Source organism: Companilactobacillus furfuricola, assembly GCF_003946325.1.
GTDB lineage: Bacteria > Bacillota > Bacilli > Lactobacillales > Lactobacillaceae > Companilactobacillus > Companilactobacillus furfuricola.
Map to the genome: position 1 here is coordinate 1 of NZ_RHNT01000004.1, position 57,323 is coordinate 57,323.

Annotated in this window: 65 protein-coding genes and 1 pseudogene (1 of these 66 running past the window's edge); 57 read left to right on the forward strand and 9 right to left on the reverse strand. The window is 39.5% G+C overall.

Annotated elements, in window-relative coordinates:
- Positions 1–752: 752 nt before the first annotated feature.
- From EKM78_RS13400 to EKM78_RS02300, 4 genes and pseudogenes are all read left to right on the forward strand, one after another.
- Positions 753–1,454: pseudogene (locus EKM78_RS13400) on the forward strand (glycoside hydrolase family 3 protein); the annotation flags it as partial.
- Positions 1,452–1,859, forward strand: a complete 408-nt coding sequence (locus EKM78_RS13405; RefSeq protein WP_425453521.1) for a fibronectin type III-like domain-contianing protein — start codon at positions 1,452–1,454, stop codon at positions 1,857–1,859. The pseudogene EKM78_RS13400 and the gene EKM78_RS13405, both read left to right, overlap by 3 nt.
- Before the next feature lie 2 nt (positions 1,860–1,861).
- Positions 1,862–2,929, forward strand: coding sequence for a glycoside hydrolase family 3 protein (locus EKM78_RS02295; protein ID WP_125768788.1), 1,068 nt, complete (start codon positions 1,862–1,864; stop codon positions 2,927–2,929).
- Complete coding sequence (locus tag EKM78_RS02300) at positions 2,905–3,201, forward strand: hypothetical protein (RefSeq protein ID WP_125768790.1); 297 nt, start codon at positions 2,905–2,907, stop codon at positions 3,199–3,201. The genes EKM78_RS02295 and EKM78_RS02300 overlap by 25 nt, the downstream gene beginning before the upstream one ends.
- A 270-nt stretch (positions 3,202–3,471) precedes the next feature.
- Here EKM78_RS02300 and EKM78_RS12435 read toward each other — a convergent pair whose 3' ends face one another.
- Complete coding sequence (locus tag EKM78_RS12435) at positions 3,472–3,612, reverse strand: hypothetical protein (protein WP_164507161.1); 141 nt, start codon at positions 3,610–3,612, stop codon at positions 3,472–3,474.
- Between the two features lie 112 nt (positions 3,613–3,724).
- Between EKM78_RS12435 and EKM78_RS02305 the strand changes: the two genes are divergently transcribed.
- The gene (locus tag EKM78_RS02305) at positions 3,725–3,955 is read left to right on the forward strand and encodes a DUF3923 family protein (RefSeq protein WP_125768793.1); all 231 of its coding nucleotides are present in this window, start codon (positions 3,725–3,727) and stop codon (positions 3,953–3,955) included.
- A 37-nt stretch (positions 3,956–3,992) separates the two neighbouring features.
- Here EKM78_RS02305 and EKM78_RS02310 read toward each other — a convergent pair whose 3' ends face one another.
- The gene (locus EKM78_RS02310; RefSeq protein WP_125768796.1) at positions 3,993–4,925 is read right to left on the reverse strand and encodes a hypothetical protein; all 933 of its coding nucleotides are present in this window, start codon (positions 4,923–4,925) and stop codon (positions 3,993–3,995) included.
- Positions 4,926–5,087: 162 nt separating this feature from the next.
- Here EKM78_RS02310 and EKM78_RS02315 point away from each other — a divergent pair, with 162 nt between their 5' ends.
- From EKM78_RS02315 to EKM78_RS02325, 3 genes are all read left to right on the forward strand, one after another.
- Entirely contained in the window at positions 5,088–5,342 is a 255-nt protein-coding gene (locus EKM78_RS02315; protein WP_125768799.1) for a hypothetical protein, read from the forward strand.
- The gene (locus EKM78_RS02320) at positions 5,315–6,691 is read left to right on the forward strand and encodes a hypothetical protein (RefSeq protein ID WP_125768802.1); all 1,377 of its coding nucleotides are present in this window, start codon (positions 5,315–5,317) and stop codon (positions 6,689–6,691) included. The genes EKM78_RS02315 and EKM78_RS02320 overlap by 28 nt, the downstream gene beginning before the upstream one ends.
- Before the next feature lie 156 nt (positions 6,692–6,847).
- Positions 6,848–9,139, forward strand: a complete 2,292-nt coding sequence (locus tag EKM78_RS02325; protein ID WP_125768805.1) for an MGH1-like glycoside hydrolase domain-containing protein — start codon at positions 6,848–6,850, stop codon at positions 9,137–9,139.
- A gap of 38 nt (positions 9,140–9,177) precedes the next feature.
- Here the strand turns inward: EKM78_RS02325 and EKM78_RS02330 are convergent, their stop codons facing one another.
- Positions 9,178–9,423, reverse strand: coding sequence for a hypothetical protein (locus tag EKM78_RS02330; RefSeq protein ID WP_125768809.1), 246 nt, complete (start codon positions 9,421–9,423; stop codon positions 9,178–9,180).
- Positions 9,424–9,699: 276 nt separating this feature from the next.
- Here EKM78_RS02330 and EKM78_RS02335 point away from each other — a divergent pair, with 276 nt between their 5' ends.
- The 3 genes from EKM78_RS02335 to EKM78_RS02345 all read left to right on the forward strand — a co-directional run bounded on the left by EKM78_RS02335 (position 9,700) and on the right by EKM78_RS02345 (position 13,111).
- Entirely contained in the window at positions 9,700–9,939 is a 240-nt protein-coding gene (locus EKM78_RS02335; RefSeq protein ID WP_125768812.1) for a hypothetical protein, read from the forward strand.
- A gap of 6 nt (positions 9,940–9,945) precedes the next feature.
- Positions 9,946–10,419 carry a hypothetical protein gene (locus tag EKM78_RS02340; RefSeq protein ID WP_125768815.1) on the forward strand — a complete coding sequence of 158 codons (474 nt, stop codon included), beginning with the start codon at positions 9,946–9,948 and terminating at the stop codon, positions 10,417–10,419.
- 463 nt (positions 10,420–10,882) lie between these two features.
- A complete protein-coding gene (locus EKM78_RS02345) occupies positions 10,883–13,111 on the forward strand; it encodes a glycoside hydrolase family 73 protein (RefSeq protein ID WP_125768818.1) in 2,229 nt (742 codons plus the stop codon).
- Between the two features lie 211 nt (positions 13,112–13,322).
- Here EKM78_RS02345 and EKM78_RS12440 read toward each other — a convergent pair whose 3' ends face one another.
- The gene (locus tag EKM78_RS12440) at positions 13,323–13,517 is read right to left on the reverse strand and encodes a hypothetical protein (RefSeq protein ID WP_164507162.1); all 195 of its coding nucleotides are present in this window, start codon (positions 13,515–13,517) and stop codon (positions 13,323–13,325) included.
- A 192-nt stretch (positions 13,518–13,709) separates the two neighbouring features.
- Between EKM78_RS12440 and EKM78_RS02350 the strand changes: the two genes are divergently transcribed.
- The 9 genes from EKM78_RS02350 (at position 13,710) to EKM78_RS02385 (ending at position 20,695) form a co-directional block, all read left to right on the forward strand.
- Complete coding sequence (locus EKM78_RS02350) at positions 13,710–14,507, forward strand: hypothetical protein (RefSeq protein WP_164507163.1); 798 nt, start codon at positions 13,710–13,712, stop codon at positions 14,505–14,507.
- 83 nt (positions 14,508–14,590) lie between these two features.
- Complete coding sequence (locus EKM78_RS02355) at positions 14,591–15,079, forward strand: sigma-70 RNA polymerase sigma factor region 4 domain-containing protein (RefSeq protein ID WP_125768824.1); 489 nt, start codon at positions 14,591–14,593, stop codon at positions 15,077–15,079.
- Between the two features lie 112 nt (positions 15,080–15,191).
- Positions 15,192–16,151, forward strand: coding sequence for a peptidoglycan recognition protein family protein (locus EKM78_RS02360; RefSeq protein WP_125768827.1), 960 nt, complete (start codon positions 15,192–15,194; stop codon positions 16,149–16,151).
- A gap of 200 nt (positions 16,152–16,351) precedes the next feature.
- Positions 16,352–16,507 carry a hypothetical protein gene (locus tag EKM78_RS12445; RefSeq protein WP_164507164.1) on the forward strand — a complete coding sequence of 52 codons (156 nt, stop codon included), beginning with the start codon at positions 16,352–16,354 and terminating at the stop codon, positions 16,505–16,507.
- Positions 16,508–17,202: 695 nt separating this feature from the next.
- Positions 17,203–18,171: a peptidoglycan recognition protein family protein gene (locus tag EKM78_RS02365; RefSeq protein ID WP_125768831.1), complete on the forward strand. Its 969-nt coding sequence runs from the start codon at positions 17,203–17,205 to the stop codon at positions 18,169–18,171.
- A gap of 326 nt (positions 18,172–18,497) precedes the next feature.
- Entirely contained in the window at positions 18,498–18,950 is a 453-nt protein-coding gene (locus EKM78_RS02370; protein WP_125768834.1) for a YdcF family protein, read from the forward strand.
- A gap of 19 nt (positions 18,951–18,969) precedes the next feature.
- Positions 18,970–19,326 (forward strand): YdcF family protein, encoded by a 357-nt coding sequence (locus tag EKM78_RS02375; RefSeq protein ID WP_125768837.1) that lies wholly within the window; start codon positions 18,970–18,972, stop codon positions 19,324–19,326.
- Positions 19,327–19,338: 12 nt separating this feature from the next.
- Positions 19,339–20,391 carry an AI-2E family transporter gene (locus EKM78_RS02380; RefSeq protein ID WP_125768840.1) on the forward strand — a complete coding sequence of 351 codons (1,053 nt, stop codon included), beginning with the start codon at positions 19,339–19,341 and terminating at the stop codon, positions 20,389–20,391.
- Between the two features lie 73 nt (positions 20,392–20,464).
- Positions 20,465–20,695: a hypothetical protein gene (locus EKM78_RS02385; protein WP_125768843.1), complete on the forward strand. Its 231-nt coding sequence runs from the start codon at positions 20,465–20,467 to the stop codon at positions 20,693–20,695.
- 167 nt (positions 20,696–20,862) lie between these two features.
- Here the strand turns inward: EKM78_RS02385 and EKM78_RS12450 are convergent, their stop codons facing one another.
- Both EKM78_RS12450 and EKM78_RS02390 read right to left on the reverse strand, forming a co-directional pair.
- On the reverse strand, positions 20,863–21,033 hold the full coding sequence (locus tag EKM78_RS12450; RefSeq protein ID WP_164507165.1) for a hypothetical protein: 171 nt from the start codon (positions 21,031–21,033) through the stop codon (positions 20,863–20,865).
- A 174-nt stretch (positions 21,034–21,207) separates the two neighbouring features.
- Positions 21,208–22,146, reverse strand: a complete 939-nt coding sequence (locus EKM78_RS02390; RefSeq protein WP_125768846.1) for a sugar-binding transcriptional regulator — start codon at positions 22,144–22,146, stop codon at positions 21,208–21,210.
- Positions 22,147–22,292: 146 nt separating this feature from the next.
- On the opposite strand from EKM78_RS02390, the gene deoC reads away from it, so the two are divergent.
- From deoC to EKM78_RS12455, 7 genes are all read left to right on the forward strand, one after another.
- Positions 22,293–22,940: a deoxyribose-phosphate aldolase gene (deoC, locus tag EKM78_RS02395; protein WP_125768849.1), complete on the forward strand. Its 648-nt coding sequence runs from the start codon at positions 22,293–22,295 to the stop codon at positions 22,938–22,940.
- 62 nt (positions 22,941–23,002) lie between these two features.
- A complete protein-coding gene (locus tag EKM78_RS02400) occupies positions 23,003–24,187 on the forward strand; it encodes a phosphopentomutase (protein ID WP_125768852.1) in 1,185 nt (394 codons plus the stop codon).
- 15 nt (positions 24,188–24,202) lie between these two features.
- Positions 24,203–25,501: a pyrimidine-nucleoside phosphorylase gene (locus EKM78_RS02405; RefSeq protein WP_125768855.1), complete on the forward strand. Its 1,299-nt coding sequence runs from the start codon at positions 24,203–24,205 to the stop codon at positions 25,499–25,501.
- Positions 25,502–25,530: 29 nt separating this feature from the next.
- Complete coding sequence (gene deoD, locus EKM78_RS02410; RefSeq protein WP_125768858.1) at positions 25,531–26,238, forward strand: purine-nucleoside phosphorylase; 708 nt, start codon at positions 25,531–25,533, stop codon at positions 26,236–26,238.
- A 13-nt stretch (positions 26,239–26,251) separates the two neighbouring features.
- Complete coding sequence (locus EKM78_RS02415; protein ID WP_125768861.1) at positions 26,252–27,484, forward strand: NupC/NupG family nucleoside CNT transporter; 1,233 nt, start codon at positions 26,252–26,254, stop codon at positions 27,482–27,484.
- Between the two features lie 24 nt (positions 27,485–27,508).
- Positions 27,509–28,795: an NCS2 family permease gene (locus tag EKM78_RS02420; RefSeq protein WP_125768864.1), complete on the forward strand. Its 1,287-nt coding sequence runs from the start codon at positions 27,509–27,511 to the stop codon at positions 28,793–28,795.
- Positions 28,796–28,814: 19 nt separating this feature from the next.
- Entirely contained in the window at positions 28,815–28,970 is a 156-nt protein-coding gene (locus EKM78_RS12455; RefSeq protein ID WP_164507166.1) for a hypothetical protein, read from the forward strand.
- Positions 28,971–29,163: 193 nt separating this feature from the next.
- Here EKM78_RS12455 and EKM78_RS02425 read toward each other — a convergent pair whose 3' ends face one another.
- Complete coding sequence (locus EKM78_RS02425; protein ID WP_125768867.1) at positions 29,164–29,487, reverse strand: hypothetical protein; 324 nt, start codon at positions 29,485–29,487, stop codon at positions 29,164–29,166.
- A 193-nt stretch (positions 29,488–29,680) separates the two neighbouring features.
- On the opposite strand from EKM78_RS02425, the gene EKM78_RS02430 reads away from it, so the two are divergent.
- The 4 genes from EKM78_RS02430 to EKM78_RS02445 all read left to right on the forward strand — a co-directional run bounded on the left by EKM78_RS02430 (position 29,681) and on the right by EKM78_RS02445 (position 40,813).
- Positions 29,681–32,200, forward strand: coding sequence for an ATP-dependent Clp protease ATP-binding subunit (locus EKM78_RS02430; RefSeq protein ID WP_125768870.1), 2,520 nt, complete (start codon positions 29,681–29,683; stop codon positions 32,198–32,200).
- 248 nt (positions 32,201–32,448) lie between these two features.
- Positions 32,449–36,081: a DNA-directed RNA polymerase subunit beta gene (gene rpoB, locus EKM78_RS02435; protein WP_425453520.1), complete on the forward strand. Its 3,633-nt coding sequence runs from the start codon at positions 32,449–32,451 to the stop codon at positions 36,079–36,081.
- A 31-nt stretch (positions 36,082–36,112) separates the two neighbouring features.
- Positions 36,113–39,787: a DNA-directed RNA polymerase subunit beta' gene (gene rpoC, locus EKM78_RS02440; RefSeq protein ID WP_125768876.1), complete on the forward strand. Its 3,675-nt coding sequence runs from the start codon at positions 36,113–36,115 to the stop codon at positions 39,785–39,787.
- Positions 39,788–39,988: 201 nt separating this feature from the next.
- A complete protein-coding gene (locus EKM78_RS02445) occupies positions 39,989–40,813 on the forward strand; it encodes an alpha/beta hydrolase (protein ID WP_125768878.1) in 825 nt (274 codons plus the stop codon).
- A gap of 5 nt (positions 40,814–40,818) precedes the next feature.
- Here the strand turns inward: EKM78_RS02445 and EKM78_RS02450 are convergent, their stop codons facing one another.
- A complete protein-coding gene (locus EKM78_RS02450; RefSeq protein WP_125768880.1) occupies positions 40,819–41,487 on the reverse strand; it encodes a prepilin peptidase in 669 nt (222 codons plus the stop codon).
- 238 nt (positions 41,488–41,725) lie between these two features.
- Between EKM78_RS02450 and rpsL the strand changes: the two genes are divergently transcribed.
- The 3 genes from rpsL to fusA are packed head-to-tail and all read left to right on the forward strand — an operon-like array spanning position 41,726 to position 44,772.
- On the forward strand, positions 41,726–42,139 hold the full coding sequence (gene rpsL, locus EKM78_RS02455; RefSeq protein WP_125706979.1) for a 30S ribosomal protein S12: 414 nt from the start codon (positions 41,726–41,728) through the stop codon (positions 42,137–42,139).
- Positions 42,140–42,170: 31 nt separating this feature from the next.
- A complete protein-coding gene (gene rpsG / locus EKM78_RS02460) occupies positions 42,171–42,641 on the forward strand; it encodes a 30S ribosomal protein S7 (protein ID WP_125768882.1) in 471 nt (156 codons plus the stop codon).
- Between the two features lie 34 nt (positions 42,642–42,675).
- The gene (gene fusA, locus EKM78_RS02465; protein ID WP_125768884.1) at positions 42,676–44,772 is read left to right on the forward strand and encodes an elongation factor G; all 2,097 of its coding nucleotides are present in this window, start codon (positions 42,676–42,678) and stop codon (positions 44,770–44,772) included.
- Positions 44,773–44,915: 143 nt separating this feature from the next.
- Here the strand turns inward: fusA and EKM78_RS02470 are convergent, their stop codons facing one another.
- A complete protein-coding gene (locus EKM78_RS02470; protein WP_164507167.1) occupies positions 44,916–46,070 on the reverse strand; it encodes a CPBP family intramembrane glutamic endopeptidase in 1,155 nt (384 codons plus the stop codon).
- Between the two features lie 282 nt (positions 46,071–46,352).
- Here EKM78_RS02470 and rpsJ point away from each other — a divergent pair, with 282 nt between their 5' ends.
- The 23 genes in view from rpsJ to EKM78_RS02585 are tightly spaced (at most 34 nt apart) and all read left to right on the forward strand, a layout consistent with a single transcriptional unit that may run on beyond the window.
- Positions 46,353–46,661 carry a 30S ribosomal protein S10 gene (gene rpsJ / locus EKM78_RS02475; protein ID WP_125706987.1) on the forward strand — a complete coding sequence of 103 codons (309 nt, stop codon included), beginning with the start codon at positions 46,353–46,355 and terminating at the stop codon, positions 46,659–46,661.
- A 31-nt stretch (positions 46,662–46,692) separates the two neighbouring features.
- The gene (rplC, locus tag EKM78_RS02480; RefSeq protein ID WP_125768890.1) at positions 46,693–47,328 is read left to right on the forward strand and encodes a 50S ribosomal protein L3; all 636 of its coding nucleotides are present in this window, start codon (positions 46,693–46,695) and stop codon (positions 47,326–47,328) included.
- 17 nt (positions 47,329–47,345) lie between these two features.
- Complete coding sequence (gene rplD, locus EKM78_RS02485) at positions 47,346–47,969, forward strand: 50S ribosomal protein L4 (protein WP_125768893.1); 624 nt, start codon at positions 47,346–47,348, stop codon at positions 47,967–47,969.
- Positions 47,969–48,256: a 50S ribosomal protein L23 gene (gene rplW, locus EKM78_RS02490; RefSeq protein WP_125768896.1), complete on the forward strand. Its 288-nt coding sequence runs from the start codon at positions 47,969–47,971 to the stop codon at positions 48,254–48,256. Before rplD ends, rplW begins: the two co-directional genes overlap by 1 nt.
- A 16-nt stretch (positions 48,257–48,272) precedes the next feature.
- Positions 48,273–49,106: a 50S ribosomal protein L2 gene (gene rplB / locus EKM78_RS02495; protein ID WP_125768899.1), complete on the forward strand. Its 834-nt coding sequence runs from the start codon at positions 48,273–48,275 to the stop codon at positions 49,104–49,106.
- Positions 49,107–49,140: 34 nt separating this feature from the next.
- Positions 49,141–49,416, forward strand: a complete 276-nt coding sequence (gene rpsS / locus EKM78_RS02500) for a 30S ribosomal protein S19 (RefSeq protein ID WP_125706997.1) — start codon at positions 49,141–49,143, stop codon at positions 49,414–49,416.
- Positions 49,417–49,435: 19 nt separating this feature from the next.
- A complete protein-coding gene (gene rplV, locus EKM78_RS02505; RefSeq protein WP_125706998.1) occupies positions 49,436–49,789 on the forward strand; it encodes a 50S ribosomal protein L22 in 354 nt (117 codons plus the stop codon).
- A 17-nt stretch (positions 49,790–49,806) separates the two neighbouring features.
- Positions 49,807–50,478 carry a 30S ribosomal protein S3 gene (rpsC, locus tag EKM78_RS02510; protein WP_125768902.1) on the forward strand — a complete coding sequence of 224 codons (672 nt, stop codon included), beginning with the start codon at positions 49,807–49,809 and terminating at the stop codon, positions 50,476–50,478.
- Positions 50,479–50,481: 3 nt separating this feature from the next.
- Positions 50,482–50,913, forward strand: a complete 432-nt coding sequence (gene rplP / locus EKM78_RS02515) for a 50S ribosomal protein L16 (protein ID WP_125707002.1) — start codon at positions 50,482–50,484, stop codon at positions 50,911–50,913.
- Entirely contained in the window at positions 50,903–51,097 is a 195-nt protein-coding gene (gene rpmC, locus EKM78_RS02520; RefSeq protein ID WP_125707004.1) for a 50S ribosomal protein L29, read from the forward strand. The genes rplP and rpmC overlap by 11 nt, the downstream gene beginning before the upstream one ends.
- Before the next feature lie 23 nt (positions 51,098–51,120).
- Positions 51,121–51,393 (forward strand): 30S ribosomal protein S17, encoded by a 273-nt coding sequence (gene rpsQ, locus EKM78_RS02525; RefSeq protein WP_125768905.1) that lies wholly within the window; start codon positions 51,121–51,123, stop codon positions 51,391–51,393.
- Positions 51,394–51,424: 31 nt separating this feature from the next.
- A complete protein-coding gene (gene rplN, locus EKM78_RS02530; protein WP_048704069.1) occupies positions 51,425–51,793 on the forward strand; it encodes a 50S ribosomal protein L14 in 369 nt (122 codons plus the stop codon).
- A 32-nt stretch (positions 51,794–51,825) separates the two neighbouring features.
- Complete coding sequence (gene rplX, locus EKM78_RS02535) at positions 51,826–52,110, forward strand: 50S ribosomal protein L24 (protein WP_125768908.1); 285 nt, start codon at positions 51,826–51,828, stop codon at positions 52,108–52,110.
- A gap of 16 nt (positions 52,111–52,126) precedes the next feature.
- Positions 52,127–52,669: a 50S ribosomal protein L5 gene (gene rplE, locus EKM78_RS02540; RefSeq protein ID WP_125707010.1), complete on the forward strand. Its 543-nt coding sequence runs from the start codon at positions 52,127–52,129 to the stop codon at positions 52,667–52,669.
- Between the two features lie 15 nt (positions 52,670–52,684).
- A complete protein-coding gene (locus tag EKM78_RS02545; protein ID WP_048704063.1) occupies positions 52,685–52,870 on the forward strand; it encodes a type Z 30S ribosomal protein S14 in 186 nt (61 codons plus the stop codon).
- A gap of 29 nt (positions 52,871–52,899) precedes the next feature.
- Positions 52,900–53,298, forward strand: a complete 399-nt coding sequence (rpsH, locus tag EKM78_RS02550) for a 30S ribosomal protein S8 (RefSeq protein WP_125768911.1) — start codon at positions 52,900–52,902, stop codon at positions 53,296–53,298.
- A gap of 30 nt (positions 53,299–53,328) precedes the next feature.
- Complete coding sequence (gene rplF / locus EKM78_RS02555; protein WP_125768914.1) at positions 53,329–53,859, forward strand: 50S ribosomal protein L6; 531 nt, start codon at positions 53,329–53,331, stop codon at positions 53,857–53,859.
- 16 nt (positions 53,860–53,875) lie between these two features.
- Positions 53,876–54,241: a 50S ribosomal protein L18 gene (rplR, locus tag EKM78_RS02560; protein ID WP_281273579.1), complete on the forward strand. Its 366-nt coding sequence runs from the start codon at positions 53,876–53,878 to the stop codon at positions 54,239–54,241.
- 18 nt (positions 54,242–54,259) lie between these two features.
- Positions 54,260–54,760, forward strand: a complete 501-nt coding sequence (gene rpsE / locus EKM78_RS02565) for a 30S ribosomal protein S5 (protein WP_125768919.1) — start codon at positions 54,260–54,262, stop codon at positions 54,758–54,760.
- Positions 54,761–54,777: 17 nt separating this feature from the next.
- Positions 54,778–54,963 (forward strand): 50S ribosomal protein L30, encoded by a 186-nt coding sequence (gene rpmD / locus EKM78_RS02570; protein WP_125768922.1) that lies wholly within the window; start codon positions 54,778–54,780, stop codon positions 54,961–54,963.
- Between the two features lie 30 nt (positions 54,964–54,993).
- Positions 54,994–55,434 carry a 50S ribosomal protein L15 gene (rplO, locus tag EKM78_RS02575; RefSeq protein WP_125707019.1) on the forward strand — a complete coding sequence of 147 codons (441 nt, stop codon included), beginning with the start codon at positions 54,994–54,996 and terminating at the stop codon, positions 55,432–55,434.
- The gene (secY, locus tag EKM78_RS02580; protein ID WP_125768925.1) at positions 55,434–56,729 is read left to right on the forward strand and encodes a preprotein translocase subunit SecY; all 1,296 of its coding nucleotides are present in this window, start codon (positions 55,434–55,436) and stop codon (positions 56,727–56,729) included. Before rplO ends, secY begins: the two co-directional genes overlap by 1 nt.
- A gap of 24 nt (positions 56,730–56,753) precedes the next feature.
- A protein-coding gene (locus EKM78_RS02585) for an adenylate kinase (protein WP_125768928.1) crosses the window boundary here: on the forward strand, positions 56,754–57,323 show its 5' portion. It continues 84 nt past the right edge of the window; only the first 570 of its 654 coding nucleotides appear in the window; the start codon lies at positions 56,754–56,756; the stop codon falls past the right edge of the window.

Here is a 57,323-nt window from a genome sequence, read left to right on the forward strand (position 1 = left end):
TCATGAAAATTGGCATTGAGTATATAAGCCTCTTCTTAAATAAATGCATCAAAATAACCAAACCACGACGAGAACCAATTTATTGCCTAGATAAAGACCGAGTTTTGAAACAAGCGAGTGGTCTTCTCGATTGGTTCAAAATCGGTCGGCAGCGTTCCAGTCCCATATAGCGCCCCGCCCCGGAACCGGCAATCAGCGCACAACCAAACTACTACAACTATCCCAACTACACAATAAAAACAAATTACTCATAATCTGTTACATTTCTTCAACTTTTTTAAAATTATGGTTATTTTTTCCAAAAACACAACAATATTTTGAAAATCTTTTCCACCCCATCCTTACTAAGCTTTTCCCCTAAGTTGTATAATGAACTCGTGTCAACGTTTTCATAAAATGTTGCATAACATTAAATTAGGGGGGATTTGATGAATAAACAACGTAAGCGGATCGTTGCGATAGTAACTGGAGTCATCACCGTATTACTACTAAGCTTTTTCACGTTTATTGGTAATGCTTCAGCCGCTTCAACAACAGATCCCGCTAATGTATCAACATCTGAAACACAAACTGCAACAGATTCTACAGAAGAAACAGCTGCTCAAACATCAACCAAAACACCAGCCAACACTGATGTCGATATCAATGCCAACGCAACGACAACTTCTGATGATTCTGCCACGACTAGTCCAGATCCAAACGCAACTGAGATCGAAAACTCTGAGTTGTCGACCAAAGCCGCTGAGGACGGAATGGTCTTGCTCCAAAACAAGGATCAAACATTGCCAGTATCAACTGACAATTCTGTAGCCTTGTTTGGTTCTGGCGCCTACGGAACAGTCAAAGGTGGAACTGGTTCCGGTGATGTCAATCCTAGAAATGTCGTAAATATTTGGGATGGCTTGAAAAAAGCTGGCTATCAAATAACTTCAGAGGATTATTTGAACAAAACAGCTGCTGACTACGATCAGAAAAAAGCTGCTTTTGATGCAACTTCTTCTTTGCTGAATACCTTTGTCTATCAAGACAAACAGATCTCGCAAGCAGATTTTGACGCTGCACCTGCAGATGTTGGTATTTACGTTCTTTCAAGAAATGCTGGTGAAGGAACAGATAGGACCGACACTAAGGGTGATTATGAGATCACTGATGCTGAATTCAACAACATCAAAAATTTGGCAGCCGATTATAAGTAAAGTATCTTATTGCTCAACGTCGGCGGTCAGATCGATACTAAATTTACCGATCAAATTCCAGATCTCGACAGTGTCCTCTTAGTTTCTCAAGGTGGACAAAATGTCGGTACTGCCGTTGCTGATATTATCAGTGGCAAAGTCACACCATCTGGTAAATTAGCACAAACTTGGGCTCAAAACTATTCAGATTACCCAGCTTCAGCAACTTTCGCTGACAACGATGGTCAATCTGATCAAGAAGACTACAACGAAGGTATTTACGTTGGTTACCGTTATTTCGATACTTACAACGTAACTCCAAAGTATGAATTTGGTTATGGCCTTTCTTACACGACTTTTGATACTAAGACCGATTCAGTTGCTGTAAATGGCAACAACTTAGTAACTAAAGTTACTGTAAAAAACACTGGTGACAAGTATTCAGGACGTCAAGTCGTTCAAGAATACTACTCAGCACCAAAGGGAACAGTCGATAAAGCTTTCCAAAACTTGGCTGCTTATGCCAAAACTGATGTCTTGGCACCAGGACAAAGTCAAACTTTGACATTGTCATTCCCACTCTACAATATGGCTAGCTACGATACAGCTTCCAACAGCTACATCCTAGACATATCGTTAGAGTCGGCAACAGTTCACGTGATACTCACGTCGCTGCTGTCTTGAATTTGACTTCAAAAGTCACAACTGAACAACTTTCTTCAGAAATGGCTCCAGCAGTCGATCCAACAGAACTTCACGGATCAAATAATACATTTGTTCCTGACAACCAAGCAGAAGAGCTAGTAAACGCACCAGTTATCCAACTAAATGCTAGTTCATTAGAAAATGTCCTTGGCAACAACGCATCAACTTTTGATACTAACGATGTAACTACGATCGTTAATTCAAACTCTTCAATAGACATTCCCAAAACTGATTTAAACGAAACACTCAAGTCAGTTTCTGGTGTTTATGGTTCAACCTTGAAAGATGTTTACGATGGCAAGATCTCAATGGATCAATTCATCGTCACCTTGACACCAAAACAACTTTCATACATCGTCAATGGTAGTTTGGAACCTTCAAACGGTTCAAGCTCACCGATCGTCGGTAATTCTTCACAAGAAGTACCCGGTGCAGCTGGTCAAACAACTGGCACATTGACAAACAGAGGTATCAACATTTCCGTAAATTCAGATGGTCCAGCCGGACTTCGTTTGACACCTGTTTCAACCGTAAATGGTCAAAAGAGATATCAATACGCTACCGCATGGCCAATCGGAACCTTATTGGCACAAACTTTCGACCCAGAAATGATCAACGAAGTCGGAACAGCCGTAGGTAAAGAAATGAAAGAATTTGGCGTTGATACTTGGTTAGCTCCAGGTATGAACATCCAAAGAGATCCACTAAATGGACGTAACTTCGAATACTATTCAGAAGATCCACTAGTAACAGGAGTAAGTGCCACAGCCATGACGAGAGGGGTTCAATCAAACCCAGGCGTCGGCACAACTGTAAAGCATTTCTTCGCCAACAGCCAAGAAACAAAACGTGGAACAATGGATGACGAAATCGGTGAACAAGCCATGAGAGAAATCTATCTAAAAGGCTTCGAAACCGTAGTAAAAGACGCCCAACCACAATACATCATGTCCTCATACAACCAAGTAAACGGCCAATACAATGCAGCAAACTACGACCTATTGACCAACATCTTACGAGGCGAATGGGCTTCAAAGGAACTGTCATGACCGATTGGTACAACCAAAAGAGTCTCTCAGATCCACAGATCCTAATGCACGCCGGCAATGACCTAATCATGCCAGGAAGCACACAAACTAAACTACAAAAAGCCATCTCTGATGATAACCTAGCACTAGGCGACCTACAGAGATCAGCTGAAAGAGTATTGAACACAATCATGAATGCATACACCTTCGCTAAAGACAACAATGTCAAAGCACATTCATTGACACCAAGCGACGTATCAACAATCATGACAGACAATGGCCAAAGTTGGTAAAAGAATCAGGAATATACTGAAAAACAATACTTAAAGTAGCAAAAAAGACAAATCCTACATTCGCAAAACGCAGATGAAGGATTTGTCTTTTTTTCTATTCTTTTAGTTTTTTCTTTTTAGGATCTTTCCGTTTCAGAAGAATCCTGAGATAGACAAGTAAAAATTAGGAAGCACCAAAAGTGCCAATTTAACAAGAAAAAATCAGTAAAACCAAAAAAAGAGAGAATCATCGATTACTATCTAGGTGGAGGGGTGGGGCGCTATATGGGTTCAGTAGCCAAATTCCTCTTGGCGACGAAGGAGCTTAGAGGAAGACTCGTATTTGAAATGCCCGGGTGGTTTTCCCGGGTAGTTCAAATCGATGTCGGCTACGTTCCAATCCCATATAGCGCCCCGCCCCGGAACCGGCAATGAACGTCCCCCCTAATTACCACCTCAATTAAATATTAAATCCAAAAACATCGAAGATAAAACCAAATAAAGCTATAATAAATATAATGCCAAATTATTCGGGGGTCATATTATGAAAATGAAAATTTGGTGGATCGTGAATATTCTGTGGATAATCCTATTCGCAGCAATGGGGATCTTCGTCATAGTCCGCAAATACGATGCAGCCGGCATCTTGCAGACCAACCAACTAAAATTTGCCACCCTAGCCATGCTAGCAGTCCTACTATTATTCGTAGGCTTATGCCAGGCGCTAGTACTATACTTTATCAAACGAAGCAATCAAGCCAAGTCAAAAAAATAGACTAGATCAAAAAAAAGATCAAGTCTATTTTTTTTATCTAATCGACAGAATTTTCAGTATTTTCAGCGTAATCTGTGGGGTAACCAAATTTATCAGAAATCGTGTATATAGCATCCTTGAAATTACCGTCGAACAAAGTGTAAGTCTCGTGAGTCTTTTGATCCTTCAACTTAGTCTTGCTTAAGATCTTGAAAGTCAAAGTGGGACTACCTTGTTTATAAAAACCGTTATCGGCATCATTTTCGGGAAGATCAGTCGTGATCGTCAACAAACTATTGTCGATCGCCATTTTAGGTTCATTCATATTTGATATTTCCTTAGGCTGACCAGCCTGAGTCACCTTGAACAATTTGAGAAAGTGCTCATCTTCGCTGTCAGCAGGTGAAGCCAGAAAACTTAAAAAGCGGGAATCATGTTGATCACTAATAAAGATCTTATCAATAAAATAATCACTGTCTAGATCAACAATCTTCGTAACTGGAGCCTTAGTTTTTCCAGTCATCAGATTGTAGTCGGATAGCTCGTAACTTTTGTACCAAGTAAGATTTTCCTTGCGGAGATTCTTAGTGTCATCAAAGTTGACCTCTGACTTGCGACTAGGATTAGGGTAGAGTCCCAGTTTCGTAGAATTGCCGTCAATTTTGAAGTCCATTTTAAAATAGTGCCAGCGAGGGCGATCATTTTTACCACGGATCAGGTAAGTATTTTGGTCGAGTTGTTTATATTCGATATGATGAAATTTATTGCCATTAGCTAAAAATTTATTTTGCTTCAGCTCCAAAGCAAGAAAGTTCTGTTTATCACCATGACCGTAATAACCTTTATAAGCATAAGGAACCCCGGATTTAAAATCCTTTTTTGTTTGTTGCTTATCTTCTAAACCCAGTTCCTGCTTGATATTAGAGCATCCGGCTAAACTAAATATTAAAATCAGTGCCAAGAAAATTTTTGCCCAGATAGATTTTTTCATCATGATCTCCCGCCTATCATAAAATATAATTTTATCTTAAATTAAACGCCAACCTCTTGTAAACTTCGATTTAATTTCAAATATATTGAATATTTGATAGCGTTTAAACAATATATTTTATATCCTATGAATAGATAGATTCAAAATATGGGGGGCATAGGGATGAAAAAAGTTAAAATAGCTGGACTAGCAGCTGCAGCTCTGTTAGCCATCACACCAACAACAGGAACTGTAAGCGCTGCCGACACAACAACGGATTCAGGATTTAATATCAGCAATGTAACTGATATGGTCAAAAATTTCGTTGGTTTTTTCCAGGATATTGCAGATAAAATTCAAGGTATTAGTGGGAACGATGGTTCTAAGACACGACTCAAGATGTCCATAAATTGGCTCAGAACGTTCTTAATAGCATAAACACAGTTACTTACGATGAGAATCATCCAGTACAGTTGAATAGTGATACATTGCAAGGAAATCTTGGAAGCGATTTAAGTGCCGAGTCTTTTGCTGATTTATTGAGTAATACTGATGCAGGGAAATTGAAGGTTTTCAATCCGGATCAAGTGGCTTTAATTAAAGCTGCAGGAGATTATAAATACGTCTTATCCTATCAAGAGGGCAACCAAAATGACTTAAAAGTTGCTTTCGACGCATTTGCACAAGGTGACGGTGCAACTATTAAGTTGAATGTTCAGACTAAAGACAAAGATGGAAAAACAGTTGGTAACCATGTGATTACTTTTGTCAATAATACAAAAGATATTGCCGGCGCAACCAACTTGAACATTCATTTTAATACACCAATTAAAGTTGCACTCAATAGTGAAACAACTCCAATTAAAAAATCAGAAAGTGCAAAGACAAATACAACTGTTGACAATAACAATGGTCAAACAGTTGCATATCAAAGCATAGTTCCTGGTGGATTTTATTCAAATCCAACTGATGCAAAAGATTTCAAAAATCCGCTGGATTTAGGTAATCATTTTAAGCAAGCAGGAAAAACATATTATCAACCAGTAACTATCAATTTTGATAAAGACAAAACAGATATTTGGACAATTACTGATAATTCACTTAAATCAAGTGATACAACATTTACTTTAAATGGTAATAGTGTTCTTTGGGAAAATGTAAATTGGAATGGAAATACAAATGCCGTAACTTATGTTCGTGAAATTGTAGTCGGTGACAAAGAAGCCGAAAAACCAGATACAACAGATCCAGATGGTACAAAGGATCCAGACAAGAATGATCAAAAAGATCCAGATACTAACAAAGATCCAGATCCAGAAGATGAAGTTGGTGTATGGAAAGAAACAGATCAAGATGGAATTATTACTGTAAATAACCAAATCGCAAACTTGATGAACGATGACAATGTTCTAACAACTCGTTCATTGGCCGCAAATACTCAATGGGTAACTGACAAGTATCGTGAAAATAGTGCTACAGGTGCTATCCAATACCGTGTTTCAACTCATGAATGGGTAAATGCAAGTGATGTTACATTCCAAGAAAAGATTCCTAACTTCTTTACTAACATCACTCAATATCCAGAATTCCACACAGTTACTTTAGCTGGTCCTAGTGGCTTTGTTTACGCATTGTTCAACAAGGATGGCGTTCGTTCACTCCGTGGCTTAGCAGGAAGAACTACTTGGGCTACTGACCAACGGGCAACTGATGCAAATGGTAATATCTATTACCGTGTATCAACAGACGAATGGATCCAAGAAGGCGCTGGCGTTACAGTTGATTAAATTATAAATTTAAAAATACTGACATCGATTTTTTGATGTCAGTATTTTTTTATCTTTTTTGTAGGAAAAAACTAATATTTATTGTAAGCGAATACAAAATATGGAATAATAGCATTGCCGGCCAAAAATGGTCGAAAAAATACAGGGGGAAACATGATGAATAAGACTAGAATTATTCGTACGTTATCGCTAGTAATGGCGCTGATTTTTGGAATACATTTTAGCCAACAACTAGCTAGTGCAAGTAGCGTTGAGGACTATCCGAATGTGCTGAATATTCAAGCTTCGCCGACTGCTGATTTTTATAAATCAGGTACTTCAGTCAACAAGTATTCACATTTTTCGGATATGGGTGCTTGGCACGGTTATTATTTACCTAAGGAAGGAGATACGACAACTTACGGTGGTTTTACCGGGCCTATGATTGTGGCTGAGGAGTATCCCGTTAATTTGTCGAAACAAATTTCACAGCTAAATATTAAAAATGTGACAACTGGCAAAAACTACGATTTCAAGCTGGCACAACATAAGTTTGCATACTATCCAGGTCGTTTACACCAGGAATACCAATTTACGGATTTGACAGTAACAATGGATCTTATTTTTGTCAGTGATCGAACTGCTTTGATCAGAACTAATTTGAAAAATACTAGCACCAAGGCTAGTGAATATCATGTCAGCTGGACTGGTGATATTTTGAATAAATTGACGATCGGTGGTCGCACAACTGATCTTCAACAATCATTAGTCGCTACCGATAAGGGTGTGCAAGTCGATTTTTCAACTGTTAGGAACACATCAAGTTATATGACAACTGATGAGAATAAATTTGATGTTGCATACAGCCAACCTGTAACAACCACAGTTAATGGCAATAATTACCAAAGTGATTTGAATGAAAACATCAAATTAGCTGGTAATAGTTCAGTTAATCTTTATACCGCTGAATCTTACGTATTCACGAATGAAGAATTGGCCAATGAACACGCTATGACTTCCAAATATTTTGCTAATGCAACAGATTATTTCACAAAAAACAAAAATCGTTGGGAAAATTATCTAAACAAAACGGAATCTAATAATGTGACTTTTCGTGATAAGCAACTCAATAAAGCTGCAGTGAAGAGTTTAGAAACATTGACGACTAACTGGCTCAGACCAGCAGGAGAACTGAAACATGATGGTATCGTTCCGGCTATGGGTGACCGTTGGTTCGTTGGCCTCTGGGCCTGGGATTCGTGGAAAGAAGCATCTGCTGTATCTGAATATGATCCAGAACTAGCCGAAAACGTGGTCCGTTCATTATTCGATTATCAGATCCAGCCTAATGATGATCTTCGGCCACAAGATGCTGGGATGATCCCAGATGCAATTTTTTACAATAAAGACAAGTATCGTGGTGGCGACAGTATCAACTGGAACGAGCGTAATTCGAAACCACCACTTGCTGCTTGGTCAGTTTGGCAGATTTATCAACAAAATCTTGATAAAGAATTCTTAGCCGAGATGTATCCAAAATTGGTTGAGTATCACAATTGGTGGTATAGCAACCGTGATCATAACCACGACGGTTTAGCTGAATATGGAGCAACAGTCCATGATCTGCATTTCAAGACCGTTAATGGCAAGCAAGTACCAAACAAAGATGAAGTGATCTTAGGTGCTGCTTGGGAGTCTGGTATGGATAATGCCGTTAGATTCGACGCTGAAGGTGTTGGAAAAGACGACCAAGGAGTCAAGGTTCTTGAAAATAAAGATGCTGATGGCAACTTAGTCGGCTTCTCAATCAATCAAGAGTCAGTTGATCTAAATGCATACTTGTATGCTGAAAAAGGTTATCTAGCTTCAATCGCCAAAGTTTTAGGCAAATCAAATGATGTTGAAAAATATACATCTGAAGCCAAGACTTTACGAGAAAAAATCAACCAAAAGATGTTCGATAAGAAAACTGGTTTTTACTATGATCTTCAATTTGTAGGTAATAAAAAGCAAATGGTTGTAGATCGTGGTAAAGGAACAGAAGGATGGATCCCGCTTTGGGCTCGTGTTTCAACGCAAAGTGAAGCAAATGATGTCAGGGATGTCATGATGAATACAGGTATGTTCAACACGTACATGCCATTACCAACTTCATCACGAGATAATAAGAAGTTTGCTGCAACTAGATATTGGCGTGGTCCGGTTTGGTTAGATCAAGCGTTCTTTGGAATCGAAGGATTACAAAATTACGGTTTTGATAAGGATGCTAAGACATTGACGAATAAGCTTTACGATCATGCGGAAGGTTTACTTGATGATGGTCCGATCCGTGAAAATTACAATCCATTGAATGGGCAAGGATTGAACTCGGAAAACTTCAGTTGGTCATCTAGTGTCTTCTACATGTTGCACCATGACGTGTTCGGCAATGGTAAGACGACATCACAAACAGCATTTCCAATTGAATAGCAAAAAAAGCCAATACTCAATTTTGAGTTTGGCTTTTTTTACACTGTTCTAGATTTTATTTTTCGTGTTATCGAAAGACGTGAACTATCAACTGGTGCCCAATTTGAAGGTTTTAAACGCCGACCGTGTTCGATTTCGGCTTGGGATTTCTCGGTCATTTTGTAAGTGACAACCTTGCCAGTTTTTTCATAAGTCGTCAGAGTCCTGACGGTCCGGGAAATATCGGTGATAAAGAATGTCAGTAGCAGTGAAAATTGTAGTGCAATCGGTAATGTATTTTTCAATTAATAACTCCTCTTGTTAATGATTTAATTATACGGGAATATTTCTGTTCATGTGTGGAATTTTCTAGGTTATTTTGTGAATGAAATATGAAGATGTCTATCAACACAAAGCCAACTGTTTAAAAAAAAGATGCCCTGTTTATGCATTTTTTTACGATTAGATAACATTTTCACAATAATATTTTTAAAAATGTCCTAAAAGTCGCGTATTCAATCAACATTTTTAAAAGTTAATGTATAATGGTGTCAACAGAGTATTAAAAGGGTGGTATAAAAATGCTTGAAAATGTAAATGGTATCGTTAAGGTCAACCAAGACGAACGATATGTCGTTTTCTTATTCGACACTTATGAAGCAAGCCGCAAGATGTTACAAGATAAATTTGTTAAGGGTCAATCTTCTTGGTATACCGATGTTAAGGGTACTGGTGAAGATGGCAAAGTTTTCTATCGTATCGCTCAAGACAGCGAATGGATCGAAGCTGAATATGTTGATTTTATTGAAACGGATGAGTAGGAGATTTTGGATCCGCTGAGCTTTTTGCTTGGCGGATCTTTTTTTGTGTTTGAGTTTGAGGTTTTTAGAGGTGGTAGTTTGGGTGGTGGTTCATTGCCGGTTCTGCGTGGGGTTCCGGAAATTGCGCCGTGGAACGCCATGGGCACCACTCTGAGCTATCCGAAGGAAACCGCTTCGGACATCTCAGAGCTGGGCCTTCCACTAAGCTCCTTCGTCGCTAAGTGGAATTTCATGGCTGACGGCGAATTTCCTCCACCCCACGCAGAACCTAAGGTGGTACAAAAATCATTTTTTGGTAGGGTCACGGTACTTATTTCTACACAGGTAGGTTGTTTGGTTTTGATATTCGGACCTATGTTTTTTATGGTCTTACGATCTTGGTTCCTTGGTTCATCTTTTCAATTCCTATTGATAATATCGTTGAAACTCTTTTGGAAAACGTCTCATTCAAAACAAGTACGTGGATTCAATTTGGTCTAATAAGTCTAATAATACATTGTTTTGGTTTTGACCTTGCTCTTGCTTTTGGGTGGGCTTGACCTTGGTCTTGATTTTGCCCTTGCCCTTACTATTTTGGAAGAGATTGAGATAGACATGTGAGAAATAGGACGAGCAAAAAGTGCTAACTTGATCCAATCAAGTCGGTAAAACTCAACAAAAAAAGGATTGTATCCCCGGGCCCCGGAGTCGGCATTGAACGTAGCAACCAAACTACTACTTCCACACCCCAACCACCCAAAATCACAAACGTCCATCCAAACAAAACGCTTCTGTCTGCGTTGCTCTCTTACATATCTGTCTGTGTCAATCACTAACATATTTTTCTAAATATTAAGTTTTTTTATACTTTCTCAAGATATATTTACGTTTCCCCCCAATCCATTGATGTTGCTTTTTCCAAACCGTATCATGGATTTAAGAATAAAAATTGGGAGAAACGTCTATGAATAAAAAATGGGTAGTCTCGACAGCCTTCGCCAGTTTCCTTGCGGCTGTTGGAATCTCTTCAACTACGTCCCACGTCATAGCTGCAGTCTCTGCAAATGATAAAGATGAAAATGATGCTGATGCCAATCAAACCGAAGTCGATCCAAACGTTGCAGTAAAAGACCCGACCGTAGCGTCCGTAATGGATGCTCAAGGAGCTCCTGTAACAGAATCGATCCCTGCTGATTCTGAAACTGATGCTACAACTGAGAGTGGTTCGGATGCAACCGCTGCTTTGGCTGACTCAGCTTCTGCTTCAGTCCAAGCTTCTGCGGAAGCTCCTAACGCTGAGTCTGAACAAACTGATCCTAGCTACTACAACGGCTTTGAATCAGGCAGTTCAAATTCGGAAGCTTCTGAAGTTAACGGTACTAGTTCAGTTGAACAAGCAGCGTCCGATAGTGCGGTCGCTACAAAAGATGCTCCTATGCAAAAGGCTGATTCAGCAACTGCTACAGCAGATCCTGCTACTACTAACGCTGATTCGACCACTGATGCAACAGCTGATTCAAGTACTGAGACATCGAGTGATGATCAAGCTAGTTCAAGTTCTACGATTAAAACAGCACCTGGTTTTTCAAGTGAAGTTCAAGCTGCTATTTCAGCTTCACCTGAGACTAATTCACAAGTCTTGCCAACTAACGACGGAACAGTCCTAGAACGTTCAGCTACTTCTGATGGTGCGGTCACTCAAGCAGCTACTAACTCACAACAAGACGAGTTCTTAGCTATGGCTGGTCCTATGGCCCAAAAAGCTGCCGGAGAATACGGCTTGTATGCTTCTGTTATGTTGGCTCAGGCAATCCTTGAAAGTGGCTGGGGCCAATCTGACCTAGCTCTGGATGCTAACAACTTGTTTGGTATCAAGGGTGATTACAATGGTGCCTACGTTTCGATGCCTACTAGTGAGTGGAGCGCTGATCAAGGTTGGTACAAGATCTACGCCAACTTTAGAAAGTATCCTAGCTACTATGAATCCTTCCTCGATAATGCTGATAAGCTCCGCAATGGCTTGACGGGTAATTCGAGTTTTTACAGTGGAACTTGGGTCGAGAATACTGATTCTTATCAAGATGCTACTGCTTGGTTGCAAGGACGCTATGCTACTGCGCCTAATTATGCTAGTGCTTTGAACAATATTATTGAGACTTACAATTTGACTCAATACGATACTGATTCGGAATCTAATCCTAATTTAAGTGATAACAATAATTCTTCAGGTAATAATTCTGGTTCGACGACTAATCCGGATACAGCGGTCAACGGTACTCAAACTAAACTCGATGATGTTGCTGTCGTTACTAATTTGGACAACGCCCAAATTTATACTAACGCTTATTTGAGTCAACCTTCAGCTCGTGCTTTAGGCTATGGTACAGCTTGGAAATTGGCTTCAAAAGTGGTCGATGATTCAGGTAATGTTTTTTATCAAGTGTCGACTAATGAATATGTTTTAGCTACGGATGTACAATTACGTTCTGAAGGTGGGACAGAAACTGAACCACCTGTTTCGATCGATGATACTTTGATCGTTACTGGTGATACGGGTGCAATCGTTTATGGCGCTGCCAATACTAAGTCAGCTACTAGCAAGATCTTGCCTTATTCATCAGAATGGAAGACTACAGCTTACGTCAAAGATAACGATGGCAATACTTTCTTCCTCGTGGGTGCTAATGCTTATGTATTGGCTTCTGATGTTGTGCAAAAATCTAAGATTTCTGAAAGTGATGAATACTTGAACGATATCACGGTCGATTATCCTGATATTTTACGTATCATCACAGCTCCTAGTGCTAAACTTTACGATACTAAGCACAATTTGCTTTCACCTAGTTTAGCTAACGGAACTGATTGGAGAACTGACAAAAAGTCGACCCACTCAGACGGCTCTGTTTGGTATCGTGTTTCAAACGACCAATGGGTCAGTGCGACTGATGTGCAAGTTCTAGGTTCAAACTACGTTAAGACAGTCAAAGGTACTGTTAAGATCAACTATATCCCTGGATATGGTGTGAATGTTTATAATAGTCCAGCAGCTAATAATAAGTTCACGGGAACTCGTTTAGCTGATGGTACTACTTGGAAAGTTACTTCAAAACAAATCGTAGATGGCCAAACTTGGTACGAGGTACCAGCTGGTTGGGTCAATGGCAAGTATTGCCTGTTTACACCTGTAAAGTAGTGGCTTTTTTGAGCCGGGTCCGTTTTTATGGATCCGGCTTTTTTTGCTTTTTTGTTTTTGTTTTGGAGTTTTTTTGCTTTGGTTTTTTTGGGTGGTGGTTCATTGCCGGTTCTGCTGAGGGTTCCGAGAATTGCGACCGTGGAACGCCATGGGCACCACTCTGAGCTATCCGAAGAAACCCGCTTCGGACATCTCAGAGGTGGGCCTTCCACTAAGCTCCTTCGTCGCTAAGTGGAATTTCATGGCTGACGGTCGAATTCTCTCCACCCTCAGCAGAACCTAGGTTGCCAGAAGCATAATTTTTTGTGTGGGGGGTACGGTACTTATTTTTATTGCGGTATGTTGCTTTGGCGTTTGTAGAGGTTTGTTTCCAAATCTCTTGTGCTTCAAATTCTGAGCACTGCATCGTACCTTGGTATATTTGGAAGCTACTGCTTATTTTTTCTTGTGCGTTAGGTCACTTAATGCTTATGGTTATTGCGCTGTTTCACCACTTTATTTTTTCAAAAATCTTTTATATACGGAGGATAGCATCATTGTTTCTGTAGATAGAAATCTTAATCAGTTCAAGGGTTGTACTGTTGATCTGGAATTTTTGTTGAAGGATGCAAATGTTAAAAAGCTCTATATTTATGAAAATTTTGAAATTGATAATGAGACTGTAGCAATTTTTGCGCTGGAGGATAATGATTTTGGCAAGTCGATTGTTTTTCACCAGCACCTCGGGATATTTTTTGTGGATCAGACTACCAAGCAATTGATCAATAAATATAAGGATCATCACAACTGGCATGGTTTTATGATATCGCGGACTTTTTCTAAGGTCTTCGATCTGAAGGGTCATCTGCCGATCGTCGATGGGATCAACGTTTATCTACCACTTTCTGGCAGTAAGGGACGTTGTCCGGATTGGGTCGGTTTGCATCAAGTGATCGGCTTTCAGCAAAAAGCTGGCTATGCAGAGTTTGTTACTCGTGATGGCGAGCATTTTCGGCTCAAGTTTCCGGGTCATAATTTACACGATATCATTCATAAAGCTTGTTTCATCAGCGAATGTCACGTGGAAATGATCAAGCAAAATATCGAGTCATTTGCAGTTTTAGTTCTGAAACAAGAGCGAGTGGGGCTGAGTAAGTCATTTAAAGATTGTCGCTGCAAGCTTCACTGTGATTTTCAACGGATGGAGAAATTAGCTTGGCAGTTTTGGACCAATTACTTTGCGATCGCCCTGTTGGTCACGACTGAAGATTATGAATTCGACCGTGAACAAGCAATTAGAGTTAAGATGAACCAATTTAATAAAAAAACGGCGTATTTAAAAAAAGTCCACGTAAAGTGGGCTTTTTTGCTGGAGTTAATTATTACAGTTCGTTGTAACAAAGTGAGTTTAGATTAGTTCTGCCGATTATTATTACAGTGAAAATACCGTTATATTATCCCTACCACAAGCGCTTGTGAGTTAATTTAAGGAGACTCGCAATGGATTTACAGGTTGGCTTTAAAAAGGCTTTAGAAGAGGAAAATTTGGTTCATGGGGTATTGAAAAAACTGCATATTTATCAGACTAACAATAATTATCAAGATTACGTTCAAGAAGCGATGATTATTTTTGCCCAGGCTTATGTCGATTACGTCGATCAAGAGCAGGATCTGGAGAAATTCAACGTTTATATTTATCAAAAATTATCTTGGCGGTTGACCGATATGTTGCGCAAGGAGCAACGATTTTTCAATGTTCATTCTTTAGAAGTGTTCGATTTTGAGCGGGTCAAAGAAGAGTTGTCTGATCTTTTTTTGGATGATATCGATCTGAGTTGCTTGAATGAGTTTGAGCAAAAGCTATTTTTCGACTTATTTATCGATGAGATACCGATAAAATTTTTGACGAAGAAGTACGGCTGCACTGCTCGCAATCTCCGGTATCATAGGGATTCTATCCGTCAAAAAATGTCTAAATTGCTTTCATAAATAAGAAAATTTAATACTTAGAGTTTACTTTAAGATTACGAATGTGTAACTTTTATATATGGTACAGACCGATTTGATAATATTTGTTTATTAAATAATTTGGGGGATCAATATGTTTTCAAAAAAGAGGATTATCGTCAGCACGATCGCTTCGATTGCTTTTGCAGGGGTGGGAGTATTTTCATCTCAATTTGGAACGACTTGTATCCAAGAAGTTCAAGCTGGTTCTTGGGTCAACCAATATATTGCTAACAATAATATCAAACCTGTCGGTATCGAAAACCGCGAAGGTACATTCAATCGTTGGTCTGGATATCGTAACGGCGTGGGCCGTCCAGAAGGTGTGATGATCCATGAAACGGCAACACCGAACGCTACTGCAGAAGCTGAGGTGAGCTACTTCAATCGTAAATGGCCGGTGTTACAAACATACGTCCATGCGTTTGTCGATGCTAACAAGATCATCAATATTAAGAATACTGATTTCTTGGTGTGGGGTGCCGGTCCGAACGCTAATCAACGTTATATCCAAGTTGAATTGTGCAACGTGAACACTCCGGATCAATTTGCTCGTTCGATCTCGAATGACGCTTATTATGCGGCTGCTAAATTGATCCAATATGGTTTGCCATTTGTTCCAGACAAGACTTTGGTGACTCACAAACAAGCCACGAACTGGTGGCACGATACTACTCATGTTGACCCTGATGGTTATTTAGCTAAGTGGGACTATGATATGAGCCAATTCAATGAATTGGTCGGTAAGTACTACAATAATTTGAAGGCTACTGGCTCAGTCGATGATGCGGTTGTTGACCCAGCTCCGGTGGTGCCTGAAGATGGTTCGATCGTTAAGCGTGAAGGTAAGGTTACTGTGGCTAATCCTGGTAGTTTTGCTGTTCCTTTGGTTGCTTTTCGTGATGACGGAACTACTGCTGATTCTAATCGTGGTTTGGCTAAGGGTTCTGCTTGGTATACTGATCAGCAACGGTCTTTTGATGGGCATGTTTATTATCGTGTTTCTACCAATGAATGGGTTGCAGATACTTATTCATCGTTTGTTGGTTGGTAATTTTATTCTGTTGAAATACTTCTCCTCCCTAGAGGTTATTCTATACAGTTTTGGATTACATAAATATATATATCGTTACAGATTAGCTGGTGCCTGTTGGTGCTGGCTTTTTTGTATGGGTGTAAGAGAGCTATGGCTGACAGAATAGTTTTGCTTGGAGCACGTTTTGTTAGTTTGGTTGGTTAGGTTGAGGTAGTAGTTTGTTGCTACGTTCAATGCCGACTCCGGGGCCCGGGGATACAGACGCTGGAACGTGGTGGGCACATTTTGAACCAATCGAGCAAAGTGCGCTCGCTTGTTTCAAAACTGCACCTTCCTCTAAGCTCCTTCGTCGCCAAGAGGAATTTCACCACTGAGGTCTGTATCCCCGGGCCCCTCCGTCTAGATAGAGACATAATCCCCCCTTTGGTTGAGTTTTACCGATTTATTTTCTGCAAATTGGCACTGTTTGCTCGTCCTATTTCTCACATGTCTATCTCAGTTTCTATTTTTGTTGGTGAGATCTAGTTCCTGGTGTAGGTTGTTGTGTGTTGGATATTTCTTTTTCTGGTTGATTGCTGTGTTTGGATTTGTGCCTTTTTTGTTTTTCCTCTGCTTTTTATCTTTCTTCTGTTTTTTTGTTTGCTCTTTTGGGCTCACTTGCTTGCTTCGCTCACAATTTCGCCTTGGTTTGGGGGATTTTTGTTGAATTTTTTTGGTTTTTTTTAATTTATTTTTTCATTTTTCTTATTATATTTGGTGATTCGGGTTTGGATTTTTGGTTTCTTGTTTTCTTAAAGTTGGCTTAAGTTTAAATTTGAAAGCGTTATATTTTTTGTTTTTGTCATATTTGATTTATTTTTCATTTATTTTTGTTGTTGTATTGAATGCCTGATGTGACTGGTTTTTGATTTTGTTGTTAGGGTTCTAACGATTCTTTTTGGTATTAATTTATCGTTTTAATACTTAAAAATTACCTTATGATTACATTTTTATTACTTACAACATTATTGGGTGAAAACTTGTTAAGATTGACTGGTTAAGAAAATTAACTGTGGGAAGGGTATTATTTATGTTTTCAAAGAAAAAATTTATTGCTAGTTTGGCTACTGCTGCTGCTTTGACAGGTGCTGGATTTGTTACTACTAATCAAGTGGTTCCTCAAATTTTTGCTGCCCAAGAAGTTGGCGCTGAAGCTGTTAACGATTATATTGCTAATCAAGGTATTACTCCTGTTTCTATTCAATTCCGTGAGGGTACTTTTAATCAATGGATCCCTTACGAAAATGGTGTTGGTAAGCCGGAAGGTATTGTTATTCATGAGACTGCTACTCCTGGTGCTACTGCTGAGGATGAGGTTTCTTACTTTAACAATAACTGGCCTACTATCCAAACTTATGTGCATGCCTTTGTAGATGCTAATGAGATTATTAACATCCACAGTGCTGACTATGGTGTTTGGGGTGCTGGTCCTACTGCTAATGCTAAGTATATTCAGGTTGAACTTTGTGAAGTGAATACGGCTGACGAGTTTGCTCGTTCTGTTGCTAACGATGCTTACTATGCTGCCTTTAGACTGCACCAATATGGTTTGCCTGTTGAATACGGTAAGACTATTGTTTCTCATGACCAAACTTCTAAGATGTACGGTGAAACTAACCATACTGATCCTACTGGCTACTTTGCTAAATGGGGCTACAGTATGGAAGAATTCGTTGCTTTGGTTCAAAAGTATTACAACCAAATGAACGGTTCAAGTACTAATAGTGGTTCTAACAACAATGCTTCAACTGGTACTAACAATGGTGGTGTTTCTGCTAACTCATCTGAAGGTACTGTTAAGGTCAATAACTCAGGAAGCTATGCTGTGCCACTAGTTGGTTTCAATAGCAATGGCTCTACTACAAAGTCAAACCGTGGTTTGGCTAATAATACTGATTGGTATACTGATCAATCTAAGACTTATAATGGTCACAAGTATTATCGTGTATCAACTAATGAATGGGTAATGGATAATTACGCTCAATTTACTGCTAAATAATCTCGTGAAGATTTTTTAAGTAATACTCTTTGAAAATGGTTCCATTACACATAAATAAAATACAGTATAAAGTGAATATAATATAAATTATATAATTTAAAAAAGTCAGCCTCTCGGTTGGCTTTTTTGCTTGTCGGGGTTAGTTTCTTTTGGATACATTCGAGTTTTTCCGTTGTATAATATTGATATTCAAAAAGATAATTTTGGGAAATTTGAAATTTATTGGTTGAGATCACAATTCTCTTACCAACAAGAAGCTATGCATTGGGGATGCTGATAGGCTTTTTGTGAGAGATCTTGGTCATTGTTCAAATGAGGGAATACATATGTCATTTTTAATTTATATTTTGTTTGTGGCTGTGTTAGAGGTTGTGTTGGTTATGCACGTGCGCTTTTTGTTTAGTCGTCATCCATTGCCAACATTGATCGCAGTCATTATTTTTATCGTGGGGATGATCCCACCGATTGTGAAATTGCAACGACTACCACACTTGTCGCCATTGTTTACAATTTTTCTTGCGTTTATTTTTTGCGTGGATCTGTTATTTTTGCTGATCATGCTAATTTACTACTATAAGGTCAAACGCTCTGAAAAACTGAGCCTTGATACGCAAGCAGATTACATTGTTGTGCTGGGTTCAAAGTTTATGAGTCGTCGGATTCCACCGATCATGATGAGTCGTTTAGAGAAGACGGTCCAAGTTTATCATGCATTGAACGGGCATCCTCAGATCATTGTAAGTGGCGGGAAGAGCGCTGTTTCTAAGTGCTGTTTCTAAGATCGAGGAATCAGGAAGGATGCGTCAATATTTGCTTGACCATGGGATCCCGGATTCCGACATTATAGTAGAAAACAGGTCCGAGAATACGGCACAAAATTTAGAATTTTCTTCGATCACTATTAAACGTCATTGGAAGGGAAGTTCCTTACCTCATATTGTGGTAGTGACTAGCGAATTTCATATTCCACGTGTTCAGCAATATGCAACTCGTTTAGGATTGGATGCTAATTTCGTGCCTTCGATCACGATCCCGGTTTTTAAATGGCCGGCAATGTTTCGTGAGTTCACGGCAATAATCTGGTATCATAGATACACTATCGAAACTATAATGTTAATGATGATTGTTTTGTTGATTTGTACTTTCGTTCGTTAAGGAGTTTTGTTGATGAGTGTCTATGATAAGTTTGTTGCTAACAAAAGACTGAGAAGGGCAACTATCCTGATCTTAGTCTGCTTGATTTTTTACTTATTCAGAAGTATGCTGAGCCTGTTTTTATTGACTTTTATTTTTACTTTTTTATCAGTTCAATTAGTCCGTTCTGTTCAAAAGCACGTGCGTGTTAAGCCGATTTTTATATTGGCGCCGCTGTATATTTTGATCATTGCGGTGGTTATCTGGGCAGCTTCGAATTATATTCCACAGTTGGTCAATCAATCGAGCAAGATTATTAACTCGCTGACGAAGTTCTATGAGAGTAAGGAATTCCGCGACAGTAAGTATGTTTCTTATATTTATGAGTATTTGCAGACGATCAATCTTGATAATCAGATCAAAACGGCTACTACGCAGGTGGTCAACTATATTACTAGTGTTGGTGCGATCGGTTTGAATATTTTTATGTCGTTTATCTTGAGTTTTTTCTATACTTCTCAGATCGACGATATGAATAAGTTTGGGCGTCAATTTTTGACTTCTAATTATGGTTGGTTGTTTGAAGATATCCGCTATTATGGTCAGAAATTTATTAATACTTTTGGTGTTGTTATTGAGGCACAGTTGATGATTGCAGTTGTTAATACGGTGCTGACGACTATTACTTTGATCGTGATGAAGATGCCTGGTGTTATTGCTTTGGCTGCTATGGTGTTTATTCTTTCGTTGATCCCAGTGGCCGGGGTTATTATTTCTTTGGTTCCGCTTAGTTTTGTGGCTTATTCTGTGGATGGGTTTAAGTATGTTATTTACATTATTATTATGGTGATTGTGATTCATATGATCGAGACTTATTTCTTGAATCCGCAGTTTATGTCTACTATGACTCATTTGCCTATTTTCTTTACTTTTGTGGTTTTGATTGTTTCGGAAGAGTTGTTGGGCGCTTGGGGGCTTATTATTGGTATTCCTATTTTTGTGTTTTTCCTTGATATTTTGGGTGTGCATTCTATTGGTGGCGGTCAGAAGAAGAGGAAGAAGATTCGGATACGGCGTGATGGGTGATATGGTTTTTATTTTTGTTTCTGGGTTGGTCCAGGGCTATTTTTTTTTGCCTTTTTATAGATGTGAGAGAGCTATGGCAGACAGAGGAGTTTTGCTTGGGGCACGTTTTGTTAGTTTGTTTGGCGGTTGGGGTGTGGAGGTAGTAGGTTGGTTGCTACGTTCAATGCCGACTCCGGGGCCCGGGGATGCAGACGCTGGAACGTGGTGGGCACATTTTGAACCAATCGAGCAAAGTACGCTCGCTTGTTTCAAAACTGCACCTTTCACTAAGCTCCTTCGTCGCCAAGTGAAATTTCACCACTGAGGTCTGTATCCCCGGGCCTCTCCGTCTAGATAGAGTCATAATCCCCCCTTGGTTTGAGTTTTACCGATTTATTTTGATCAAGTTGGCACTGTTTGCTCGTCCTATTTCTCACATGTCTATCTCAGGCTTCATCTATTCTGGTGGGGAGTAGGGGCTTCCTTTTCTTGTTACGATATAATTTTTATCTCGATTTTCTTCTCTTTTCTCGGTTCGTGGGACTTCGCTCCACTCATTCTTGTTTCCTGACTTACATTGCTTTTGCCATCTTTGTTTTCTTTTTGGTTAGATAAGAGTGAATATCTTTTTTCTTCTCTTGCCTTCGCTTCTTGCTCGTGCACTCGTTCCTCGTGCTCTTGCCTGGTTCTTCGCTTTGCTTTTTCTCTCTGCTTATTTGTTTCTTGCTCGTGTGCTCGCTTCTCTCGCACTCTTGCTGTTGGTTTTTTCGTTTCGTTATTTTGTTCATGTCTTTCTTTATTTGGGTATTCAAAAAGTCAGCCGTTTGGCTGACTTTTTTATTCGGATAGTAATTTTTGCGCTACTCCGTAGTCGGTTATTAGTACGTTTGCGTAATTGCCGGCTAGGGCTCCTTTGATTGAGGATACTTTTTTCATTGATCCTGCTACTAGGATGGAATAGTCTTTGTTTTTTAACTCATCTAGATCTGAGCCTACTGTTCGGTCGTTGATGGTTTGATTAGCTATTTTTCCGTCTTTTGTAATGAAGCGTGACATTACATCTCCGACGGAATTTTTTTGTAGTTGGGTTATTTCTTTTTGATTTAAATAGCCTAGGTTGAATAGTAAGGCGTCGTTGCGGACTGTTCCGCAGGTGAATAGGGCAATGTTGGTTTTTTTGCCTTCGTCGATTATTTTTTTGATGAATCGGTCTTCTAGGACTATTTGCTTGGTTGTGGCGTTGTCGAAGATTACTGGTAGTGGCAAGTTGATGGCGTTTGTTTGGAATGCTTTGCCGAATTTTTCTAGGATCTCGGTGGCGAAGTTGTTCATGTCGCTGGAGGCTACGCTTCCTTTTAGTTGGACTACTTTGATGTTGGATTTTTCACTGGTTTTTAAGTTGTTGGCTACGGCGTTTATGGTTTTCCCCCAGCTTATGCCGATGGAATAGCCATTTTGGACTATTTCATCTAAGTACTCGGCTGCTAGTTGGCCGATTTTTTCATTGATGGCTGCGTAATTGTCGCTGATGTCGTAGGCTATTAGGACTTTTTTTAAGTTGTATTTGGTTTCTAATTGCTTTGATAAGACGTCTAGGTCGGTGGCGGGATCGGCTATTTCTATTTTTACTAGGCCGGTTTCGTGAGAATATTGTAGCAGTCTGGATACTGTTGGTCTGGAGATGCCGATTATTTTGGCTATTTCGTTTTGGCTTAGGCCGTCGTCGTAGTATAAATGGCAGATTTTTAGCGCTGTGGCTGTTTTTTTATTTTGCATGGTTACCCCTAATTTTTGTTGAGATTAGTATAGCATAAAAAATTTTAGATTTGGTCAATTATGAATATTATTTCAAAATAGATGCTTACATATGTTCAGTTTGTTGCTAAGATGAATTTGTTAAGAGATGAAGGGAGATTTTACTCATGGAATTAAATAGTTATTTAGATCACACGTTACTTAAACCAGAAGCTACTCAAGCTCAAATTGAAAAGGTTACTCATGAAGCTATTGATAATCACTTTTTTTCAGTGATGGTCAATCCTTGCTGGGTTAAGTTGGTTCACGAGATGGTGGCAGGTTCTGATGTTAAGACTGCTTGTGTTATTGGCTTTCCTTTAGGAGCAAATACTACTGCTATTAAGGTTGCTGAATCAGAACAAGCTATTTCTGACGGTGTTGATGAACTTGATATGGTGATGAATATCGGTCAATTTAAGAGTGGCAATTTTGATTTTGTTAAGTCTGATATTGAAGCAGTTGTCCAAATTGCTCATAAGAATAATAAGCTGCTCAAGGTTATTATCGAAACGGCACTTTTGACTGATGAAGAGATCACTAAGGCTAGCGAGATCGTGGCCGATGCTGGGGCAGATTTTGTTAAGACTTCGACTGGTTTTTCTACTCGTGGAGCTAAGTTAGAAGATGTTCAAATTATGAAGGCTGCTGTCGGTGATAGGATCGAAGTTAAAGCTGCTGGGGGGATCCATTCGGCTGAAGATGCTGAGAAGATGATCAAAGCTGGTGCTTCTCGACTTGGTGTTAGTGCAAGTATGGCTTTGATCGGTAAGTAATTCGCTAGATATTTTTTTTGCTTATGAATGTAAACGCTATCATAAAAAGGAATGGTGAAACGATGAAGTATAAGAGAATTTTTGGGATCGTTCTGGATTCTGTTGGGGTGGGCAACGCCCCCGATGCTCAGACGTTTAATGATCAAGGATCTGACACTATTAAACATGTTGGAGAGGCTTTTCAAGGAGAGCTCAAACTGCCTAATTTAGGCAAGTTGGGTCTTGCTAATCTTCATGGTGAAGAAATTCTAGGTGTTCCCAAACAACCAGCTCCGAAGGCTTTTTACGGAAAGATGAACGAACAGTCGGTCGGTAAAGATAGTATGGATGGACATTGGGAAATGATGCAGTTGCCGGTTATGAAGCATCTTAGCTTTTTCCCTGATGGTTTTCCTGATGATCTGCTTGATCAGATCAGTAAATTTTCTGGACGGAAGATCGTCGGGAATAAGGCTGAATCTGGTACTAAGATCATTGAAGAGTTCGGTGAGCATCAAATGCAGACGGGAGATCTGATCATTTATACTTCCGGCGATAGCGTTTTACAAATTGCTGCCCATGAAGAAATTATTCCGCTTGAGGAATTGTATAAGATCTGTGAGTATGCTCGAACACTGGTAAATGGACCTAAATACGTGGTCGGTCGGATCATTGCTCGTCCTTATGTTGGTAATGGTAAAGGTGATTTTACTCGAACTGCCAACCGTCATGACTACGCCTTGCTACCATTTGGCGAAACATCGCTCGATAAGCTCCAACAAGCTGGGGTCAAGACATACGGCATCGGTAAGATCGGCGATATTTTTTCAAATAAAGGTTTAGATGTGCTTTATCACAATGAAAGCAACATGGATGGGATGGATCACGTTGATGAAGTTATGAAAGAAGACTTTACCGGTTTTTGCTTTACTAACTTAGTCGATTTTGACGCGATGTATGGTCATCGTCGTAATCCGATCGGTTTTGGAAATGCCTTGATGGATTTTGACAAACGTTTAGGAACTGTTTTAGACAATTTGCAAAAAGATGACTTGTTGATCATCACAGCTGACCACGGAAATGACCCTGGTTTTACTGGTAGTGATCATACTCGAGAACAAGTTCCACTGATCGCTTATTCGCCTTCAATGGCAGCTGGTGGAGACTTGGGCGTTAGAAGTACTTTCGCTGATTTTGGAGCGACTGTTTTAGACAACTTTGATGTTGCTGGAAGTGAAGTCGGCACGAGCTTTTTAAATGACCTATAGGGGGATGATTGAATTATGCGCATGATCGATATTATTGACCAAAAGAGAAATGGAAAAGAATTATCTGAAGAGCAGATCCAATTTTTTGTCGATGGGGTATCAGATGGAAGTATTCCCGACTATCAGATCAGTTCATTGCTGATGGCGATTTATTTTCAAGATATGACCGATCAAGAACGGGCTACTTTAACGATGAAGATGATGGAATCAGGTCATCACTTGGATCTATCAAAGATCCCGGGAATAAAAGTCGACAAGCATTCAACTGGTGGTGTCGGTGACAAAGTCAGCTTGCCGTTAGCTGCCATCGTTGCGGCGTTAGATATTCCGGTACCGATGATCTCTGGAAGAGGCTTGGGTCACACTGGCGGGACTTTAGATAAATTAGAAGCGATACCTGGATATCAAGTCGAGATCAGTGAGGAGGAGTTCATTGATCAAGTAGCCCAGGAAAAATTGGCTATCATTGGAGCCACGGGTAATATCGCTCCAGCTGATAAGAAAATTTATGCCTTGCGTGACGTTACCGATACAGTCGACTCGATCCCACTGATCGCTAGTTCGATCATGAGTAAAAAAATCGCTTCTGGTGCCGACGCTTTAGTTATCGATGTTAAAACGGGATCCGGTGCCTTCATGAAGACTTTGGAAGACTCGACTAGATTAGCTCAAGCCTTAGTCGATATCGGTAAAGGCGTTGGTTTGAAATGCCAGGCAGTAATCTCGGATATGAACCAACCGTTGGGTAATAAGATCGGTAACTCATTGGAGATTGAAGAATCGATCGATATTTTAAAAGACAAGGGACCAAAGGATCTACGGGAACTGATCTTGACACTCGGAAGCTATATGGTCGTGATGAGTGGCAAGACCGAAGATGTCAACGAAGCTAAAGTGATGCTTGAAGAAGCTATTAGTTCCGGTAAAGCTTTAGAGAGATTTAAAGCGATGATCAAGGCTCAAGGTGGGGATGAACGAGTAGTTGATGATTATTCGATCATGCCTCAGGCCAAATATCAGATCGAACTTCCAGCTGAAAAATCTGGAGTACTGGCCAAACTTACTGCTGATGAGATCGGGATCGCCAGCATGTTGCTGGGTGGAGGTCGCCAACAAGCTGACGACAAACTGGATTATTCAGTCGGGATCGAATTGCATAAGAAAATCGGCGATCCAGTTGAAGCAGGCGAATCGTTGATGACGATCTACAGTAATCGTCAGGATATTTCAGATATTGAAAAATTGATCCGAGAAAATATTGAAATAGCACCGGCAGCAACCGCACCTAACATGATCTATAAAATTATTGAGTAAAAAATCGTAGGGTAGAAGGAGAATTCGAAATGAGCACACATATTGATGCAAAAATGGGAGATATTGCAGAAGTAGTACTGATGCCAGGAGATCCATTACGGGCAAAATTTATCGCCGAGAATTTTTTAGAAGATCCAGTTTTATACAACACAGTTAGAAATTGTTACGGCTACACCGGAACTTATAAGGGGAAAAAAGTTTCTGTTCAAGCTTCAGGGATGGGGATCCCCTCGATTTCCATTTACGCTACCGAATTAGTGAAATTCTTCGGTGTTAAGAAATTGATCCGTGTGGGAACTATCGGAGCTATCGGCAAGAATGTCAAAGTCCGCGATGTTATTATTGCTAATTCTGCTAGTACCGATTCGTCAATGATCTATAACATTTTAGGTCGCAGCATGTATTACGCACCAACGGCTGACTTTAAAATGGTCCACAATGCTTATCAAATTGCGCAAGACATGGGCGTGACGACGCATGTGGGAAATATTTTATCGGCTGATCGTTTTTATAATGACGAGATCGACAACGAGAAACTGCGCGATTACGGCGTATTGGGAATTGAAATGGAAGCAGCAGCACTTTATACCATCGCTGCGAAAAACAATGCTCAAGCTGTAGCGATTTGTACTGTTAGTGATGAAATTCTAAATAACGTGGCTACTTCTGCTAAAGAAAGAGAACAATCATTCAAAGACATGATGTTGATTTCTTTAGAAACTGCCATTAAGGATTAGTGGTGAATAAAATATGTATTTAGTAGTCAACATTATTGGATTAGCAATCTTCATTTTGATTGCCTTTGCTTTTTCAAAAAATAAAAAAGAAGTCAAGTGGAAATCCATCGCGATCATGACCACTTTGAATATTGTGCTAGCTTGGTTTTTAACGAGCTTTTCGATCGGACGTAATATCGTTTTAGGTGCGGCCGATGCTTTCAATGCTTTAGTTCAAGTAGCATACACGGGGGTCGAGTTCGCCTTGCCTAGCATGGTCCACGTTAAGAATATGGACTTCGTCGTTAGTGTCCTCTTGCCAATTTTGATGATCATTCCGTTATTTGATATTTTGACTTATATCGGAGTATTGCCATTTATCATCAAGTGGATCGGTAAAGGCTTGGCCAAAATAACCGGCCAACCGAAATTTGAATCGTTTTTCGCCGTGGAAATGATGTTCTTAGGAAATACCGAAGCATTGGCAGTTTCATCTTTGCAACTGAAGCAAATGAAAGCTGAAAGAAATTTGACTTTAGCGATGATGTCGATGAGTTGTGTCACAGCTTCGATCATTGGTGCTTATACTAGCATGATGCCGGGACAATTTATTTTGACAGCTATTCCGATCAATATTATCAATGCCATTATCGTGACTAATATTTTGAATCCAGTTAACGTTCCTGAAGAGGAAGATACGATCGCTACGATGCAAGGGAGTGGATCAACTGGCACGGTTGAAGAAGCTGATGCTAAGACTGAAAAGGAACCTTTCTTCTCCTTCTTAGGTGATTCAATTTTGAATGCTGGTAAATTAGTCTTGATCATTACCGCTAATGTTATTGCCTTTGTTGCGTTAGCAGCTTTGATCGACAAATTACTCGGGCTCATTCATCCATGGATCTCTTTGGAACATATTTTAGGCATCATCTTATATCCATTTGCTTGGTTGCTGGGACTAAACGGTGGCGATGCCTTCCAGATGGCTCAATACATGGGAACGAAGTTAGTGACCAACGAATTTGTGGTTATGGGTAAAGTGACCGATACGATCAATAGTTTCCAACCACACTTTAAGGCAGTCTTAACTGTGTTCTTAACATCTTTCGCCAATTTCAGTACAATTGGAATGATTATCGGTTGTTTCAAGGGATTAGTAGATAAAGAAAAAAATGATCTGATTGCCAAAAATGTTGGATATTTGTTACTGTCAGGTATCCTCGTATCACTACTATCCGCTGGAACCGTAGGCTTGTTTATTTGGTAGATCGATTTATGAAAGGTTTTTTAAATGTTTAACTATTTAGGATGGAATAAGTTAACTAAGTCAGATATCAAAACGGAGATCATCGCCGGGATCACGGGATTTTTCACGATTTCTTATATTATTATCGTCAATCCGATGATCTTGAAAGATGCTTCGATACCAGTTGAATTGAGCGTTTTTGCAACGATTTTTGCCTCGATCATTGGTTGCTTGTTGATGGCGTTTTGGGCGAACGCACCGATCATTATTACCCCAGGTATGGGTGTCAACGCCTTTTTCACGTACACGTTAGTAGTTGGTATGCAATTGAGTTTTCAACAGGCGATTGCCATTAGTATTTTCAGCAGTGTGGTTTACATGTTGATCAGTTTTTCTAAATTGAGCGACTTGCTTGCTGCCGCTGTTCCCAGTAGTTTGAAGATCGGTATCACGACGGGAATAGGGATGTTTTTGGTCGTGATCGGTCTGCAAAAAGCTGGCTTGATCAAGCAGGGGGCTAACGGATCTTTATTGTCGCTAGGGAATTTATCTGATCCAGCTGTGTTACTAGCCCTATTTGGTTTGTTAGTAACGTTAGGACTTTTTATAAAGAGGATCCCTGGAAGCTTTATCATAGGTATTGTTTTAACTAGTGTGATGGCGTTTTTCTTTGGCATCACAACTAAAACTCCCCAGACTGATATTTCGATGTTGAGTAAATATGGCGAGCTACTTTTTCAAGGCGATTTTTCAGAGTTGTTTTCTTTGAAGTTTTTGCTGGCTGTTTTTTCGATGACGATGATATTGGTTTTTGAGTCGATGGGTATTTTAGAAGGTTTACTGCCGGATAAGAAGTTGTTTAAGAAAGCTTTTCAAGCTAGTTCTGTAGCTACATTTTTGTCGGGCTTTCTTGGGACTAGTCCGACTGTGGCTGCTGCTGAGAGTGCTGCTGGGATCAAGAGTGGCGGTAAGACTGGGATCATGTCTTTGACTTCTGGGATTTTGTTCGCAGTTGCTCTGCCTTTTATTTCTTTTTTGAGGTTTGTTCCTGAAGCTGCTATTGCTCCTGTGATTATTATTACTGGGGCTTTGATGATGCAGAATTTGGCTAATATTGATTATGATGATTTGAGCGAGTGGATACCGGCGTTTTTGATTTTTGTTTTGATTCCGCTTAGTGGGTCTATTTCTGCTGGGATGGCTTTTGGGTTTATTGTTTATCCGGTTTTGAAGATGGTTGTTGGTGATCATAGTGAGATGTCTTTGCTTTTGGTTGTTATTTCGGTTTTGTTTTTGGTTCAGATTTTTGCTGAGGCTTTGTTTGTTGGGTGACGAGTTTGTAGGTAGTATTTTGGTGGTACGTTCAATGCCGACTCCGGGGCCCGGGGATACAGACGCTGGAACGTGGTGGGCACATTTTGAACCAATCGAGCAAAGTACGCTCGCTTGTTTCAAAACTGCACCTTTCACTAAGCTCCTTCGTCGCCAAGTGAAATTTCACCACTGAGGTCTGTATCCCCGGGCCCCTCCGTCTAGATGGAGATATAATCCCCCCTTGGATTGAGATTTACCGATTTATTTTTATCAAGTTGGCACTGTTTGCTCGTCCTATTTCTCACATGTCTATCTCAGGCTTTATCCATTCTGGTGGGGAGCAGGGGTTTCCTTCTTTTTTGCAATACTTTGTCTGTCTTGAACACTTATTCTTTTCTCGGTTCGCGGGACTTCGCTCCGCTTATTTTTCTTCCTGACGGTGATTGCTGCAGCGATTGATCATTGTGGGGTTTCTTTTTCTTTCTGGCTGTCGCTATGCTCCCGCCTTGTTCGTTTTGCTGCGATCTCTTTTTTGGGGGGAGCTTTACTCTCATTCTTTTGCTTCTAGGGGCTTTTTCTTTACAATTTTGGTTGAAACCATTAATATTATTATCCTTAAACATTTTATTGTTGGCTTTGATTGAATTTGCTTTTTCTTTTATCAAGCCTTTTTTGATGAAACATGTTGAAGTTGTTGGTAAAATATTCATTAATTACATTAATTGATTTTTAGACTTTATTGTTTGAATCGAAGAATAATAATGTTATGGTTGCTTTAGATTCAGGTGGAGCAATGTTTAGGAGATGTTAGAGATCTGATGGTTTGCGAGTGTTTTGCTTGCAATTTTATTTATCAGAATTATACTTTCATCACAAGTAAATAAGTAAGTCGAGGTAACTATTATGGACAAGGTGTTTACTGAAAGCGCGAAAAACGCACTTGTTTTGGCTCAAGAGCAGGCTAAGACATTTCATCATAATGCTGTTGGAACTGAACACATTTTGCTAGGTCTAACTATGGAAAATGATGGTATCGCTGGTATTACTTTGCGTGATTTGGCTGTTAGCGATCGAGACGTTCAAGAAGAAATCGAACATCTTACTGGTTATGGCGACTCATCAGCAAATGTTGCTAGTGGGATTTACCTTCCTTATTCACCTAAGGGACAACAAATTCTTGCCAGTTCCGAAACTGTTTCTAACCAATATAGTTCCAGTCGTATCGGGACTGAACATATTTTGTTAGCTATTTTGGATGATACGGATAATTTGGCAAATCGTATTTTGACTAATTTAGGTCTTAGTTTGACTAAGACTAAGAATCTTCTGTTAAGTAAGATGGGTATGAGTACCAAGGGTGCACGTCGTGGACTTGGTATGAATCAAAAGAAGAAGGCTGCTCAAGCCGGTACTCCTACTTTGGATTCTCTTGCTCGTGACTTAACGAAATTAGCTGCTGATAACCGGGTCGATCCTGTTGTTGGTCGTGCTCGTGAAGTGGAAAGAACTATTCAGATCCTTAGTCGTCGGACAAAGAATAATCCTGTTTTAGTTGGAGAACCTGGTGTTGGTAAGACTGCTATTGTTGAGGGTCTGGCTGAAGCTATCGTTAAGAATGATGTTCCAGCTGATATGCAAAATAAACGGATCATGATGCTTGATATGGGTTCTTTAGTCGCTGGTACTAAGTACCGTGGTGAATTTGAAGACCGTTTGAAGAAGATTATTGAAGAAATTTATGCTGATAAGCATGTTATTTTGTTCATCGATGAATTGCACACTTTGATCGGTGCTGGTGGGGCTGAAGGTGCTATTGATGCCTCAAACATTTTAAAACCAGCTTTGGCACGTGGTGAATTGCAATTGATCGGTGCAACTACATCAAATGAATATCAAAAGTACATTGAAAAAGATACTGCTTTGGAACGTCGTTTTGCCAAAGTTTATGTTGAAGAACCAACTGCGGAAGAATCTGTGCAAATTTTGGATGGTTTGAAACCACGCTATGAACAACACCACGGTTTGACTATTTCAGAAGAAGCTGTCAACGCAGCTGTCCGTCTATCAACTAGATACTTAACGAATAGATTTTTGCCAGATAAGGCCATTGATTTGATCGATGAAGCATCTGCTAAAGTGCGGATCCACAATTCTGAGAAGAACAATAAGTTGGAAAGCTTAACTGCTGATTCGAAAAAATTGATCGACGAGAAGAACACAGCTATTTTGAATCAAGACTTTGCTAAGGCAGCTCAGATCCGTGAAAAGGAACAAGACTTGCAAGCTAAGATCGAAGATTACAAGCAAAGACAAGCTGACGGTAAAGAGAAGAAGCCTGTGGTCACTGAGAAAGATATCGCAGAGATCATTTCTGACTGGACTGGTGTTCCGGTAACTCAGATTACTAAGAAGGAAAGTGAAAGACTTCTTAACCTTGAAAAGGAACTCCACAAACGGGTCGTTGGTCAAGATAATGCTATTAGCGCTGTATCACGGGCCATTCGTCGTGCTAGAAGTGGTATGAAAGATCCTAATAGACCAAATGGTTCATTCATATTCCTTGGACCTACTGGTGTTGGTAAAACTGAATTGGCTAAGTCGATTGCTGAAGTAATGTTTGGTTCAGAAGACAACTTGATCCGTGTTGACATGTCTGAATACATGGAACAATACAGTACTTCTAAGTTGATCGGTTCAGCCCCTGGTTATGTTGGCTTTGACGAAGGTGGACAATTAACTGAGAAAATCAGAAACCAACCTTATTCAGTTGTATTATTAGATGAGGTTGAAAAAGCTCACCCAGATGTATTCAATATTTTGCTACAAGTCTTAGATGATGGTATTTTAACTGATGCCAAGGGACGCAAAGTTGATTTTAGAAATACGATCATTATCATGACTTCTAACTTAGGCGCACGTTCTCTCGAGGATGACCGTGAGGTTGGATTTGGTGCTAAAGATGTCAGAACTGATTATAAGGAAATGGAATCACGGATCGATTCTGAATTGAAGAAGTTCTTTAGACCAGAGTTCTTAAATCGTATTGATGAAACTATTGTCTTTAAGGCTCTTAATAAAGAGCAACTTAAGTCCATTGCTAAGATCATGAGCAATAACCTTAGAAAGAGACTTGAGGAGAGAAATATTGATCTATCTATTTCACCATCTGCTTATGACGATTTAGTTAAAGATGGTTACAATCCAGAATATGGTGCTCGTCCAATGAGACGGACCATTCAACGTGAAATCGAAGATCCAGTTAGTGAATTGCTCTTGATGAACAATATCACTGAAGGTGACACGATCAAGGTTGGCTCGAAGAAGGGCAAACTTGAGATCAACGTTGCTAAATCTACTAAGAAAAGCAACAAAACCAATAAGAATTTGAACGATAATAAAAAAGGCGATAAAGTTAAAAATTAATTAAGCTTAATCCATTGACAAAGTGGAATTAGGCTAGTAATATTGCTTTTGAGATTTAAAGTTCAAAACGCAAGCTACGATCTATTGTCCGTAGTGATGCCGTATAGAAAAAAGCAAAGATAGAAATAAAGTTTCTATTTTTGGTTTTTTTTTTGCCCTAAAACAGGTATTAAAACCGTTTTCAGGTAAAATGTAACATAAATGTAACATTTCTAGCGGCAAAATTTTGAACAAAAATAAATGTTGAGGTGAAGAATTTGACTTTTCATAACGTAAATTATGGTGCACACCGTGTTCGTCGTAGTTATGCCAAGATCAAGGAAGTACTTCCACTGCCAAATCTAATTGACATTCAAAAGAACTCATACAACTGGTTTTTAGATGAAGGTCTAAAAGACATGTTTGATGATGTTATGCCAATCGATGATTTTGCTGGAAATCTTTCTTTGGAATACGTTGACTATAAGCTTCTTGAACCAAAGTACACTGTTGAAGAAGCTAGACAACATGACGCTAATTATTCAGCCCCATTGCACGTTACTTTGAAATTGACTAACCATGAAACTGGTGAGATCAAGACTCAAGACGTGTTCTTTGGTGACTTCCCAATAATGACAGACCAAGGTACTTTCATTATTAATGGTGCTGAACGTGTTATCGTTTCACAATTAGTTCGTTCTCCTGGTATCTACTATAATGCTGATACTGATAAGAACGGTCGTATTACTTATGGAACAACTGTTATCCCTAACCGTGGTGCATGGTTGGAATATGAAACTGATGCCAAAGGTTTAGGATATGTAAGAATTGATAGAACTAGAAAGCTTTTGATCACAGAATTAGTTCGTGCTCTTGGTTTTGGTTCAGATGCTGAGATCTTGGATATTTTCGGTGAAAATGACACTTTGAACCGTACTCTCGAAAAAGATGTCCACAAAGATACTGCTGACTCACGTGTTGAAGAAGCATTGAAGGATATTTATGAAAGATTACGTCCTGGTGAACCTAAGACTGCTGACAGTTCTCGTTCATTGCTCTACGCAAGATTCTTTGACCCACGTAGATACGATCTAGCTGCTGTTGGTCGTTACAAGATCAATAAGAAGTTAAATCTTAAGACACGTTTGTTAAATCAAACATTAGCTGAAACATTAGCTGATCCAGATACTGGTGAAGTTATTTTAGCAAAAGACACTGTTATCGATCGCGATGCTATGAATAAGCTAGGCGATTACTTAGATCGTGATGATTTCAAGACAGTAACTGTTCAACCTTCAGATGAAGGTGCTCAAACTGATCCTGTTACTCTTCAAATCATCAAAGTTTACTCACAAGATGATAATGAGAAAGTCGTTAACATCATTGGTAATGGTCATATCGACGAAAACAACCGTACAATTCAAGTTGCTGATATTTTGGCTGGTTTGAACTACTTCTTGAACTTAAAAGAAAGCATCGGATCAACTGATGATATCGACCACTTGGGTAACCGTCGTATTCGTTCAGTCGGTGAATTGCTTCAAAACCAATTCAGAATTGGTTTGTCACGTATGGAACGTGTTGTACGTGAAAGAATGTCAATTCAAGACTCATCAACTGTTACACCTCAACAATTGATCAACATTAGACCAGTAGTTGCTTCGATCAAGGAATTCTTTGGTTCATCACAACTTTCACAATTCATGGACCAAACAAACCCTCTTGGCGAGCTAGAACACAAGCGTCGTCTTTCAGCCCTTGGACCTGGTGGTTTGACTCGTGATCGTGCCGGATATGAAGTTCGTGACATTCACTATACTCACTATGGTCGTATGTGTCCTATTGAAACACCAGAAGGTCCTAATATCGGACTTATTAACAACTTGGCTTCATACGCTATTGTTAATAAATATGGTTTCATCGAAACTCCATATCGTCGTGTATCATGGGAAACTCACAACGTTACTGATAAGATCGATTACTTAACAGCCGACGAAGAAGATAACTACATCGTTGCTCAAGCTAATACTAAGTTGAACGATGATGGATCATTTGCTGATACAACAATTTTGGCTCGTTACAAAGATGACAATATCGAAACAACCGCTGAAAAAGTCGACTACATGGACGTTTCACCTCGTCAAGTAGTTTCTGTTGCTACAGCATGTATTCCTTTCTTGGAAAATGATGACTCGAACCGTGCCTTGATGGGTGCTAACATGCAACGTCAAGCTGTTCCTCTGATCAATCCACACGCACCATTAGTTGGTACAAGTATGGAATATATTGCAGCCCACGATTCTGGTGCTGCTTTGATCGCACAACACGCTGGTACTGTTCAATATGTTGATGCTAAGAAGATTACTATCGAACGTGACGATGACGGTACGATCGACGAATACAAAGTTACAAAATTCCGTCGTTCAAATAATGGTAAGTCATACAACCAAAGACCAATCGTTCGTAAGGGCGAAGAAGTTAAAGTTGGTGACATTATCGCTGACGGTCCTGCCATGGAAGGTGGAGAATTAGCCCTAGGTCAAAATCCATTGATTGCCTTCATGACATGGAACATGTACAACTACGAAGATGCCATCGTTCTTTCAGAGAAATTAGTTCGTGAAGATGCTTATACTTCAGTTCATATTGAAGAATATGAATCAGAAGCACGTGATACTAAACTTGGACCTGAAGAGATTACTCGAGAGATTCCTAACGTTGGTGAAGAATCATTGAAAGATCTTGACGAGTTCGGTGTTATTCGTATCGGTGCTGAAGTGCGTGATGGCGACATCTTAGTAGGTAAGGTCACACCTAAGGGTGTTACAGAATTATCTGCTGAAGAGCGTCTATTACATGCTATCTTCGGTGAAAAAGCTCGTGAAGTTCGTGATACTTCACTCCGTGTACCACACGGTGGTGGCGGTATTATTCAAGACGTTAAGGTCTTCACTGGTGAAGCCGGCGACGAATTGAATCCTGGTGTTAACATGATGGTTCGTGTTTACATCACTCAAAAACGTAAGATCCAAGTCGGTGACAAGATGGCTGGACGTCACGGTAACAAAGGTACTGTTTCTATCGTTGTTCCTGAAGAGGACATGCCTTACATGCCAGACGGTACACCAGTTGATATCCTATTGAACCCAATGGGTGTTCCATCCCGTATGAATATCGGACAAGTTCTTGATCTTCATTTAGGTATGGCTGCTAGAAAATTAGGTATTCACGTTGCAACACCTGTTTTCGATGGTGTTACAAATGAAGAATTGTGGGATATCGTTAAAGAAGCCGATATGGATTCAGATGGTAAGTCGATCCTTTATGATGGACGTACTGGTGAACCATTCAAGAACCGTGTAGCGGTTGGTGTCATGTACTACATGAAGTTAGCCCACATGGTTGATGATAAATTGCACGCTCGTTCAATCGGACCTTACTCATTAGTTACACAACAACCACTTGGTGGTAAAGCACAGTTCGGTGGACAGAGATTTGGTGAAATGGAAGTTTGGGCTTTGGAAGCTTATGGTGCCGCTTATACACTTCAAGAAATCTTGACATACAAGTCTGATGATATCGTTGGACGTGTGAAGACTTATGAAGCTATCGTTAAGGGTGAAAGTATTCCTAAGCCTGGTGTTCCTGAATCATTCCGTGTTCTTGTTAAGGAATTACAAGCTCTTGGACTTGATATGAAAGTTCTCGACAATAACCAAAAAGAAATTGAACTTAGAGATATGGACGACGATGACGATACAGTAAGTATTGATGCATTATCGAAATTCGCTAAGCAACAAGAACAAAAACGTGGTGAAGAAGAAGCTAAGAAGTTAGAATCAGAAGAAGGTAATTCAACTGTACAATCTAACGGTTCTCAAGAAACAAAATCAGAAAAATAGTTAAAATTTGGCATGTTAGGGAGGTTACCTTTTGATAGACGTTAATAAATTTGAAAGTATGCAAATTGGTTTGGCTTCTCCAGATAAGATCCGTAGTTGGTCTTATGGTGAAGTTAAGAAGCCTGAAACAATCAACTATCGTACTTTGAAGCCAGAAAAAGATGGTCTGTTTGATGAAAGAATCTTCGGACCAACTAAAGACTGGGAATGTGCCTGTGGTAAGTACAAACGTATCCGTTATAAGGGTATTGTTTGTGACCGCTGTGGGGTTGAAGTTACTCGTTCAAAAGTTCGCCGTGAAAGAATGGCTCACATTGAATTAGCAGCTCCTGTTACACATATCTGGTACTTCAAGGGTATCCCATCACGTATGGGACTAGTTTTGGACATGAGCCCAAGAAACCTTGAAGAAGTAATTTACTTTGCTTCATATGTAGTTATTGATCCAGGTGATACAGACCTAGAGAAGAAACAACTACTAACAGAATCTGAATATCGTAAGAAGCGCGAAGAATTTGGCAATAAATTTGTTGCTAAAATGGGTGCTGAAGGTATCAGAGAACTTCTTAGCCAAGTTGATATGGATGAAGAAGTTAAGAGCTTGCGTGAAGTCTTGAAGACTGCCCAAGGTCAAAAACGTACACGTGCAATTAGACGATTAGATATTTTGAGTGCCTTCCAAAAGTCTGGTAACAAACCAGAATGGATGGTAATGGATGCTATTCCAGTTATTCCTCCAGATCTACGTCCAATGGTTCAACTAGAAGGTGGCCGTTTCGCTACTTCTGATTTGAACGATTTGTACCGTCGTGTAATTAACAGAAACAACCGTTTGAAGAGATTATTGGACTTAAATGCTCCTAACATCATTGTTCAAAACGAAAAGAGAATGCTTCAAGAAGCTGTCGATGCCTTGATCGATAACGGTCGTCGTGGCCGTCCGGTCACAGGACCTGGTAACAGACCATTGAAGTCACTTTCACACATGCTTAAAGGTAAGCAAGGACGTTTCCGTCAAAACTTACTTGGTAAACGTGTTGACTATTCTGGACGTTCAGTTATTGATGTTGGCCCAACACTTAAGTTCTACCAATGTGGACTTCCTCGTGAAATGGCATTGGAATTATTCAAACCATTCGTAATGCATGAATTAGTTAAAAGAGAAATTGCTTCAAACGTTAAAAACGCTAGAAGAAAGATCGATCGTCAAGATGACGATATCTGGGATGTTCTAGAAGATGTAATCAAAGAACGTCCAGTTCTACTTAACCGTGCCCCTACGCTTCACAGACTTGGTATTCAAGCCTTTGAACCTGTCTTGGTTGACGGTAAGTCAATTCGTCTTCACCCATTAGCTTGTGAAGCTTACAATGCCGATTTTGATGGTGACCAAATGGCTGTTCACGTGCCACTATCAGACGAAGCTCAAGCTGAAGCTCGTATGTTGATGCTTGCTGCTCACCATATTCTTGCTCCTAAAGATGGTAAACCTATTGTTACACCATCACAGGACGTTGTATTGGGTAACTACTACCTAACGATCGAAACAAGACATATGGATGGCGAAGGTAAGATCTTCAAAGATAGCAACGAAGTTAAAATTGCTTTATTGAATGGTGATGTTCATTACCATACAAGAATTGGTATTTCAGTTTCATCAATGCCAAACAAGCCATTTAAAGATGACCAACGTGATAAAGTTATGATCACAAGTGTTGGTAAAGTTATCTTTAATGAGATCTTGCCTGAAGACTTCCCATACTTAAATGAACCTACTGATGATAACCTCATCAATGGTGTTCCTGATAAGTACTTCCTTGAAAAGGGAGAAAATATCGAAGATAGATTAGACGAGATGGAATTGATCGACCCACTTAAGAGTAGTTACTTGAGTGATATCATTGCCCAAATCTTCAAGATCTATCGTGTACAAAGAACTTCAGAATTACTTGATGATATGAAGGAATTAGGTTACACGATCTGTACATATTCTGGACTAACAGTTGGTGTTACAGATGTTCCTAACTTAACTGAAAAACCTGAGATCATCGACAAAGCCCACAAGCAAGTTGCTTCAATTTCTAAGCAATTCCGTCGTGGACTTATCACTGATGATGAACGACATGATCGTGTTATTAGTGTTTGGAACGATACTAAAGATGAGATCCAACAATTATTGATCGATTCATTTGATCCAACAAACCCTATCTCAATGATGTCTGACTCCGGTGCTCGTGGTAACATCTCAAACTTTACTCAGCTAGCAGGTATGCGTGGACTTATGGCTGCCCCTAACGGTGGTATGATGGAAATCCCTGTTATTTCTAACTTCCGTGAAGGTCTATCAGTTATGGAAATGTTCATGTCGACCCACGGTGCTCGTAAAGGTATGACCGATACAGCTTTGAAGACAGCTAACTCAGGTTACTTAACTCGTCGTCTAGTTGATGTTGCTCAAGACGTTATCGTTCGTGAAGAAGACTGTGGTACTGATCGTGGACTAGAAGTAAGTGCTATTACTGAAGGTACTGACATGATCGAACCATTGTTTGATCGTCTAGTTGGTCGTTACACTCAAAAGACAGTTAAAGATCCTGAAAATGGTGACGTAATTGTTCCTCGTGGTGTATTGATGGATGAAGACATGGCTCAAAAGGTTGTAGATGCTGGTGTTAAGACAGTTACGATCCGTTCAGCATTTACATGTAACACTAAACATGGTGTATGTAAGAAATGTTATGGTCGTAACCTTGCTACAGGTGAAGAAGTTGAAATTGGTGAAGCAGTTGGTACTGTTGCTGCTCAATCAATCGGTGAACCTGGTACACAATTGACTATGAGAAACTTCCATACCGGTGGTGTTGCTGGTGGCGATGATATTACACAAGGTCTTCCTCGTGTTCAAGAAATCGTTGAAGCTAGAAACCCTAAAGGTCTTGCAGTTATTTCTGAAGTTGACGGTACAATTACTGCCATCGATGAAAACCCTGCAGAACATACTAAAGAGATCACTGTTGAAGGTAACATTGATTCAAGAACATACAGTGTTCCTTATACATCAAGTGTTGCCGTTGCCGAAGGTGACGTCATCCAACGTGGTGCTAAGTTAACAACTGGTTCAATTGATCCTAAGGAATTGATCAAGATCACAAGTGTTCAAACTACAGAAAATTACCTACTTGCTGAAGTTCAAAAAGTTTACCGTATGCAAGGTGTTGATATTTCTGATAAGCATTTCGAGGTTATGATCAGACAAATGCTTCGTAAGATCCGTGTTCTTGACCCAGGTGATACAGATGTATTACCAGGTGAATTGATGGATATTTCTCAATTTACAGATCACAACCGTGAGACATTGATGAGCGGTGGGATTCCTGCAACAGGACGTCCAGTCTTACTTGGTATTACTAAAGCCTCACTTGAAACAAACAGTTTCTTGTCAGCTGCTTCCTTCCAGGAAACAACTAGAGTTCTTACTGATGCTTCAATTCGTGGTAAGAACGATCCACTTCTTGGTCTTAAGGAAAATGTTATTATTGGTAAACTTATCCCTGCCGGTACAGGTATGGCTAAGTACAACCATATGGAACCTAAGAAAACAGGTCCTATGGCAGCCAACTCCTTAAACGGAGCATATACAATTTCTGACATCGAAAAGCAAATGAAAGCTGAAGATGCCAAGAAACAAGAAGAAAGCAATAAATAAAGTATTTTAATAAGATCCAGCATTCATTTGAGTGCTGGATCTTTTTTTGGCATCCGTTTCAAATAAGAGAGTGGAAGGCGACAGGGGCTTTTCTCTATTTTTTTTAAAGTGCTATACTGTTGGATAGCGAATACTTGTTATAACGTTAATAACATTGCATTGACGCAAATAATTTGGAATTTACTTTAGAGGAGGAAGAATATGTTAGAAAATCAAACTTTGAAGTATCAAGATACCACTTTCGATATTGATACTTATTTTCTAGATAAAATCAGCGATTTCAAGAAAGAAGTTAAGCATCCAGTGGCTATCATTATGCCTGGTGGCGGCTTTAACTTCCATACTGATCGTGAATCTCAGCCCATTGCCATGAATTTTGCTCAAGCTGGTATCCATGCGGTTGTCTTGCATTATCAATTGTTGAAAGATGGCAAATCTGTTTTCCCATTAGCACTTCAAGAATTAGCTACAACTTTGAACTGGCTCAGTGAGCATGCAGAAGATAAGCAAATCGACTTAGATAAGATTTTGTTAGTTGGCTTTTCAGCTGGTGGCAGTATCGTTACTAATTTCAATTCACTAATGACAAATGCGGAGACAAGAAAAGACATTTTTCCTGAAGAACTAAAAGCTATGCCTTATGCGAATATCATTGGCTACTCTGTGACAGATATGACGCTAGGTTGGCCTAAGACTTTGGATGCAGCTGAGAAGATGAGTCCAGATCATAAGTTCTGGAAGTCTCAAGATACTTTGACTAAGTCAGGTAAACCAACATTTATTTGGCAAACAGTTACAGATCAAACTGTTCCAGTAACTAATTCCTTAGTCTACGCTGCAAAGATGGAAGAATTAGGACTACCATTTGAGCTCCATTTGTTCTCAAGTGGTCCTCACGGAACAGCTTTGGCCACTTACCAAGTTCAAGAACCAGGCGATGATCATTACTTGAATCATCAAGTATCCAAGTGGTGGCCACTATGCTTGAATTGGCTTGATCAAATCAACGTATTACCTATTGACTAATTTTTTTACACGAAGATCAGATAGATTATTCCGGTTGCAACTGACAAATAAGGGATGAATCTAAATGATCTTTTTTTATTAAATAAATTAAGTAGGATACAAAGGCAACAAGCTAAAAATAATATATATACTGCATAAACATATCCGAAGAAAACGGCAATTATAGCTAATAATTCAACGTCGGCAATTCCGATGGCATTGGAAATACTTTGAAAGACGAACATGAGAAAATATACTAGTAGTCCTTCGAGAGGATGAAGATATTGCCAGTGAAGGGCTAGGGGGATCAGAAAGGGTAGATAATAGCTTGAATAAATGTAACCGAATTGAAAGTCTGACACTGATAAAATTACTAGTGCTAAAAACATTGGCACAAACCAGACCAGATCCTTGTGATATAGGGCAGCGCATAATAAAATTGCACCACCAAGTATTTCACTGATCGGGTACCAGAATTTTACTAAGTTATTACAATTACGACATTTACCAAAAGTGGCTAAATATCCTAGAATAGGGATGGTATAATAGAACGGGATTTGGATGTGACAGTGATCGCAACTGGATCTTTTGTGAGAGAAGACTTGACCTAGCTCAAAGTCTTGGACGAAGACTGTTGCAAATGAAACAATGCACGCACCGAGAAAGAACATCAATAAGTTGAAGAACAATAGCATTTTTATCACCTCAAGTTAGATTACGTAAACTTTTTCTAATTCTTTTTCAATCTAGTCAATTGTGTCGTTGACACCTTGAGTAGTAGATGTTATTCTAATAGACGTGCTTTTATTGGCAGCAAGGATGTATTGTTTATAAATATAAGCTCAAAATGTACGCCACTCTAGTGGTTTATTATTTTTTCAAAATTGTGAACCACCTGGATGTGTGTACTTAAATTTTTAGGAGGAACTCTGAATGCCTACAATTAATCAATTAGTACGTAAAGGCCGTAAGTCACAAAGCTCAAAGTCAGATGCACCTGCTTTGAACTATGGCTACAATAGTATGAAGAAAATTGCTACAAAGAACCCAGCACCTCAAAAACGTGGTGTTGCAACTCGTGTCGGTACAATGACACCTAAGAAGCCTAACTCTGCTCTACGTAAGTATGCCCGTGTTAGACTATCAAACCTTATCGAAGTAACAGCATATATTCCTGGTATTGGACACAACTTGCAAGAGCATAGTGTTGTTCTTGTCCGTGGTGGCCGTGTAAAGGATCTACCTGGTGTTCGTTATCACGTTGTTCGTGGTGCTCTTGATACAGCCGGTGTTGATGGACGTATGCAAAGCCGTTCTAAATACGGTGCTAAGAAACCTAAGAAATAATTAGATAAGAATATTAACGGAGGAATTTAATATGCCAAGAAAAGGTAGCGCTCCAAAACGTGACGTTTTGCCTGACCCAATGTATAACTCAAAATTAGTAACACGCTTGATCAATCATTTGATGTATGACGGTAAAAGAGGTACTGCTTCAACAATCCTTTACCGCGCATTCGATATTATTAAAGATAAGACTGGTAACGAACCATTGGATGTCTTCGAAGAAGCCATGAACAATGTTATGCCAGTTCTTGAAGTTAAGGCTCGCCGTATCGGTGGTTCTAACTACCAAATTCCTATTGAAGTACGCCCAGATCGTCGTACAACATTAGGTTTACGCTGGATCGTAAGTTACGCACGTCTACGTGGTGAACACACAATGGACGCAAGACTTGCAAACGAAATTATGGACGCAGCAAACAATACTGGTGCTGCTGTTAAGAAACGTGAAGACACACATAAGATGGCTGATGCCAACCGTGCCTTTGCTCACTATCGTTGGTAGAATTCAGTAAATCTGAGAGGAGATAAGATTTTTAATGGCTAATAAACGTGAATTTCCATTAGAAGAAACTCGTAATATTGGTATCATGGCCCATATTGATGCTGGTAAGACAACAACTACAGAACGTATTCTTTATTATACTGGTAAAATCCATAAGATCGGTGAAACACATGATGGTGCTTCACAAATGGACTGGATGGCCCAAGAACAAGAACGTGGTATTACTATTACATCAGCTGCTACAACTGCTGAATGGAAAGGTAACCGTATCAACATCATCGATACCCCAGGACACGTTGACTTCACAATCGAAGTTGAACGTTCACTTCGTGTTCTTGATGGTGCCATTACAGTTCTTGATGCTCAATCTGGTGTTGAGCCACAAACTGAAAATGTTTGGCGTCAAGCTTCAACATACGGTGTTCCACGTATTGTTTTCGTTAACAAGATGGATAAGATCGGTGCTAACTTCGACTACTCAGTTGAAACTTTGCATGAAAGACTAGATGCAAATGCACATGCTATCCAAATGCCTATCGGTGCCGAAGATAAATTCGAAGGTGTTATTGACCTTATCGAAATGAAAGCTGACCTTTACGATGAAGATGAGCTAGGTACAAAGTGGGATACAGTTGATGTTCCTGATGAATACAAAGAAAAGGCACAAAAAAAGCGTGCTGAATTGATCGAAGCAGTTGCTGACGTTGATGATGACATTATGGAGAAGTACCTTGACGGTGCTGAAATCTCAAACGATGAAATCCGTACAGCTATCCGTAAAGCAACTATCAACTTGAAATTCTTCCCAGTTCTTGCTGGTTCTGCCTTCAAGAACAAGGGTGTTCAAATGTTGATGGATGCGGTTGTTGATTACTTGCCATCTCCACTTGACGTTCGTCCTTATAAAGCTACAGATCCTAAGGATGAAAGTGAAGTTGAATTGAAAGCTGACGATAGCAAACCATTTGCTGGTTTAGCATTTAAGATCGCTACTGACCCATTCGTTGGTCGTCTAACATACATTCGTGTATATAGAGGATCACTTGAATCAGGTTCATACGTTCTTAACGCAACTAAAGACAAACGTGAACGTGTTGGTCGTTTGCTACAAATGCACTCTAACCACCGTAAGGAAATCCCTGAAGTATTCTCTGGTGATATCGCTGCTGTTATCGGTTTGAAGAATACTACAACAGGTGACTCACTTACAGATCCTTCAGATCCATTGATCCTTGAATCATTGGATATTCCAGATCCAGTTATCCAAGTTTCTATCGAACCTGATTCAAAGGAAGATAGAGATAAGATGGATGTTGCTATCCAAAAACTATCTGAAGAAGATCCAACTTTCCAAGCTGAAACAAATCCTGAAACTGGTGAAACATTGATCGCCGGAATGGGTGAATTGCACTTGGATATCATGGTTGACCGTATGAAGCGTGAATTCAAGGTTGCATGTAAAGTTGGTGAACCTCAAGTTGCTTATCGTGAAACATTCACTAACCCAACTAAGGCTCAAGGTAAGTTTGTTCGTCAATCTGGTGGTAAAGGTCAATATGGTGACGTATGGATTGAATTCACACCAAATGAAGAAGGAAAAGGTTTCGAGTTCGAAGATGCCATCGTTGGTGGTGTTGTTCCTCGTGAATACATTCCTTCAGTTGAACAAGGTTTGAAAGAATCAATGGAAAACGGTGTTCTTGCTGGATACCCATTGATCGATGTTAAGGCTAAGTTGTATGATGGTTCATACCACGAAGTCGATTCATCTGAAGCAGCCTTCAAGATCGCTGCCTCAATTGCTCTACGTAACGCAGCTAAGTCTGCTGGTGCTGTTATTCTTGAACCTATCATGAAGGTTGAAATTGTAACACCAGAAGATTACTTAGGTGATGTTATGGGACAAGTTACAGCTCGTCGTGGACGTATTGAAGGTATGGAAGAACGTGGAAACGCTCAACTTATCAACTCATTCGTTCCACTTTCAGAAATGTTTGGTTATGCTACAACACTTCGTTCAGCTACACAAGGCCGTGGTACTTTCACAATGACATTTGATCATTACGAAAAAGTTCCTAAGTCAATTCAAGCTGATATTATTAAGAAAAACGGCGGTAACGCTGACGCTTAATTAATAAGCAAATTAAAAGAGATGAAATCTTAATTGATTTCATCTCTTTTTTTTTGCCCGTAAAACGATTTCCGGGCGACAGCAAGCTTCCGCTGAGTAACTATAGTTACGATAGTTCACGTTGAAATATCTAATCCTATTTTTTACTTGAAAAATATATTGTCGTTTGTCGTTTCTTCCGAATGTTTTATGAGTAACAATATCCCTAATATTATGAAGACTGCCGCTTGAATTACTGTACCCAAAAGATCTTCAGTCGTTACTTTTCCCGTCATTAATTCGCTCGACGTTGTGTAGAAGACGAGGATGTCCAATAGTGCGTGAAAATAGACTACCAAATAGAAATTATTTGTATAAATATAAATTGAAGCAAAGTAGAAACCTATGGCAAAGGCGAAGATTATTTGGATCGTAGTATTACCAAGATCCTGACCGGCAAAAATGTTTGATCCATGAAGTCCGGCAAATAGTAAACTACTAATTATTACGGCATAAAAAATCCTGTTTCTTCTATTATAAAGATAATTCAATATTAACGTGAGAATAGCATACCTAAAAATGAATTCTTCAGCTATCCCGGCCTCTAGGCCACCTAATGTACTCGACCAAGTGATTTTCATGTGTATAAAATGCAGCAGCAACAAACTGTCGCCGGGAAAAGCATTCCATAATGCGAACCATGTAGTAAATATGGTTACCGCAATAATGATCCACCAACTACTAGTTGCTTGTTTTTTGAAGTGGGGCATTTCTTGATGCCACGTTTTCATAGCAATGACCAGTAAGATAACGATAATGATTGCTCCTGCAAACATAGAATCTGAAAGCAGACGAATGACATCATTTTTGTAAATGATCGTTGAACCAGTGATGGAATCTAATGAGTTAGTAGCGGTAATGATAAAAGTGTACAAAATTATCGCGATGCGCCCGATCAAATTATTGATAGGGGAAATCAGAGTATATGTGTACGGGATAAACATAACGAATAAATACAATAGAAGGAACACGATCCAAGCGGGATGATTCCAATTAATAAAACTACTAGTTAAAATGATCAATTGGTTGAAAGCTAACGTCATTGTAATTGGTTGTATTAGTAACTGCAGGATTCGATTAATTTTATCGAATTTTGAGCTGTCGGGATTATCATGGATCAGTAGTCCGAGGAAATTAACCACTATTACTAGCTCAAATGCTGTGAAGCTTTTAAATATGGCGAAAAATAAAATGACGGTGGAATTTAAGATCAATTGCGTGTAAAATAACCGATGTTGGACTGAATTTGTTTTGAGCATAAACATTTCTCCCATAATGAGTTATTTACATTATGCCATAGTGTTAATGCAAGTCAGTTTTTCTCAATTGAAACTAAAAAAATCCTTGATAATGCCGGTCCAATCGTGTACTATAAGAGAAGTGCTTATTTCATAGGAGAAGTATGCGCCTATTGGTATTTAAAAATATCGACGGCATAGAAGTGAGAGGTTGCGACACGCCCGGCCGCTTTGCCACGGCAGAGCTGTTGGATATTTTCACGGAGCCGGTCATCTTGAAAGAGACAAAAAGGAGGTAACCCCATGGCAAGTCAAAAAATTCGCATTCGCTTGAAAGCTTACGAACATCGTATCCTAGATCAATCAGCTGACAAGATTGTGGAAACAGCAAAGAGAACTGGTGCTGAAATTTCAGGTCCAATTCCTTTACCAACAGAACGTTCACTTTATACAGTGTTAGCTTCACCACACAAGCATAAAGATTCTAGAGAACAATTCGAAATGCGTACACATAAAAGACTTATCGACATCGTTAATCCATCACCTAAGACAGTTGATTCATTAATGAAGTTAGATCTACCATCAGGCGTAGATATCGAAATCAAATTATAATAAATTAAAATAAATTATTGGAGGTGCAAACATGGCCAGAAAAGGAATTCTTGGTAAGAAAATTGGAATGACTCAAATTTTCACTGAAAACGGCGAATTAGTTCCTGTTACAGTTGTTGAAGCAACACCTAATGTTGTTACACAAGTGAAAACAGCAGAAACAGATGGTTATGAAGCTATTCAACTTGGCTTTGAAGACCGTCGCGAAGTTCTAACTAATAAACCTGCCAAAGGTCATGCAGAAAAGGCAAACACAACTCCTAAACATTACACTCGCGAGTTCCGCGATGTTGAAATGGGAGATTACGAATTAGGTGGAGAAGTTAAAGTAGACACATTTAATTCAGGTGATATTGTCGACGTTACAGGTACATCAAAGGGACACGGAATGCAAGGTAACATCAAGAGATTCGGACAAGCTAGAGGTCCTGAAACTCACGGTTCTAGATACCACCGTGTTGCTGGTTCAATGGGTGCTATCATCAACCGTGTATTCAAAGGTAAGATGCTCCCAGGACGTATGGGTAACAATCGCGTGACAACACAAAATCTAGAAGTTGTTAAAGTTGATGCAGATAAGAATGCAATCATGATCAAGGGTAATGTCCCTGGTGCTAACAACTCACTAGTTAAAATCCAAACAGCTGTTAAAGCTAATACAAAATAGGAAGGAGGAACTGAGTTATGACAAAAATCACAGCCTATAAAGACAGCGGTGCTGAAAATGGTACTGTTGAAGCAAATGATTCAATCTTCGGAATTGAACCAAACAACTCTGTAGTTACTGATGCTGTTATTATGCAACGTGCTACTTTGAGACAAGGTACACACGATGTTAAGAACCGCTCTGAAGTACGTGGTGGTGGTAAGAAACCATGGCGTCAAAAAGGAACAGGTCGTGCTCGTCAAGGATCAATCCGTTCACCACAATGGGTTGGCGGTGGTACTGTTTTCGGTCCCACACCTAGATCATACGCATACCATCTTCCTAGAAAAGTTAGCCGTTTAGCATTGAAGTCTGTACTTTCACAAAAAGCTGCTGACGGTAACATGATCGTTATCGACTCAATTTCATACGACAAGCCAAGTACTAAATCATTCGCACAATTACTTACACAAGTTGGTGTTGACGGAAAGGCTCTTGTAGTTGTTGAAGACGGAAATGACAATGTTGCTTTATCAGCAAGAAACATTTATAAAGTTACAGTTGTTGCACCAGAAGGTGTTAACGTTCTTGATGTTATCAACGCTAAGAAATTAGTAGTTACACAAGCAGCACTTTCTAAAATTGAGGAGGTGCTTGGATAATGAGCGCAAGAGACGTAATTATTCGCCCAGTCGTTACTGAAAACTCAATGGATCAAATGGCAGACAAGAAGTACACATTTGATGTTGCTTTAGATGCTAACAAAGTTAACGTGAGACAATCCATTGAAGAAATTTTCGGTGTAAAAGTTAAAAAAGTAAATATCATGAATGTTTCAGGTAAGAAGAAACGCCAAGGTCGTTATGTTGGTTATACAGCAAAACGTCGTAAAGCTGTTGTTACACTTACAGAAGATTCAGATGAAATTAAGATTTTTGATGAAGAATAATTAAGGAGGTCAAATAATGGCGATTATCAAGTATAAACCAACCACAAACGGTCGTCGTAATATGACAGGTTCTGACTTTGCCGAGATTACAAAGAAATCTCCTGAAAAGACATTGTTAGACTCACAAAGCCATACAGCTGGTCGTAACTCATACGGTCATATTACAGTTCGTCACCGTGGTGGTGGTCACAAGCAACATTACCGTATCATCGATTTCAAACGTACAAAAGATGATGTTGAAGCTACAGTAAAGGCTATCGAATACGATCCAAACCGTACTGCTAACATCGCATTGTTACACTATTCAGATGGTGTTAAATCATATATCTTAGCTCCTAAGGGACTTGAAGTTGGACAAAAAGTTCAATCAGGTGTTGATGCAGATATCAAACCAGGAAATGCTCTTCCACTAGAAAACATTCCAGTAGGTACTATTCTTCATAACGTTGAGCTCAAACCTGGTAAGGGTGGTCAATTAGGCCGTTCTGCTGGTGCTTCAATTTCATTACAAGGTAGAAACGGTAAATATTCTATTTTACGTTTACCTTCAGGCGAAGTTCGTATGATTTTATCAACTTGCCGTGCAACCGTTGGTTCAATTGGTAATGAACAACATGAATTAATTAAGATTGGTAAAGCTGGACGTAAGCGTTGGTTAGGCTTCAGACCTACAGTTCGTGGTTCAGTTATGAACCCTAACGATCACCCACACGGTGGTGGTGAAGGTAAAGCTCCTATCGGTCATCCATCACCAATGTCACCATGGGGTAAGAAGACCTTGGGTAAGAAAACTCGTTCATCACATGCCAAATCTGAAAAGCTTATTGTTCGTCATAGAAAAGGTAAGTAATCATTTCGCAGGAATAATATAAGGAGGACATAAGATGAGTCGTAGTTTAAAAAAGGGACCATTCGCAGATGCACATCTTCTTAAGAAGATCGACGCACAAGTAGATTCTGACAAGAAATCAGTTATCAAAACATGGTCAAGACGTTCAACAATTTTTCCTAGTTTCGTAGGATTCACAATTGCAGTTCATGATGGGCGTAAGCATGTGCCAGTTTATATCCAAGAAGATATGGTTGGCCACAAGTTGGGCGAATTCGTACCAACACGTACATTCCATGGACATGGAACAGACGATAAGAAAACTAAGTAATAAGAAGGGAGACTAAATGATGGCAGAACAAGAAATTACATCTGCAACAGCCAGAGTGAAAAATGTTCGTATTGCACCTCGTAAAGCCCGCCTTGTTATTGATTTGATCAGAAACAAGAACGCTGCTGAGGCATTAGCAATTTTGCAATTTACACCAAGAGCAGGCTCTCCTATTATTGCCAAAGCTCTTAAATCTGCAATTGCAAACGCAGAACACAATTTTGATTTAGATGCACAAAACCTAGTAGTTAGCGAAGCATTCGTTGACGAAGGACCAACTCTTAAACGTTTCCGTCCAAGAGCTAAAGGTTCAGCATCACCAATCAACAAGAGAACAAGTCACATTACAGTTGTAGTAACAGAAAAAGATTAGTATTGGAGGTAACTTGAGTGGGTCAAAAGATTAATCCAGTCGGATTCCGTGTCGGTGTTATCCGTGACTGGGATGCCAAATGGTATGCAGAAAAAGATTTTTCAACTTTCTTACACGAAGATCTTAAGATTCGTGATTACATTGAAAACAGACTTGCAAATGCTTCAGTTTCAAGAATTGAAATCGAACGTACAGCAAAGAATGTTACAATTTCAATCCACACAGCTAAGCCAGGAATGGTTATTGGTAAAGGTGGTTCTGAAGTTGAAAAATTACGTAACGAACTAAACAAATTAGTTAACAGAAACATTCACATCAACATTATTGAAATTAAGAAACCTGATTTAGATGCAAAACTTGTCGGTGAAAACGTTGCTCGTCAACTTGAAGCACGTATCGCATTTAGACGTGCACAACGTCAAGCCGTACAACGTTCACGTCGTGCAGGTGCAAAAGGTATTAAGATTCAAATATCTGGTCGTTTAAACGGTGCTGATATGGCTCGTAGAGAATGGCATACAGAGGGAACTGTTCCTCTTCACACATTGCGTGCAGATATCGATTATGCATGGGTTGAAGCAAAGACTCAATACGGTAACTTAGGTGTCAAAACTTGGATTTATCGTGGTGAAATTCTTCCTGCAAAGCCTAATCATAATGAAGACAACAATGAAGGGAAAGGAGAATAATCTATGCTAGTACCAAAGCGTGTAAAACACCGTCGTGAATTCCGTGGTAAGATGCGCGGAGAAGCTAAAGGTGGTAAGAACGTCGATTTTGGTGAATACGGTTTGAAAGCTCTTGACTCAAGCTGGATCACAAATAGACAAATCGAAGCAGCTCGTGTTGCTATGACTCGTTACATGAAGCGTGGTGGTAAGGTTTGGATTAAAATCTTCCCTCACAAATCATACACTGCTAAGGGTGTAGGTGTTCGTATGGGTTCTGGTAAAGGTGCTCCTGCTGGTTGGGTTGCCGTAGTAAAACGTGAAAAAGTCATGTTCGAAATCGGTGGCGTATCAGAAGAAGTAGCTCGTGAAGCCCTAAGACTTGCATCAAACAAACTCCCTGTTAGAACTAAGTTTGTTAAAGCAGAGAAAGTAGGTGGCGCTGATGAAGGCTAGTGAAATCAAAGAGCTAACTGCTACTGAGTTACAAGATAAAGTTAAGCAATATAAAGAAGAGTTATTCAACCTTCGTTTCCAACAAGCTACAGGCCAATTGGAAAACACAGCTCGCTTAAAGGCTGTTAGAAAGAACATTGCAAGATTAAGAACTGTTCAAAATCAAGCAAATAACGACAAATAATAAACAGGAAGGGAGATCTCACGTTGAGCGAAAAAGAAACTCGTAACTATCGTAAAGTATACCAAGGCCGCGTAACTTCTGATAAGATGGACAAGACAATTACTGTTGAAGTTTCAACTTACAAGAAGCACCCAGTTTATGGCAAACGTGTTAAGTACTCAAAGAAGTTCTATGTTCAAGACGAAAAGAACGAAGCTAAAATTGGCGATGTTGTTCGTATTATGGAAACTCGACCTTTGTCAAAGACAAAGCGCTTCCGTTTATTAGAAATCGTCGAAAAAGCAGTTATTATCTAGTTTTAAATACTGATGAGAGGAGGACTAATAAGTGATACAACAAGAAAGCCGTCTAAAAGTTGCAGATAATTCTGGAGCTCGTGAAATTTTAACTATTAAAGTTCTTGGTGGTTCAAACCGTAAAACAGCTAATATCGGAGATATTATTGTCGCTACTGTCAAACAAGCAACACCAGGTGGCGTTGTTAAAAAGGGGGACGTTGTCAAGGCAGTTATTGTAAGAACTGTATCAGGTGCACATCGTACAGATGGTTCTTACATCAGATTTGACGAAAATGCTGCAGTTATTATTAATGCTGATAAAACACCTAGAGGAACTCGTATCTTTGGACCTGTTGCTCGTGAACTACGTGATAGCGATTTTATGAAGATCGTATCTTTGGCACCAGAAGTGCTATAAAAAGATCAATTTAATTCAGGAGGTGCTGAATAGTGTTTGTAAAAACTGGAGACAACGTTGAAATCATTGCTGGCGATGATAAATGCAAGCAAGGTACAGTTATCAAAGCTCTACCTAGCGAAAACAAAGTTGTTGTTAAAGGCGTACATGTTGTAAAGAAACATTCAAAGCCAACTAACACACAACCTCAAGGCGGAATTGTCGACGTTGAAAGACCTATCGATGCAACTAACGTTAAAGTTGTAAAAGGTTCAGCTAAGAAAACATCTACAGCCAAGAAATCTACAAAATCAACTGATAATAAAGAAGAAAAGTAAGAAAGGAGAAAACTAAATGGTTAATGCATTAAAAGAAAGATATGTAAAAGAAATCACACCATCAATGATGGAAAAATTCAATTACACATCAATCATGCAAACACCTAAGATCGAAAAGATCGTTCTTAACATGGGTGTTGGTGACGCTATTGCTAACTCAAAGAACCTTGATGAAGCTGTTGAAGAATTAGGCTTGATTTCAGGACAAAAGCCTTTGATTACAAAAGCAAAGAAATCTATTGCCGGATTCAGACTTCGTGAAGGAATGTCAATCGGTGCCAAGGTAACATTACGTGGTGATCGTATGTATGACTTTTTGGACAAGTTGATCAATGTCGCACTACCTCGTGTTCGTGACTTCCGTGGTGTAAATACTCGTTCATTCGATGGCCGTGGTAACTACACATTAGGTCTTAAGGAACAATTGGTTTTCCCAGAAATCGACTACGATAAAGTTAACAAGATTCGTGGATTGGACGTTGTTATCGTAACAACTGCTGAATCAGATGAAGAATCACGTGAACTTCTATCACAAATCGGAATGCCATTTACAAAATAAAGGAGGGTCATTAAATTGGCTAAGAAATCTCAAATCGTACGTAACCATAGACCAGCCAAGTTCTCATCACAAGAATATACTCGTTGCGAACGCTGTGGCCGTCCACATTCTGTATATCGTAAATTTAAACTTTGCCGTATTTGCCTTCGTAATTTAGCTCATGAGGGTCAAATTCCTGGTATGAGAAAAGCTAGTTGGTAAAATTAACTAATAACAAGGAGGTAAATTAAATGGTCATGACAGATCCTATTGCAGATTACTTAACACGTATCCGCAATGCCAATATGGTAAAGCATGAATCTCTAGAAGTGCCTGCTTCAAACATCAAGAAGAGCATGACAGAGATTTTAAAGAACGAAGGATTTATCAAGGATTACGAAGTCATTGAAGACAACAAACAAGGTGTTCTTCGTATTTTCCTTAAATATGGACAAGATCAACAACGCGTAATCTCAGGCTTGAAACGTATTTCAAGACCAGGTCTACGTAGTTATGTTGACGCTGATAATGTACCAAAGGTTCTTAATGGACTAGGTATTGCAATTATCTCAACTTCAAAAGGTGTAATTACTGATAAAGAAGCCCGTGCACAACACGTTGGTGGAGAAGTAATTGCTTACGTTTGGTAATAATTTTTAAGGACAAGGAGGTGCACAAATTTGAGTCGTATCGGTTATAGAGTAATTGCAATTCCAGAAGGTGTTACAATTACACAAAAAGATGATAACATTACTGTTAAAGGACCTAAGGGTGAAATTACACGTGAATTCGACCCACGGATCAAATTAACTATCGAAGGTAATGAAGCAAAATTTGATCGTGAAGATGACAACTTAAAAGCTCTTCATGGTACAATGCGTGCGAACCTTAACAACATGGTTCTTGGTGTAACAGAAGGTTTCGAAAAGAAACTTGAACTTAGAGGTGTTGGTTACCGTGCCGCTGTTAAAGGCACAACACTAACTCTTACAGTTGGTTACTCACACCCAGTTGATATGGAAGCACCTGAAGGCATTAAAATCGAATCTCCTTCTAATACAGAAATCAACATTTCAGGTATTAGTAAGCAAAAGGTTGGCCAATTCGCTGCTGAGATCCGTGACGTACGTCCACCAGAACCTTATAAGGGTAAAGGTATTCGTTATGTTGACGAATATGTACGTCGTAAAGAAGGTAAAACTGGTAAATAGTAAATAAATCTATGAGGTGAAAATTGTGATTACAAAACCAGACAAAAACAAAGCACGTCAAAAACGTCAAAAACGTGTTCGTGCTAAAATCTCTGGTACTGCTGAGTGCCCACGCTTAAATGTGTTCCGTTCGAACAAAAACATTTACGCTCAAGTAATTGATGACGTAAAGGGTGTAACGCTAGCAAGTGCCTCAACTCTTGATAAAGAAATTAAAGACGGTTCAAAAGTTGAACAAGCTACAGCTGTTGGTGCATTGATTGCACAAAGAGCTAAAGAAGCTAAAATCAGTGAAGTTGTCTTTGATCGTGCCGGATACTTGTATCATGGCCGTGTTCAAAGTCTTGCTGAAGCAGCTCGTGAAAATGGGCTAAAATTCTAGAAGGAGGAAACCAAACTTATGACATATATCGATCCATCTCAATTAGAGTTAGAAGATCGCGTTGTTTCAATCAACCGTGTTACTAAAGTTGTTAAAGGTGGACGCCGTCTGCGTTTTGCAGCCATCGTAATCGTTGGAGACAAGAATGGCCACGTTGGTTTCGGAACTGGTAAAGCTCAAGAAGTTCCTGAAGCTATCCGTAAAGCCGTTGAAGATGCTAAGAAGAACTTGATCACTGTACCAATGGTCGGATCAACAATTCCTCACGAAGTAATTGGTAAATTCGGTGCTGGTAATATCATGTTAAAACCTGCTATTGAAGGTTCTGGTATCGCAGCTGGTGGTTCAGTTCGTGCCGTTATGGAATTAGCTGGTGTTGGTGATGTAACAAGTAAATCACTTGGAAGAAACACACCAATCAACGTCATCCGTGCAACGATCCAAGGACTTAAAGAACTAAAGACTGCTGAATCTGTATCAGACATGCGTGGAATTTCAGCTCAAAACTTGCTTAACTAAAAGAAAGGTGCGTAACTATGGCTAAACTTAAGATTACTCTTATTAGAAGTGCAGCTCACCGCCTTCCTGCTCAACGTAAAACTGTTAAAGAACTAGGACTCGCAAGAGTAAATAGTTCTGTTGTTAAGCCGGATGATCCTGCAATTCGCGGTGCTGTATTAAAGATTGCTCATTTAGTTAGTGTTGAAGAAGTTAAAGATTAATAAATCATTCAAAGATTAGGAGGTGCAAGAATGGAACTACATGAACTTAAACCAAGTGCTGGTTCAAGACATTCAAGAAAACGTTTAGGCCGTGGTACTTCAAGTGGTACTGGTAAGACAGCTGGTCGTGGACAAAAAGGTCAATTAGCTAGATCTGGTGGTAAGACACGTATCGGTTTTGAAGGTGGACAAATGCCTCTATTCCGTCGTATGCCAAAACGTGGATTTAAGAATATCAACCGCAAAGAATATGCGATCGTAAATCTTAAAGACTTGAACAAGTTCAGTGATGGTGCTGAAGTAAATCTTCAAACATTGAAGGAAGCTGGAATCGTTAAGAAAGAATTTAACGGAGTTAAGCTACTTGCAAATGGTGAAGTAAAAGCTAAGTTAACTGTAAAAGTTGCTAAAAGCTCTGACGCCGCTACCAAAGCAATTGAAGCTGCTGGTGGCTCAGTCGAGGTGATCTAATGTTTAGAACTATCAGAGATGCTCTAAAGGTTAAAGAAATTCGAAAGAAGATCTTCTTTACCCTTATGTTGCTTGTGATTTACCGATTGGGTTCACAAATAACTGTACCTGGTGTTAACGCCGCTGCAATGGACAAAGTTAGTTCAACTGGACTAGTTCCATTGCTTGATACGGTTACTGGTGGTGGTTTATCAAACTATTCCATCTTCTCAATGGGTGTATCACCATTCATCACTGCTCAAATCGTTGTCCAATTGTTACAAATGGATATCGTTCCTAAGTTCGTTGAATGGAGTAAACAAGGTGAAGTTGGACGTAGAAAACTTAACCAAGTAACGAGATACCTAACGATCGTGTTAGGCTTTGTACAATCAATCGGTATCACTGCCGGTTTTAATACCTTAAGTAGTTTACATTTGGTCAAAACACCAAATGCACAAGCTTATATTACAATCGGTATAATTCTTACCGGTGGTACAATGTTGCTAACTTGGATCGGTGAGCAAATCACTGATAAAGGTTTAGGTAACGGTGTTTCAGTAATTATCTTCGCAGGTATTGTTGCCAGATTCCCTTCAGGAATTCAACAAATCTACCGCGATTATATTCAAAATGCTGATCCATCCAACCTAGCCAGAAACATTGGTTTCATTGTTGGATTAGTTATTCTAATTTTGATTGTTGTTCAATTTGTTACATATGTACAACAAGCTACACGTAGAATTCCTATTCAATACACTAGACGTGCAGCTGGTAGTGGTAGCGAAAGTTTCCTACCATTACGAGTTAACGTTGCTGGTGTTATCCCAGTTATCTTCGCTAGTTCATTTATTGTTACGCCACAAACAATTTTGATGGCGTTCCAAGCAAATCATAGTGAAGATTCATGGTATCAAGTACTATCAGAAATATTCAGTATGCAAACAACTACTGGATCATTACTTTACACATTGTTGATCGTATTATTTACTTTCTTCTATGCCTTCGTACAGGTCAATCCAGAGAAGTTGTCCGAAAACTTGCAAAAACAAGGTGCATATATTCCTGCCGTATGGCCTGGAAATGAAACTGTTAAATTTATGAATGGTGTCCTACTTAGATTATCTACAGTAGGTTCTCTCTTCTTAGGTTTAGTTTCATTGCTACCATTGCTTGCAGCTAACTTGTTTGACCTACCTCAATCCATCGGATTAGGTGGTACAAGTTTACTTATCATCGTTGGTGTTACAGTTGAGATGGACCGTCAACTTAGAGGTCTATTGATGAAACGTGAATACGTTGGGTTTATCAGATAAGTAAATTGTTGGGAGATGTGAAGAATGAACATTATATTGATGGGATTGCCTGGTGCTGGTAAGGGTACACAAGCAGAAAGAATTGTAGAAGATTTTGATATTGTCCATATTTCGACTGGTGATATGTTTAGACAAGCTATGGCTGATAAAACCAAAGTTGGTCTTGACGCTAAGTCGTATATCGACAAAGGGGAACTTGTTCCGGATGAAGTTACAGAATCTATTGTCGAAGAACGTTTAGGCAAAGACGATGTTCAAAAAAGTGGATATATGCTAGATGGTTTTCCTAGAACAATCGATCAGGCAAACGCTTTACAGACAATTGCAAAGAATGTAAACAAGCCGATCGATGGCGTAATCTACATTGATGTTAAGCCAGAAGTTCTAGTTGAACGTTTATCTGGAAGATATATTTGCAGAAATTGCGGAGCAACATACCACAAAATCTACAATCCAACAAAGGTCGAAGGAACTTGCGATAATTGCGGTGGTCATGATTTTTACCAACGTGAAGATGACAAACCTGAGACAGTTAAGAACAGATTAAAAGTAAACATCGAAATGAATACTCCATTAATTGATTTTTATGACAAG

What these genes read in the sequence shown, in the direction of transcription:
- EKM78_RS02430 (WP_125768870.1), top strand. Translation starts at nt 29,681, where the DNA reads ATGGACAAGGTGTTTACTGAAAGCGCGAAAAACGCACTTGTTTTGGCT.
- EKM78_RS02335 (WP_125768812.1), top strand. Translation starts at nt 9,700, where the DNA reads ATGCTTGAAAATGTAAATGGTATCGTTAAGGTCAACCAAGACGAACGA.
- rpmC (WP_125707004.1), top strand. Translation starts at nt 50,903, where the DNA reads ATGAAGGCTAGTGAAATCAAAGAGCTAACTGCTACTGAGTTACAAGAT.
- EKM78_RS02445 (WP_125768878.1), top strand. Translation starts at nt 39,989, where the DNA reads ATGTTAGAAAATCAAACTTTGAAGTATCAAGATACCACTTTCGATATT.
- rplW (WP_125768896.1), top strand. Translation starts at nt 47,969, where the DNA reads ATGAGCGCAAGAGACGTAATTATTCGCCCAGTCGTTACTGAAAACTCA.
- EKM78_RS12440 (WP_164507162.1), bottom strand. Translation starts at nt 13,517, where the DNA reads ATGCAGTGCTCAGAATTTGAAGCACAAGAGATTTGGAAACAAACCTCT.
- EKM78_RS02380 (WP_125768840.1), top strand. Translation starts at nt 19,339, where the DNA reads ATGAGTGTCTATGATAAGTTTGTTGCTAACAAAAGACTGAGAAGGGCA.
- rpsG (WP_125768882.1), top strand. Translation starts at nt 42,171, where the DNA reads ATGCCAAGAAAAGGTAGCGCTCCAAAACGTGACGTTTTGCCTGACCCA.
- EKM78_RS02390 (WP_125768846.1), bottom strand. Translation starts at nt 22,146, where the DNA reads ATGCAAAATAAAAAAACAGCCACAGCGCTAAAAATCTGCCATTTATAC.
- EKM78_RS02315 (WP_125768799.1), top strand. Translation starts at nt 5,088, where the DNA reads ATGAAAAAAGTTAAAATAGCTGGACTAGCAGCTGCAGCTCTGTTAGCC.
- rplD (WP_125768893.1), top strand. Translation starts at nt 47,346, where the DNA reads ATGACAAAAATCACAGCCTATAAAGACAGCGGTGCTGAAAATGGTACT.
- EKM78_RS02415 (WP_125768861.1), top strand. Translation starts at nt 26,252, where the DNA reads ATGTATTTAGTAGTCAACATTATTGGATTAGCAATCTTCATTTTGATT.
- secY (WP_125768925.1), top strand. Translation starts at nt 55,434, where the DNA reads ATGTTTAGAACTATCAGAGATGCTCTAAAGGTTAAAGAAATTCGAAAG.
- rplV (WP_125706998.1), top strand. Translation starts at nt 49,436, where the DNA reads ATGGCAGAACAAGAAATTACATCTGCAACAGCCAGAGTGAAAAATGTT.
- EKM78_RS02325 (WP_125768805.1), top strand. Translation starts at nt 6,848, where the DNA reads ATGAATAAGACTAGAATTATTCGTACGTTATCGCTAGTAATGGCGCTG.
- EKM78_RS02305 (WP_125768793.1), top strand. Translation starts at nt 3,725, where the DNA reads ATGAAAATGAAAATTTGGTGGATCGTGAATATTCTGTGGATAATCCTA.
- EKM78_RS02360 (WP_125768827.1), top strand. Translation starts at nt 15,192, where the DNA reads ATGTTTTCAAAAAAGAGGATTATCGTCAGCACGATCGCTTCGATTGCT.
- EKM78_RS02470 (WP_164507167.1), bottom strand. Translation starts at nt 46,070, where the DNA reads ATGCTCAAAACAAATTCAGTCCAACATCGGTTATTTTACACGCAATTG.
- EKM78_RS02420 (WP_125768864.1), top strand. Translation starts at nt 27,509, where the DNA reads ATGTTTAACTATTTAGGATGGAATAAGTTAACTAAGTCAGATATCAAA.
- rplP (WP_125707002.1), top strand. Translation starts at nt 50,482, where the DNA reads ATGCTAGTACCAAAGCGTGTAAAACACCGTCGTGAATTCCGTGGTAAG.
- EKM78_RS02310 (WP_125768796.1), bottom strand. Translation starts at nt 4,925, where the DNA reads ATGAAAAAATCTATCTGGGCAAAAATTTTCTTGGCACTGATTTTAATA.
- rpsL (WP_125706979.1), top strand. Translation starts at nt 41,726, where the DNA reads ATGCCTACAATTAATCAATTAGTACGTAAAGGCCGTAAGTCACAAAGC.
- deoC (WP_125768849.1), top strand. Translation starts at nt 22,293, where the DNA reads ATGGAATTAAATAGTTATTTAGATCACACGTTACTTAAACCAGAAGCT.
- rplB (WP_125768899.1), top strand. Translation starts at nt 48,273, where the DNA reads ATGGCGATTATCAAGTATAAACCAACCACAAACGGTCGTCGTAATATG.
- EKM78_RS02375 (WP_125768837.1), top strand. Translation starts at nt 18,970, where the DNA reads ATGCGTCAATATTTGCTTGACCATGGGATCCCGGATTCCGACATTATA.
- EKM78_RS02345 (WP_125768818.1), top strand. Translation starts at nt 10,883, where the DNA reads ATGAATAAAAAATGGGTAGTCTCGACAGCCTTCGCCAGTTTCCTTGCG.
- EKM78_RS02370 (WP_125768834.1), top strand. Translation starts at nt 18,498, where the DNA reads ATGTCATTTTTAATTTATATTTTGTTTGTGGCTGTGTTAGAGGTTGTG.
- EKM78_RS02385 (WP_125768843.1), top strand. Translation starts at nt 20,465, where the DNA reads ATGGCAGACAGAGGAGTTTTGCTTGGGGCACGTTTTGTTAGTTTGTTT.
- rpsH (WP_125768911.1), top strand. Translation starts at nt 52,900, where the DNA reads ATGGTCATGACAGATCCTATTGCAGATTACTTAACACGTATCCGCAAT.
- EKM78_RS02400 (WP_125768852.1), top strand. Translation starts at nt 23,003, where the DNA reads ATGAAGTATAAGAGAATTTTTGGGATCGTTCTGGATTCTGTTGGGGTG.
- EKM78_RS02355 (WP_125768824.1), top strand. Translation starts at nt 14,591, where the DNA reads ATGGATTTACAGGTTGGCTTTAAAAAGGCTTTAGAAGAGGAAAATTTG.
- fusA (WP_125768884.1), top strand. Translation starts at nt 42,676, where the DNA reads ATGGCTAATAAACGTGAATTTCCATTAGAAGAAACTCGTAATATTGGT.
- rplC (WP_125768890.1), top strand. Translation starts at nt 46,693, where the DNA reads ATGGCCAGAAAAGGAATTCTTGGTAAGAAAATTGGAATGACTCAAATT.
- EKM78_RS02300 (WP_125768790.1), top strand. Translation starts at nt 2,905, where the DNA reads ATGGGCTTCAAAGGAACTGTCATGACCGATTGGTACAACCAAAAGAGT.
- rplO (WP_125707019.1), top strand. Translation starts at nt 54,994, where the DNA reads ATGGAACTACATGAACTTAAACCAAGTGCTGGTTCAAGACATTCAAGA.
- rpsJ (WP_125706987.1), top strand. Translation starts at nt 46,353, where the DNA reads ATGGCAAGTCAAAAAATTCGCATTCGCTTGAAAGCTTACGAACATCGT.
- EKM78_RS02405 (WP_125768855.1), top strand. Translation starts at nt 24,203, where the DNA reads ATGCGCATGATCGATATTATTGACCAAAAGAGAAATGGAAAAGAATTA.
- EKM78_RS02365 (WP_125768831.1), top strand. Translation starts at nt 17,203, where the DNA reads ATGTTTTCAAAGAAAAAATTTATTGCTAGTTTGGCTACTGCTGCTGCT.
- rpmD (WP_125768922.1), top strand. Translation starts at nt 54,778, where the DNA reads ATGGCTAAACTTAAGATTACTCTTATTAGAAGTGCAGCTCACCGCCTT.
- deoD (WP_125768858.1), top strand. Translation starts at nt 25,531, where the DNA reads ATGAGCACACATATTGATGCAAAAATGGGAGATATTGCAGAAGTAGTA.
- rpsS (WP_125706997.1), top strand. Translation starts at nt 49,141, where the DNA reads ATGAGTCGTAGTTTAAAAAAGGGACCATTCGCAGATGCACATCTTCTT.
- EKM78_RS02425 (WP_125768867.1), bottom strand. Translation starts at nt 29,487, where the DNA reads ATGAATATTTTACCAACAACTTCAACATGTTTCATCAAAAAAGGCTTG.
- rpsE (WP_125768919.1), top strand. Translation starts at nt 54,260, where the DNA reads ATGACATATATCGATCCATCTCAATTAGAGTTAGAAGATCGCGTTGTT.
- rplE (WP_125707010.1), top strand. Translation starts at nt 52,127, where the DNA reads ATGGTTAATGCATTAAAAGAAAGATATGTAAAAGAAATCACACCATCA.
- EKM78_RS02450 (WP_125768880.1), bottom strand. Translation starts at nt 41,487, where the DNA reads ATGCTATTGTTCTTCAACTTATTGATGTTCTTTCTCGGTGCGTGCATT.